Annotated in this window: 51 protein-coding genes, 1 pseudogene and 1 riboswitch (2 of these 53 cut by a window edge); of the genes and pseudogenes, 19 read left to right on the forward strand and 33 right to left on the reverse strand. The window is 63.4% G+C overall.

Translation table 11 applies throughout. The annotated features are described in order from the left end of the window. Both glmS and SRAA_RS00560 read left to right on the forward strand, forming a co-directional pair. On the forward strand, positions 1-1,058 hold the 3' portion of the coding sequence (glmS, locus tag SRAA_RS00555; RefSeq protein ID WP_045530295.1) for a glutamine--fructose-6-phosphate transaminase (isomerizing). It extends 856 nt beyond the left edge of the window; 1,058 of the gene's 1,914 nt are visible here — the last part of the coding sequence; the start codon falls outside the window, past its left edge; its stop codon occupies positions 1,056-1,058. A gap of 249 nt (positions 1,059-1,307) precedes the next feature. After that, a complete protein-coding gene (locus SRAA_RS00560; RefSeq protein WP_045530297.1) occupies positions 1,308-2,882 on the forward strand; it encodes a methyl-accepting chemotaxis protein in 1,575 nt (524 codons plus the stop codon). Between the two features lie 113 nt (positions 2,883-2,995). Here the strand turns inward: SRAA_RS00560 and SRAA_RS00565 are convergent, their stop codons facing one another. Next, complete coding sequence (locus SRAA_RS00565; RefSeq protein ID WP_045530301.1) at positions 2,996-3,223, reverse strand: addiction module protein; 228 nt, start codon at positions 3,221-3,223, stop codon at positions 2,996-2,998. A 312-nt stretch (positions 3,224-3,535) separates the two neighbouring features. On the opposite strand from SRAA_RS00565, the gene SRAA_RS00570 reads away from it, so the two are divergent. From SRAA_RS00570 to SRAA_RS00590, 5 genes are all read left to right on the forward strand, one after another. After that, positions 3,536-5,203, forward strand: a complete 1,668-nt coding sequence (locus SRAA_RS00570) for a methyl-accepting chemotaxis protein (protein WP_082039820.1) — start codon at positions 3,536-3,538, stop codon at positions 5,201-5,203. Between the two features lie 186 nt (positions 5,204-5,389). Beyond that, on the forward strand, positions 5,390-8,152 hold the full coding sequence (gene secA, locus SRAA_RS00575; RefSeq protein WP_045530303.1) for a preprotein translocase subunit SecA: 2,763 nt from the start codon (positions 5,390-5,392) through the stop codon (positions 8,150-8,152). Between the two features lie 21 nt (positions 8,153-8,173). Then, positions 8,174-9,403 (forward strand): bifunctional glutamate N-acetyltransferase/amino-acid acetyltransferase ArgJ, encoded by a 1,230-nt coding sequence (gene argJ / locus SRAA_RS00580; RefSeq protein WP_045530305.1) that lies wholly within the window; start codon positions 8,174-8,176, stop codon positions 9,401-9,403. An 18-nt stretch (positions 9,404-9,421) separates the two neighbouring features. Beyond that, entirely contained in the window at positions 9,422-10,336 is a 915-nt protein-coding gene (locus SRAA_RS00585; RefSeq protein ID WP_045530307.1) for an ATP-binding protein, read from the forward strand. Beyond that, complete coding sequence (locus SRAA_RS00590) at positions 10,333-10,815, forward strand: (deoxy)nucleoside triphosphate pyrophosphohydrolase (protein ID WP_045530308.1); 483 nt, start codon at positions 10,333-10,335, stop codon at positions 10,813-10,815. The genes SRAA_RS00585 and SRAA_RS00590 overlap by 4 nt, the downstream gene beginning before the upstream one ends. Here SRAA_RS00590 and zapD read toward each other — a convergent pair. The 19 genes from zapD to SRAA_RS00670 form a co-directional block, all read right to left on the reverse strand. Next, a complete protein-coding gene (gene zapD / locus SRAA_RS00595) occupies positions 10,780-11,535 on the reverse strand; it encodes a cell division protein ZapD (protein WP_045530310.1) in 756 nt (251 codons plus the stop codon). The two genes, SRAA_RS00590 and zapD, sit on opposite strands and share 36 nt — an antisense overlap. 7 nt (positions 11,536-11,542) lie before the next feature. After that, positions 11,543-12,181, reverse strand: a complete 639-nt coding sequence (coaE, locus tag SRAA_RS00600; protein WP_045530312.1) for a dephospho-CoA kinase — start codon at positions 12,179-12,181, stop codon at positions 11,543-11,545. A 20-nt stretch (positions 12,182-12,201) separates the two neighbouring features. Continuing rightward, positions 12,202-13,080 (reverse strand): prepilin peptidase, encoded by an 879-nt coding sequence (locus SRAA_RS00605; protein ID WP_045530314.1) that lies wholly within the window; start codon positions 13,078-13,080, stop codon positions 12,202-12,204. Positions 13,081-13,306: 226 nt separating this feature from the next. Beyond that, complete coding sequence (locus SRAA_RS00610; protein WP_420834920.1) at positions 13,307-15,262, reverse strand: polysaccharide biosynthesis protein; 1,956 nt, start codon at positions 15,260-15,262, stop codon at positions 13,307-13,309. Beyond that, positions 15,252-16,472, reverse strand: coding sequence for a DegT/DnrJ/EryC1/StrS family aminotransferase (locus tag SRAA_RS00615; RefSeq protein ID WP_045530318.1), 1,221 nt, complete (start codon positions 16,470-16,472; stop codon positions 15,252-15,254). The genes SRAA_RS00610 and SRAA_RS00615 overlap by 11 nt, the downstream gene beginning before the upstream one ends. A 19-nt stretch (positions 16,473-16,491) precedes the next feature. Continuing rightward, on the reverse strand, positions 16,492-17,148 hold the full coding sequence (locus SRAA_RS00620) for an acetyltransferase (protein ID WP_029462911.1): 657 nt from the start codon (positions 17,146-17,148) through the stop codon (positions 16,492-16,494). A gap of 68 nt (positions 17,149-17,216) precedes the next feature. After that, positions 17,217-17,621 carry a type II toxin-antitoxin system VapC family toxin gene (locus tag SRAA_RS00625; RefSeq protein ID WP_029462912.1) on the reverse strand — a complete coding sequence of 135 codons (405 nt, stop codon included), beginning with the start codon at positions 17,619-17,621 and terminating at the stop codon, positions 17,217-17,219. Positions 17,622-17,630: 9 nt separating this feature from the next. Next, the gene (locus SRAA_RS00630; protein WP_029462913.1) at positions 17,631-17,882 is read right to left on the reverse strand and encodes an antitoxin; all 252 of its coding nucleotides are present in this window, start codon (positions 17,880-17,882) and stop codon (positions 17,631-17,633) included. A gap of 44 nt (positions 17,883-17,926) precedes the next feature. Further along, a complete protein-coding gene (locus tag SRAA_RS00635) occupies positions 17,927-18,535 on the reverse strand; it encodes a sugar transferase (RefSeq protein ID WP_029462914.1) in 609 nt (202 codons plus the stop codon). Positions 18,536-18,540: 5 nt separating this feature from the next. Then, on the reverse strand, positions 18,541-19,797 hold the full coding sequence (locus SRAA_RS00640; protein ID WP_231849297.1) for a glycosyltransferase family 4 protein: 1,257 nt from the start codon (positions 19,795-19,797) through the stop codon (positions 18,541-18,543). After that, entirely contained in the window at positions 19,782-20,918 is a 1,137-nt protein-coding gene (gene wecB, locus SRAA_RS00645; protein WP_029462916.1) for a non-hydrolyzing UDP-N-acetylglucosamine 2-epimerase, read from the reverse strand. Before wecB ends, SRAA_RS00640 begins: the two co-directional genes overlap by 16 nt. Positions 20,919-21,183: 265 nt before the next feature. Further along, complete coding sequence (locus tag SRAA_RS00650) at positions 21,184-21,630, reverse strand: type II toxin-antitoxin system VapC family toxin (RefSeq protein ID WP_029462917.1); 447 nt, start codon at positions 21,628-21,630, stop codon at positions 21,184-21,186. After that, the gene (locus SRAA_RS12125) at positions 21,627-21,932 is read right to left on the reverse strand and encodes a FitA-like ribbon-helix-helix domain-containing protein (RefSeq protein ID WP_338056368.1); all 306 of its coding nucleotides are present in this window, start codon (positions 21,930-21,932) and stop codon (positions 21,627-21,629) included. Before SRAA_RS12125 ends, SRAA_RS00650 begins: the two co-directional genes overlap by 4 nt. Positions 21,933-21,956: 24 nt before the next feature. Continuing rightward, entirely contained in the window at positions 21,957-23,090 is a 1,134-nt protein-coding gene (wbjC, locus tag SRAA_RS00655; RefSeq protein ID WP_045530320.1) for a UDP-2-acetamido-2,6-beta-L-arabino-hexul-4-ose reductase, read from the reverse strand. Between the two features lie 4 nt (positions 23,091-23,094). Further along, complete coding sequence (locus SRAA_RS00660) at positions 23,095-24,123, reverse strand: polysaccharide biosynthesis protein (protein ID WP_045530322.1); 1,029 nt, start codon at positions 24,121-24,123, stop codon at positions 23,095-23,097. Positions 24,124-24,164: 41 nt separating this feature from the next. Further along, positions 24,165-25,121, reverse strand: coding sequence for a hypothetical protein (locus tag SRAA_RS12370; RefSeq protein WP_144318670.1), 957 nt, complete (start codon positions 25,119-25,121; stop codon positions 24,165-24,167). 27 nt (positions 25,122-25,148) lie between these two features. Then, positions 25,149-26,480 carry a glycosyltransferase gene (locus SRAA_RS12130; protein ID WP_082039822.1) on the reverse strand — a complete coding sequence of 444 codons (1,332 nt, stop codon included), beginning with the start codon at positions 26,478-26,480 and terminating at the stop codon, positions 25,149-25,151. Further along, complete coding sequence (gene rffA / locus SRAA_RS00665; protein WP_045530324.1) at positions 26,443-27,573, reverse strand: dTDP-4-amino-4,6-dideoxygalactose transaminase; 1,131 nt, start codon at positions 27,571-27,573, stop codon at positions 26,443-26,445. Before rffA ends, SRAA_RS12130 begins: the two co-directional genes overlap by 38 nt. Beyond that, positions 27,570-28,202 (reverse strand): GNAT family N-acetyltransferase, encoded by a 633-nt coding sequence (locus tag SRAA_RS00670; RefSeq protein ID WP_197538511.1) that lies wholly within the window; start codon positions 28,200-28,202, stop codon positions 27,570-27,572. The genes rffA and SRAA_RS00670 overlap by 4 nt, the downstream gene beginning before the upstream one ends. A gap of 146 nt (positions 28,203-28,348) precedes the next feature. Between SRAA_RS00670 and SRAA_RS00675 the strand changes: the two genes are divergently transcribed. Then, positions 28,349-29,320, forward strand: coding sequence for an IS481 family transposase (locus SRAA_RS00675; protein WP_045530331.1), 972 nt, complete (start codon positions 28,349-28,351; stop codon positions 29,318-29,320). Positions 29,321-29,420: 100 nt separating this feature from the next. Here the strand turns inward: SRAA_RS00675 and SRAA_RS00680 are convergent, their stop codons facing one another. The 5 genes and pseudogenes from SRAA_RS00680 to SRAA_RS00695 all read right to left on the reverse strand — a co-directional run. Beyond that, positions 29,421-31,223, reverse strand: a complete 1,803-nt coding sequence (locus tag SRAA_RS00680; RefSeq protein WP_082039823.1) for an ABC transporter ATP-binding protein — start codon at positions 31,221-31,223, stop codon at positions 29,421-29,423. 170 nt (positions 31,224-31,393) lie between these two features. Continuing rightward, positions 31,394-31,585, reverse strand: coding sequence for a hypothetical protein (locus tag SRAA_RS00685; RefSeq protein WP_045530333.1), 192 nt, complete (start codon positions 31,583-31,585; stop codon positions 31,394-31,396). Positions 31,586-31,695: 110 nt separating this feature from the next. Then, on the reverse strand, positions 31,696-31,950 hold the full coding sequence (locus tag SRAA_RS12135; protein WP_476748571.1) for a MerR family DNA-binding protein: 255 nt from the start codon (positions 31,948-31,950) through the stop codon (positions 31,696-31,698). A gap of 241 nt (positions 31,951-32,191) precedes the next feature. Next, positions 32,192-33,559, reverse strand: a complete 1,368-nt coding sequence (locus SRAA_RS00690; protein WP_045530335.1) for an IS1380 family transposase — start codon at positions 33,557-33,559, stop codon at positions 32,192-32,194. A gap of 103 nt (positions 33,560-33,662) precedes the next feature. Further along, positions 33,663-34,229: pseudogene (locus SRAA_RS00695) on the reverse strand (ABC transporter substrate-binding protein); the annotation flags it as partial. A gap of 52 nt (positions 34,230-34,281) precedes the next feature. Next, a riboswitch (guanidine-I (ykkC/yxkD leader) is annotated at positions 34,282-34,382 on the reverse strand. Positions 34,383-34,695: 313 nt separating this feature from the next. Here SRAA_RS00695 and SRAA_RS00700 point away from each other — a divergent pair. From SRAA_RS00700 to SRAA_RS00715, 4 genes are all read left to right on the forward strand, one after another. Continuing rightward, a complete protein-coding gene (locus SRAA_RS00700; protein ID WP_045530337.1) occupies positions 34,696-34,992 on the forward strand; it encodes a DUF1289 domain-containing protein in 297 nt (98 codons plus the stop codon). Positions 34,993-35,150: 158 nt separating this feature from the next. Then, entirely contained in the window at positions 35,151-35,588 is a 438-nt protein-coding gene (locus SRAA_RS00705; RefSeq protein ID WP_029462731.1) for a universal stress protein, read from the forward strand. A gap of 78 nt (positions 35,589-35,666) precedes the next feature. Next, positions 35,667-41,894, forward strand: coding sequence for an excinuclease ABC subunit UvrA (locus tag SRAA_RS00710; RefSeq protein ID WP_045530339.1), 6,228 nt, complete (start codon positions 35,667-35,669; stop codon positions 41,892-41,894). Positions 41,895-41,897: 3 nt separating this feature from the next. Continuing rightward, positions 41,898-42,245, forward strand: a complete 348-nt coding sequence (locus SRAA_RS00715; protein ID WP_045530340.1) for a hypothetical protein — start codon at positions 41,898-41,900, stop codon at positions 42,243-42,245. Between the two features lie 26 nt (positions 42,246-42,271). On the opposite strand, the gene SRAA_RS00720 is transcribed toward SRAA_RS00715, so the two are convergent. After that, on the reverse strand, positions 42,272-42,616 hold the full coding sequence (locus SRAA_RS00720) for a hypothetical protein (RefSeq protein WP_052467421.1): 345 nt from the start codon (positions 42,614-42,616) through the stop codon (positions 42,272-42,274). 51 nt (positions 42,617-42,667) lie between these two features. Further along, positions 42,668-43,903, reverse strand: a complete 1,236-nt coding sequence (locus SRAA_RS00725) for a DesA family fatty acid desaturase (protein ID WP_045530344.1) — start codon at positions 43,901-43,903, stop codon at positions 42,668-42,670. 265 nt (positions 43,904-44,168) lie between these two features. Here SRAA_RS00725 and SRAA_RS00730 point away from each other — a divergent pair, with 265 nt between their 5' ends. Together SRAA_RS00730 and SRAA_RS00735 are read left to right on the forward strand one after the other, a co-directional pair. Next, positions 44,169-44,402 (forward strand): TA system antitoxin ParD family protein, encoded by a 234-nt coding sequence (locus SRAA_RS00730; protein ID WP_045532982.1) that lies wholly within the window; start codon positions 44,169-44,171, stop codon positions 44,400-44,402. Further along, a complete protein-coding gene (locus SRAA_RS00735; protein WP_045530346.1) occupies positions 44,399-44,677 on the forward strand; it encodes a type II toxin-antitoxin system RelE/ParE family toxin in 279 nt (92 codons plus the stop codon). Before SRAA_RS00730 ends, SRAA_RS00735 begins: the two co-directional genes overlap by 4 nt. Before the next feature lie 2 nt (positions 44,678-44,679). On the opposite strand, the gene SRAA_RS00740 is transcribed toward SRAA_RS00735, so the two are convergent. After that, a complete protein-coding gene (locus tag SRAA_RS00740) occupies positions 44,680-46,137 on the reverse strand; it encodes an RsmB/NOP family class I SAM-dependent RNA methyltransferase (protein ID WP_045530348.1) in 1,458 nt (485 codons plus the stop codon). A gap of 54 nt (positions 46,138-46,191) precedes the next feature. Here SRAA_RS00740 and SRAA_RS00745 point away from each other — a divergent pair, with 54 nt between their 5' ends. Further along, positions 46,192-47,106: an MOSC domain-containing protein gene (locus tag SRAA_RS00745; RefSeq protein ID WP_045532984.1), complete on the forward strand. Its 915-nt coding sequence runs from the start codon at positions 46,192-46,194 to the stop codon at positions 47,104-47,106. A 7-nt stretch (positions 47,107-47,113) separates the two neighbouring features. Here the strand turns inward: SRAA_RS00745 and SRAA_RS00750 are convergent, their stop codons facing one another. After that, complete coding sequence (locus SRAA_RS00750) at positions 47,114-48,112, reverse strand: HD-GYP domain-containing protein (RefSeq protein WP_052467422.1); 999 nt, start codon at positions 48,110-48,112, stop codon at positions 47,114-47,116. A 145-nt stretch (positions 48,113-48,257) separates the two neighbouring features. Here SRAA_RS00750 and ychF point away from each other — a divergent pair, with 145 nt between their 5' ends. Both ychF and SRAA_RS00760 read left to right on the forward strand, forming a co-directional pair. Next, a complete protein-coding gene (ychF, locus tag SRAA_RS00755; protein WP_045530350.1) occupies positions 48,258-49,352 on the forward strand; it encodes a redox-regulated ATPase YchF in 1,095 nt (364 codons plus the stop codon). 41 nt (positions 49,353-49,393) lie between these two features. Beyond that, on the forward strand, positions 49,394-50,491 hold the full coding sequence (locus SRAA_RS00760; protein ID WP_045530352.1) for a hypothetical protein: 1,098 nt from the start codon (positions 49,394-49,396) through the stop codon (positions 50,489-50,491). A gap of 21 nt (positions 50,492-50,512) precedes the next feature. Here the strand turns inward: SRAA_RS00760 and asd are convergent, their stop codons facing one another. The 4 genes from asd to SRAA_RS00780 are packed head-to-tail and all read right to left on the reverse strand — an operon-like array spanning position 50,513 to position 55,344. Then, on the reverse strand, positions 50,513-51,418 hold the full coding sequence (gene asd, locus SRAA_RS00765; protein WP_082039825.1) for an archaetidylserine decarboxylase: 906 nt from the start codon (positions 51,416-51,418) through the stop codon (positions 50,513-50,515). Positions 51,419-51,449: 31 nt separating this feature from the next. Next, positions 51,450-53,810, reverse strand: a complete 2,361-nt coding sequence (locus tag SRAA_RS00770) for a putative bifunctional diguanylate cyclase/phosphodiesterase (RefSeq protein ID WP_231849298.1) — start codon at positions 53,808-53,810, stop codon at positions 51,450-51,452. Next, positions 53,807-54,433 (reverse strand): methylamine utilization protein, encoded by a 627-nt coding sequence (locus tag SRAA_RS00775; protein ID WP_144318671.1) that lies wholly within the window; start codon positions 54,431-54,433, stop codon positions 53,807-53,809. The genes SRAA_RS00770 and SRAA_RS00775 overlap by 4 nt, the downstream gene beginning before the upstream one ends. Beyond that, complete coding sequence (locus SRAA_RS00780; RefSeq protein WP_052467424.1) at positions 54,430-55,344, reverse strand: DUF4394 domain-containing protein; 915 nt, start codon at positions 55,342-55,344, stop codon at positions 54,430-54,432. Before SRAA_RS00780 ends, SRAA_RS00775 begins: the two co-directional genes overlap by 4 nt. A 202-nt stretch (positions 55,345-55,546) precedes the next feature. Between SRAA_RS00780 and SRAA_RS00785 the strand changes: the two genes are divergently transcribed. Continuing rightward, a complete protein-coding gene (locus SRAA_RS00785) occupies positions 55,547-56,476 on the forward strand; it encodes an ATP-binding cassette domain-containing protein (protein ID WP_045530354.1) in 930 nt (309 codons plus the stop codon). Next, positions 56,473-56,947, forward strand: the 5' portion of a protein-coding gene (locus SRAA_RS00790) for an ABC transporter permease (RefSeq protein WP_045530356.1). It continues 356 nt past the right edge of the window; the window shows 475 of its 831 coding nt (coding positions 1-475); it begins with the start codon at positions 56,473-56,475; the stop codon falls past the right edge of the window. Before SRAA_RS00785 ends, SRAA_RS00790 begins: the two co-directional genes overlap by 4 nt.

Here is a 56,947-nt window from a genome sequence, read left to right on the forward strand (position 1 = left end):
GCGCGCTCGCCGACACGCTCGAGGGCGTGGAGGCCATAGCCCCCGACTTGTTCGACGGCTTGGGCGAGCAGCCGGCCACTGCGGCGGCGGTTTTTGCGCAGATCGACCGGGTGCTGATCCTAGCCTGCGGCACCAGCTACTACAGCGGCTGCGTGGCCAAATACTGGCTCGAAGAGCTGGCCGGCCTGCCGACGGCGGTCGAGGTGGCGAGCGAATACCGCTACCGCACCAGCGTGCCCGAGCCGCGCACGCTGGTCGTGGCGATCAGCCAGAGCGGCGAGACCGCCGACACCTTGGCCGCGCTGCGCCACGCCCAAAGCCTGGGGATGGGGCATACGCTGGCGCTGTGCAACGTGGCCACCAGCGCCCTGGTGCGCGAGACCGCGCTCACCTACCTGACGCGCGCCGGAGTCGAGATCGGTGTGGCCAGCACCAAGGCCTTTAGCACCCAGTTGGCGGGGCTGTTTTTGCTCACGCTGGCTTTGGCGCAGGCGCGCGGGCGCTTGAATGCGGCGCAGCAAGCGCAACAGCTCAAGGACATGCGGCACCTGCCGCTGGCGCTGCAAGCGGTGCTGGCGCTCGAGCCGCAGCTCATCCAGTGGGCCGAGGCCTTTGCCCAGCACGAGCACGCGCTGTTTTTGGGGCGCGGGCCGCACTACCCGATCGCGCTCGAGGGCGCGCTCAAGCTCAAGGAGATCAGCTACATCCACGCCGAGGCCTACCCGGCCGGCGAGCTCAAGCACGGCCCGCTGGCGCTGGTCACCAGCGCCATGCCGGTGGTGGTGGTGGCCCCCAACGACGCGCTGCTAGAAAAGCTCAAGAGCAATATGCAAGAGGTGCGCGCACGCGGCGGTGTGCTCTACGTGCTGGCCGACGCCGACAGCCACATCCGCAGCGCCGAGGGCCTGCACGTGATCCGCCTGCCCGAGCACTACGGCCACCTGAGTCCGATTCTGCACGTGGTGCCGCTGCAGCTGTTGGCCTACCACTGCGCCCTAGCGCGCGGCACCGACGTGGACAAACCGCGCAACTTGGCCAAGAGCGTGACGGTGGAGTGAGGGGGTGGGGGCGCGCCGCGCTGCTGTTGTGGTTAAACAACAAAAACGCCACCTTGGTGTGGCGGCCGTCTAGACGGCCATATAAATCATTTTATTAAGGCATCTAAATCAGTTTATTTGGTCATTTATATCGGATAAAATGTTGCGTAGTTATTAATATAAGCCTCCAGCGTTCCTTGCAACGGCGGCCGTGTGGACACGGTCACGGGGTGTATCGAATTCGCAACAGTGGAACCACAGAAGCAAACCATGCGCAACAACCAGCCCGTGACCCAGCAGGAATACGACTACCCCGACGACGCTACCCTGATGTCCACCACCGACGTGGACGGCCGCATCACCTACTGCAACGCCGCTTTCATTGAAACCAGTGGCTACAGCCGCGACGAGCTCATGGGCCAGCCGCACAACCTGGTGCGCCACCCCGATATGCCGCCGGCCGCTTTTGCCGACATGTGGGCCACGCTCAAAGCGGGCAAGAGCTGGACCGCGTTGGTAAAAAACCGGCGCAAAAACGGCGACCACTACTGGGTGCGCGCCAACGCCACCCCGATGCTGCGCAACGGCCAGCTCACCGGCTACGTGTCGGTGCGCACCAAGCCGGCGCGTGCCGAAATCGAGCAGGCCGAGGCGCTTTACGCGCAAATGCGCGCGGGCCGTCTGAGCGGGCTCAAGCTGCACCAAGGCTTGCTGCTGCGCACCGGGCTGCTGGCGCCGTGGTCTTTCATCACCCAGACCATGTCCATGGCGTGGCGCATCCGGCTGGGTTTGGCGGGCATGTGGTTGATCTTTATGGCAGCGGTACAGCTGCTATCGCAATGGATGCCGCAGATTTTCAACCCTTCGTGGCAGGTGTTGATCGGGCTTGGGGTGATCAATCTGGTTGTTATGCTGCTGACCAACTGGTCGCTGCAGCAACAGATCGCGTGGCCCTTGCAAAATATGGCGCGGATGGCGCAAGACGTGGCGTCGGGCAACCTGCGCGAAACGCCGGGCCTAGACCGGGTCGATGAAATCGGCATGATCGCGCGCTCGCTCAACCAAGCCGGGCTCAACTTGCGCGCGCTGGTCGATGACGTCGGGGTGCAGGTCGGGGGCCTGAGCTCAACCAGTGAGTACATAGCCAATTCAATTTCGAGCACGGAACAGACCGCCGCCAGCGTAGAGCAAACCGCAGCCTCGATGGAGCAGATTACGGCTACCGTGAAGGAAAACGCGGCCACCGCCACCGAGGCTGCTGCGCTGGCACAAGCCGCCAGTACCTCGGCCACCCACGGCGGCGCGGTGGTGCAGCAGGTCACGCAGACCATGGACGGCATCTCTCAGAGCTCGCGCAAAATCGCCGACATCATCGGCGTCATCGACGGCATTGCCTTTCAGACCAACATCTTGGCGCTCAACGCCGCGGTCGAGGCGGCGCGGGCCGGCGAGGCTGGGCGCGGCTTTGCCGTGGTGGCCTCCGAGGTGCGCAGCCTGGCCGGGCGCAGCGCCGAAGCGGCGCGCGAGATCAAGGGGCTGATCGGCGCCAGCGTCGAGCGCGTGGAATCGGGTGCGCGCCAAGTCGAACAGGCGCGCAAAAGCATCCAAGACATCGTCGATCAGGTGCAACGCGTGTCCGTGCTCATCAACGAGATCAACAACGCCAGCGTCGAGCAAGCCGAAGGGGTGGCGCAGATCGGGCAGGCGTTGGTGCAGTTGGATCAATCGACGCAGCAAAACGCGGCCCGGGCCGAAGAAGGCGCGCATGCGGCCGAAAGTCTGCACCACAAGGCGCTGCGTCTGAGTGAGGCGCTGGCGGTATATCAGCGCAGAACCACGGTGTAACCATCCAAGCTGGTCAGTCGCAATCTGCCCATCTTGTCAGCCGGCTTGCTGGCGTTCGTAAAAGCGCCGTCCAGCGTCCAAGTCATCGAGCGCCAAGGACAGCAGGCGGATGGTCATGCCCGGCTGCGCGCACTCAAGATTTGTTTGGCGGCTTGCCAGTCGATGAACTCGGCTCGGCCCGCGCGCAGCGCAGTTTCAGCCTCCTGCAAGGCCTGCGCATGCCAATCCGGGGCGGCCTCGCTGTCGGGGGCGTCTAGGGTTTGGGACAGCGACTCCCACAGCGCCTCCATCAAACGCAGTTTTTGGGCCACCGGCATGGAGTCGATTTCGATAGCGTTCATGGAAGCAACCTCTGGTGCGGTAGTGTGGTTTGGTGGCGCCATGGTAGCAAAATCCCATGCTGTTTGGGTTTTTGGGTGCGGGCCAAAAGCGTGACGGTGGAGTGAGGCGACTGCGCGCGCGCAGCGCCGCAGTTGCAGGCGCACAACAAAAAAGCCGCCATGTCGCAGCGCACCTATGCGCAGCCGACCATAACGCCATGCTGACGCACATCTATTGCTGTATGCTTTATAGGGTTTCTTGCTACGATGGCTGTGGCGACAGAGCTTTTTGGTGTGAGGGAAATCTGGAACGTTAAACTACAGGACCGAACCATGCGCAACAACCAGCCCGTGACCCAGCAGGAATACGACTACCCAGACGACGCCACCCTGATGTCCACCACCGACGTGGACAGCCGCATCACCTACTGCAACGCCGCCTTCATCGCCACCAGTGGCTACAGCCACGACGAGCTCATGGGCCAGCCGCACAACCTGGTGCGCCACCCCGACATGCCGCCGGCCGCCTTTGCCGATATGTGGGCCACGCTCAAAGCGGGCAAGAGCTGGACCGCGTTGGTAAAAAACCGGCGCAAAAACGGCGACCACTACTGGGTGCGCGCCAACGCCACCCCGATGCTGCGCAACGGCCAGCTCACCGGCTACGTGTCGGTGCGCACCAAGCCGGCGCGTGCCGAAATCGAGCAGGCCGAGGCGCTTTACGCCCAGATGCGCGCGGGCCGACTCAGGGGCAAAACCATCCACCAAGGTTTGCTGGTGCGCACCGGGCTGCTGGCGCCGTGGTCGTACCTGAGGCAAACCCTGTCGGTGGGTGGGCGCGTGTTTTTGGGGCTGGGCCTCATGTGGCTGATCGGCATCTTGGCGCTGCTGGGTGCGGCGTGGCTGGCGCCGGCTGTGTTCGCAAGCCCTTGGCAGGCGGTGGCGCTGTTGGCTGTGTTGCAGACGCTGGCGCTGGGTGCGGGCACGGTGGCTTTGCAGCGCCAGATCGCTGCACCCTTGCGCCAGTTGGCGGCGCAGGCGCAAGACGTGGCCGCCGGCAACCTGCGCGAAACGCCGGGCCTGAACCGGGTCGATGAAATCGGCATGATCGCGCGCTCGCTCAACCAAGCCGGGCTCAACTTGCGCGCGCTGGTCGATGACGTCGGGGTGCAAGTTGGGGGTCTGAGCTCGACCAGCGAGCAGATCGCCCAAGGCAACCACGACCTGTCGGCGCGCACCGAGCAGACGGCGGCCAGCGTCGAAGAAACGGCGGCCTCGATGGAGCAGATCACCGCCACCGTGAAGCAAAACGCCGCCACCGCCACCGAGGCCACCGCGCTGGCGCAAGCCGCCAGCCAATCGGCCACCCGCGGCGGCACGGTGGTGCAGCAGGTCACGCAGACCATGGACGGCATCACCCAGAGCTCACGCAAAATCGCCGACATCATCGGCGTCATCGACGGCATTGCGTTCCAGACCAACATCTTGGCGCTCAACGCGGCGGTCGAGGCGGCGCTGGCCGGTGAGGCCGGGCGCGGCTTTGCGGTGGTGGCCTCCGAGGTGCGCAGCTTGGCCGGGCGCAGCGCCGAAGCGGCGCGCGAGATCAAGGGGCTGATCGGCGCCAGCGTCGAGCGCGTGGAATCGGGTGCGCGCCAAGTCGAACAGGCGCGCCAGAGCATCCAAGACATCGTGGACCAAGTGCAGCGCGTGGCCGTGCTTATCAACGAGATCAACAACGCCAGCGTCGAGCAAGCCGAAGGGGTGGCGCAGATCGGGCAGGCGGTGGCGCAGTTGGACCAATCGACGCAGCAAAACGCGGCCTTGGTCGAAGAAGGCGCCGCCGCTGCTGAGAGCCTGCATGGCCAAGCGCTGCGCCTAGGCGAGGCTTTGGCGGTGTACCGAGCCGATGCAGAGCAGGCCCCAAGCGCACGGGCAGCGCAGCCCCAACGCACCCAGTCCACAGCCAAGGCACCCCTGCGGCTGGCGGCCAAGGCGGCCTGAGCCACGGCACCAGACGCAGTGCGACGCAGCGCGGGCTCTGGGCAGCGCAGGCTTTGGGCGGGCTGGGTGGACGGGGGCTAAAATGCATGTTTGGTGCGCTCGCACGGCGTGCGCGCACCCAGCCCGGCCCGGTCGGCCGCTTTATTGAACCGCTTGCGCCGCCGGACGCGAGACCAGCTTTTTGCCATGCCTCTTCAATTCCTGACCCAGCTCTTTGGCAACCGCAACGAGCGCCTGCTCAAAACCCACCGCAAGACGGTGGCCCGCATCAACGCCCTCGAGACCGAGTTCGAGCGCCTGAGCGATGCCCAAGTGCAAGCCAAGACGGCCGAATTCAAACAGCGGCTGGCGCAGGGCGAGACGCTGGATGCGCTGCTGCCCGAGGCCTTTGCCACCGTGCGCGAGGCCAGCAAGCGCGTGCTCAAAATGCGCCACTTCGACGTGCAGCTGATAGGCGGCATGGCGCTGCACAGCGGAAAGATCGCCGAAATGCGCACCGGTGAGGGTAAAACCCTGACCTCGACGCTGGCGGTCTATCTCAACGCCTTGGCCGGCCAAGGCGTGCACGTGGTCACGGTCAACGACTACCTGGCTGGGCGCGACGCCGAGTGGATGGGCCGCATCTACAACTGGCTTGGGCTCTCGGTCGGGGTCAACCGCTCGCAGACCACGCGCGAGCAAAAGCAGGCCGCCTACGCCGCCGACATCACCTACGGCACCAACAACGAATACGGCTTTGACTACCTGCGCGACAACATGGTCTATGAGGCCCGCGACCGGGTGCAGCGCGGGCTGTATTACGCCATCGTCGATGAGGTCGATTCGATTCTGATCGACGAGGCGCGCACGCCGCTGATCATCAGCGGCCAAGCCGAAGACCACACCGACGAATACATCGCCATCAACAAGCTGGTGCCGCACCTCGAGCGCCAAGAGGGCGAAGAAGACATGCGCACCGGCGAGGGCGTGACCAAGCCGGGCGATTTTTTGGTCGATGAAAAGGCCCAGACCGTCAACCTGACCGAAAGCGGGCACGAAAAAGCCGAAGCGCTGCTGGCCCAAGCCGGCCTGCTGCCCGAGGGCGCTTCGCTCTACGACCCGGCCAACATCGCGCTCATGCACCACCTGGTGACGGCGCTCAAGGCGCAGCACCTGTACCACCGCGACCAGCAGTACGTGGTGCAAAACGGCGAGATCATCATCGTCGATGAATTCACCGGCCGCCTGATGGTCGGGCGGCGCTGGAGCGAGGGCCTGCACCAAGCGGTGGAGGCCAAAGAGGGCGTGCGCATCCAGCCCGAGAACCAGACCCTGGCCTCGATCACCTTTCAAAACTACTTCAGGCTCTACGCCAAGCTCTCGGGCATGACCGGCACCGCCGACACCGAAGCCTTCGAGTTCCAAGAAATCTACGGTCTGGAAACCGTGGTGGTGCCGCCCAACCGGCCCAGCCAGCGCAAAGACGAGCTCGATCGCGTGTACAAAACCACGCCCGAAAAATACGTCGCCGCCATCGCCGACATCCGCGAGTGCCACGAGCGCGGCCAGCCGGTGCTGGTGGGCACCTCGTCGATCGAAAACTCCGAGATCATCGCCGATCTGCTCAAAAAAGCCCAGCTGCCATTTGAGGTGCTCAACGCCAAACAGCACGAGCGCGAGGCCGACATCATCGCCCAAGCCGGCCGGCCCGGGGCCATCACCATCGCCACCAACATGGCCGGGCGCGGCACCGACATCGTGCTCGGCGGCAACCTAGAAAAAATGTGCGCCGCCATCGAGGCCGACCCGGCGCTTGACGAAGCGGCGCGGGCGAGCAAGATCGCCGCCGTGCGCGCCCAGTGGCAGGCCGACCACGAGCGCGTCAAGGCGCTCGGGGGCTTGCGCATCATCGCCACCGAAAGGCACGAGAGCCGGCGCATCGACAACCAGCTGCGCGGCCGCGCCGGGCGCCAGGGCGACCCGGGTTCGAGCCGCTTCTACCTCAGTCTCGACGACTCGCTGATGCGCATCTTTGCCGGCGACAAGGTGCGCGCCATCATGGAGCGCTTCAATATGCCCGAGGGCGAGGCGATCGAGCACCGCATGGTGACGCGCTCGATCGAGAACGCGCAGCGCAAGGTCGAGGCGCGCAACTTTGACATCCGCAAGCAGCTGCTCGAGTACGACGACGTGGCCAACGACCAGCGCCGCGTGGTCTATCAGCAGCGAAACGAGTTCATCGACACGCAAGAGGTGGGGCCACAGATCCGCAACCTGCGTAGCGGCGCGCTCGAGCACGTGGTGCGCCAGTTTGTGCCGGCCCAGAGCGTGGAAGAGCAGTGGGACTTGCCGGGCCTAGAAAAAACCTTGGCCGACGAATGGGGCTTGCACTTGCCGCTGGTGCAAGAGGTGCACGCGGCCAGCGAGATGGACGACGCCGATGTGGTGGAGAAGGTGCTGCAAGCCGCGCACGCCCACTACGAGGCCAAGGTGCAGCTGGCCACCCCGGGCAGTTTTGCCGCCTTCGAGCGCGTGGTGCTGCTGCAAAACCTCGACAGCCACTGGCGCGACCACCTGAGCGCGCTCGACTACCTGCGCAAGGGCATCCACCTGCGCGGCTACGCGCAAAAGCAGCCCAAGCAGGAATACAAGCGCGAGGCGTTCCAGTTGTTCTCGCTGCTGCTGGATCAGGTGCGCGGCGAAGTCACGCGCATTTTGATGAACGTGAAGGTGCAGACGCCGGAGCAGGTGAGTGCGGCCGCGCAGCAGCTCGAAGCCGCCGCCGAGAACTTTAGCAACGTCACCTACACCGCCCCGAACGAAACCGGCGAAGCCGAAACCGTGGCCGACCGCGGCCTGCTGGGTGGCCGCGCCACCCCGGCCGATGCGCTGCCGCGCGTGGGCCGCAACGACCCCTGCCCCTGCGGCAGCGGCAAAAAATACAAGCACTGCCACGGCAAGCTGGCCTGACCGCAACTGAAAGACACCGCCATGCCTGTGAACTGGACCGCCCCTGATGCCGCCAGCCTGCACCCGGTGCCCGGCGTGCGCATCGGCGTGGCCGAAGCCGGGGTGCGCAAGCCCAACCGCAAAGACCTGACCGTGCTACTGCTCGAACCCGGCAGCGCCGTGGCCGGGGTGTTCACGCGCAACCGCTATTGCGCCGCGCCGGTGCAGGTGTGCCGCGAGCACCTAGAGGCGGGGGCTGCCATCCGTGCGCTGCTCATCAACACCGGCTGCGCCAACGCCGGCACCGGTGAGAGCGGCCTGGCGCACGCGCGCCAGACCTGCGCCGCGCTGGCCCAGCGGCTGGGCTTGCAGGCGCAGCAGGTGCTGCCTTTTTCCACCGGCGTGATCATGGAGCCGCTGCCGGTGCAGCGCGTGATCGACGGGCTCGATGCCGCGCTGGCCGACGCCCAGCCCGCGCACTGGCTGCGCGCCGCCGAAGGCATCATGACCACCGACACCGTGGCCAAGGCCGCCAGCCGCCAGTTGCAGATCGGCGGCCAGACCGTGACCCTGTCTGGCATGGCCAAGGGCGCGGGCATGATCCGCCCCAACATGGCGACCATGCTCGGCTTTGTCGCCACCGACGCGCGCATCCAGCCGGCGCTGCTGCCCGAGCTGGCGCTGCGGCTGGCCGAGGTGTCGTTTAACCGCATCACCATCGACGGCGACACCTCCACCAACGACTCCTTCATCCTGATCGCCACCGGGCAGGCAGCACACCCCGAGATCACTGACCTGGCCAGCCCCGACGGCCTGCTGCTGCTGGCGGCCCTGACCGAGCTGGCGCAGACGCTGGCGCACGCCATCGTGCGCGACGGCGAGGGCGCGACCAAGTTCATCACCGTGCGCGTGGAGGGCGGGCGCGATGCCGCCGAATGCCTGCAAGTGGCGTATGCGATTGCGCACTCGCCGCTGGTCAAAACCGCCTTCTACGCCAGCGACCCGAACCTGGGCCGCATTCTGGCGGCAGTGGGCTACGCCGGCATTGCCGACCTGGACCAAAACCAGATCGAGCTGCACCTCGACGACGTGCACGTGGTCACGCAGGGCGGGCGCCACCCCGGCTACACCGAGCAAGCGGGCGCGCGCGTGCTGCGCCAGAGCGAGATCACCATCCGCGTCGGGCTGGGCCGCGGCGCGGCGGCCGAGACGGTCTGGACTTGCGACCTGAGCCACGAGTACGTGAGCATCAACGCCGATTACCGCTCCTAAAACGCGCGCCGCCTCCGCATGAACGAAGCCTTTGAACGCCTGCTGCAGCGCGCCGAAACCCTGCTGGCGCGCATCGAAGCGGTGCTGCCGCAGCCCCTGAGCGCGCCCGATTGGGGCGCGGCGCTGGCTTGGCGCTACCGCAAACGCGGCGGTCACGGGCTGCTGGAGCCGGTGCGCCACATCGGGGCCATGGCGCTGTCCGACTTGCAAGAAATCGAACCACAAAAAGAGCGCCTGGTGCGCAACACGGCGCATTTCGTGCAGGGGCTGCCGGCCAACAACGTGCTGCTCACCGGGGCGCGCGGCACCGGCAAAAGCTCGCTCATCCGCGCCTGCCTGCACGCCTTGGCGCCGCAGGGGCTGCGCCTGATCGAAGTGGACAAGACCGACCTGACCGACTTGCCCGACATCGTGGCGCTGGTGGCCGAGCGCCCCGAGCGCTTCATCGTTTTTTGCGACGACCTCAGCTTCGAAGACGGCGAGCCCGGCTACAAGGCGCTCAAGTCGATGCTGGACGGATCGGTGGCCGCCAGCAGCCCCAATGTGCTGATTTATGCCACCAGCAACCGGCGCCACCTGCTGCCCGAATACCAGCGCGACAACCTCAGCCACCAACGCGACGAAGACGGCGAACTGCACCCCGGCGAAGCGGTGGAAGAAAAAATCTCGCTCTCGGAGCGCTTCGGGCTCTGGATCAGCTTTTACCCCTTCAGCCAGGACGAATACCTGACCGTGGTGCGCCAGTGGCTGGGGCATTTTGGCGTGCCCGAGGCGGCGATCGAGGCCGCGCGCGGGCAGGCGCTGGTGTGGGCGCTCGAGCGCGGTTCGCGCAGCGGCCGGGTGGCGCACCAGTTTGCGCGCGACTACGCCGGCAACCACCCGGCCAGCGCGGTGGCGGAATCTGGCGCAGCCCCACCCTCATTCCATCCATGAGCACGCCCCCGCTGCTGGTGGTGGACGCCACGCAGCCGCGCGCGCCGGGGCACGGCCAGCGCCTGATCGAGGTGGCGGTGGGCGTGGTGTTCGACGCCCAAGGGCGTTTTTTGCTCACCAGCCGCCCGCCGGGCAAGGTCTATGCGGGTTACTGGGAGTTCCCCGGCGGCAAGATCGAGGCGGGTGAGAGCGCCGCGCAGGCGCTGCAGCGCGAGCTGCACGAGGAGCTGGGCTTGCGCATCGGCGGCGTGCAGCCGTGGCGCGAGCTGCGGGTGGACTATCCGCACGGCCTGGTGCGGCTGCAGGTGGGCTTGGTCAGCGACTGGGACGGCCCGCTGCAAATGCGCGAAGGGCAGCAGCACGCCTGGCAGACTTGGCCGGTGCAGGTGGCGCCGTTGTTGCCGGGCTCGGTGCCGCTGTTGCAGTGGTTGCAACCAGCGCCCTCAGGCGCAGAGCGTAAATTCGAGCTCGGTTTCTGACAAGCTGGCCAGTTGCGGCTTGCCGCTGCTGCCAGACTGCAACAGGCGCACCGCAAAAAACATCCGGTTGCCGCTGATCTCGGGCACCAGTTGCAGCGCCGGGTCGATCCACAGCCGCAGCAACTGGTAGGTTTTGCCTTGGGCCAGGTTTTGCTGGAACTGGCCGTCGATGGCCATCACCTTTTGCGGGTGCGCCGTTTCGCGCAGCACGCTCAGCAGCACCTGCACCGGATCGAGCAGCGGTGCCAGCGTCTGCGCCCAGCCTTGCAGTTCCAACTGGCGCTGCTCGGGGCTGCGGTGCTGCCAGTCGTGGTAAGCAGGCAAGTCGAACTCGCAGGTGCCCCCCGGAATGGCAATGCGGCTGCGCAGGGCCGCCAGCCATTCGTTGTCGGCCAGCGACTGGCCGATCTTGCCGCACTCTTGCAAGGCGGCGTACTGGGCCTCGAGCCGGGCGATGAACGCTTCCAGTGCCACCTCGGAGATGGCCGGATTGCCCCGATAGCCGAGGTACTGCTGCTTGAGGCGCTCCAGATCCTTGAGGATTTCGGTTTTCAAGTCGGAGCGCGCGCCGACTTCGAGCAGCTCGAACAGGGTGTGCAGGGCAAAATGATGCGACAGCGCCGAACTCTGTGCGCCGAGCTGGCCCAGCCGGTCGGCCAAACGCTCCAGCCGCAAGTAGGTGCGGATGCGTTCGTTGAACGGGTACTCGTAGAGGATCACGCTTCGATCATAGCCCGAATTGATGCCGTTGCTCGGCGTAAGCGCGCTGCACTTGGGCTTGCAATTGCGCCAGGGTGGTGGGGGCGTCGTTGTCTAGCACCACATCGGCCAGCGCCAGCCGCTCGGCCCGGCTGGCTTGCGCCGCCAGCACCGCCTGCACCTGCGCCAGCGGCCAGCCGTTGCGCTGCAACACGCGCGCGGTTTGGGTTTCGGGCGTGCAATCGACCACCCACACCGCATCCACCTGCTCGCGCCAGTGCGGGGATTCGGCCAGCAAGGGCAGGTCGAGTACCACGCAGTCGCTGCGGCCCTGCTGCCGAATCTGCGCGCAAGCCTGCTCGATGGCGGCGCGCACCAGCGGGTGCACGATGGCTTCCAGCCGCTGGCGCGCCGCCGGCTGGGCAAAGACCAGCGCGCGCATCTGGTCCCGATCCAGCGCCCCATCGGGCCCGATGAAGGCCGGGCCAAAGGTGGCGCGGATGGGCTCGATGGCGGCCCCACCGGGGGCGGTGCAGGCACGCGCCAGCGCGTCGGCGTCGAGCACCGGCGCGCCCAGCGCCTGCAGCATGGCCACCACCGTGCTCTTGCCGCTGCCGATGCCGCCGGTCAGGCCGATGCGCCAGGGAAGCTGAGGGTGGGCGCGCATGGGGCCGGGCGGGACCTTGTTTAGAGCCCGACCCAGCCCAGCAGCGTGGCCGGGCCGAGCACCAGCGCCAGCAGGGCGCCAAACGCCAGAAACGGCCCGAACGGCACGTAGCCGCCCTCGCGCAGGCCGCTGCTGTATTTCATCGCCAGCCCGACCACCGCCCCGAGCACCGAGGCCAGCAGCAGGATCGGGATCAAGGCCTGCCAGCCCAACCAGGCCCCGAGCGCGGCAAAGAGCTTGAAGTCGCCATAGCCCATGCCCTCTTTGCCGGTGAGCAGCTTGAAGGCCCAGTAGATCGACCACAGCGACAAATAGCCCGCCACCGCGCCCCACAGCGCGTCGTCGAGCGCAAGGCCGCTCCAGCCCAGCGCCGCCGCCAGCAGGCCGGCCCACAGCAGCGGCAGCGTGATGTCGTCGGGCAGCAGCGTGGTGTCCCAGTCGATAAAGGCCAACGCCAGCACGGCGGCCACAAAACCCATCCAGGCCAGCGCCGGCCAGCCCGGGCCGTGCAGGTGCATCACCCAGGCAAAGCCCAGGCCGGTGAGCAGCTCCACCAGCGGGTAGCGCAGCCCGATCGGGGCCGCGCAGGCGCTGCAGCGGCCGCGCAGCAAGGCGTAGCTGAGCAGTGGGATGTTGTGGTACCAAGCAATGCCGGCACCGCAGGCCGGGCAGCGCGAGCGCGGCGTGAGCAGGTTGAGCGCCGGGGCTTGGGGGGCTTGGGGGGTCGAAGAAGGGACAGCAGGTGCAGCCGGGTGCAGCTCGGCGCATTCAGCGGCCCAGCGCCGCTCCAGCATGATCGGCAGCCGGTGTATCACCACATTGAGAAAGCTGCCAATCAGCAGGCCCAGTACGGCGGCCAAGCCTATGCCCAGCGGGCCAGTGAGGGTGTCCAGTGGCATGGGGCGACGCAAAGAGTGGAAGTGCTGGAAGTGTAAACGGGGCGGGGGTGTTAACGGGGCGGGAGGTGTCAAGCGGCAGAGGGCCGTCCCCGATTTCCCGCCCTGAGCCTAAGTCCGCCGTTGGCCCTGAGCCTGTCGAAGGGCTTGCCGTGGCTTCGACAGGCTCAGCCCGAACGGGTGGTGTTGATCCCCACAACCGAAAAACCGTGGTCTGCCACAATCCCACTCAACCCGCCTGCTGCTCTAGGTAAACCCAGTCCACAATCGCCTCGTTCGGGGTGTAGCCCGGCACCAGGTGCTGCAGTTGCAGGCGGATGGTGGGCACGTCGTTGTGCTGCATGGCCAAGTCGAGTTCGGCCAGGTGCCCTTCGAGCTGCGCCCAGGGCAAAAAATCGTCCTGCGCTTTGAGGATGCGCGGGTGCAGCGTGGGGCTGGGGTTGTCGCCCAGCAGCAGTTCTTCGTACAGCTTCTCGCCCGGGCGCAGGCCGCTGAGTTCGATGGCGATGTCGCCCGTGGGGTTGGCATCGTCTTGTACGCTCAGGCCCGAGAGCTCGATCATGCGCCGCGCCAGGTCGATGATGCGCACCGGCTGCCCCATGTCCAGCACAAACACCTCGCCGCCCTTGGCCATGGCCCCGGCCTGGATGACGAGCTGCGCTGCCTCGGGGATGCTCATGAAGTAGCGCGTGATGTCGGGGTGCGTGAGCGTGAGCGGGCCGCCGTCGCGGATTTGCTGGCGAAACTTGGGCACCACCGAGCCCGATGAGCCCAGCACGTTGCCAAAGCGCACCATGGCAAAGCGGGTCGTGCCCGCGGTGCCCGCCGCGCCCGCCGATGCCGCCGCCAGCGCCTGCAGCACCATTTCGGCCAGGCGCTTGCTGGCGCCCATGATGTTGGTCGGGCGCACCGCTTTGTCGGTGCTCACCAGCACAAAATCGCTCACCCCCGCCTGCAGCGCCGCCTGCGCCGTGCGCAGCGTGCCCAGCACGTTGTTCTTCACCCCTTCAGCCGGGTTGTGCTCCACCAGCGGCACGTGCTTGTAGGCGGCGGCGTGGTAGACCGTGTGCGGCTGCCAGGTTTGCATGATTTCGTGCAGGCGCGCGGCGTCTTGCACCGAGGCCAGCAGCGGCAGCAGCTCGATCTGCCCCGGGTCGGCCCCGGCAGCGCCCGCTGTGCGCTTGTCTTCGAGCTCGTGGTGAATGGCGTAGAGGGCGAATTCGCTCTGCTCCAGCAGCAGCAGCTTGGCCGGCCGCACGGCCCAGATCTGGCGGCACAGTTCGCTGCCAATGGAGCCACCCGCCCCCGTGACCAACACCACCTTGCCGACGATGTTTTTGGCCAGCAAAATGTGGTTGGGGGCCACCGGCTCGCGCCCGAGCAAGTCGTCGAGGTCGAGCTCGCGCACATCGGCCAGGCTCACCTTGCCCTGCGCCAGGTCGTTCATGCTGGGCAGCGTGCGCACCGCCACGTGCGCGGCACGCATTTGTTCGATCACCTCGTTGCGCCGCTTGCGCCCAATGTTGGGCATGGCCAGCAGCACATCGCGTATGCCTAGGGTGCGCGCCAGCACCGGCAGGTCGGCCGGGTTGTAGATGGGCAGCCCGTTGAGCACGTGGCCGTGCAGGCGCTCGTCGTCGTCGAGCAAACCGGCCACTTGCAGCTCGGGGCTGTGCTGCATGGCGGCGGCCAGTTGGCGCCCGCTTTGCCCGGCACCGTAGATCAGCACCCGGGGCCGCTGGGCGCGGCGCAGCAGGCCCTGGTACTGCTCGCCCAGCCAGTGCCGCGCCAGCGCGCGCGAAGCGCCCACAAACAGCAGCAGCAGCAGCGGCTGGATCAGGCCCACGGTGCGCGGCACGCCCGGCACCCCAATGGCGGTAAAAATCGCCGCATACAGCAGCGCATAGATTGCCACCGCCCGCGCCACCGCCAGCAGCGCTGGCCAGCCGCTGTAGCGGAAAATGGCCCGGTAAAGCCCCGAGACGATAAAGATCGGCAGCGCCAGCGCCACCGCGCCCGCCACCGCCCACCGCGCCGCCCCGCTGAGCGGCACCAGCTCGCCCAGGCGCAAATAAAACGCCAACCAGACCGTGAGCACGCACAGCGCCAAGTCCACCAGCAGCGCCACGGCGCGCTTGGCGGGGCGGGGCAGGGCGAGGATGGGGGAGCTTAGTTTATGGAGCAACAGATTCATCCAATTTCAAACTACCAGAAGCCTCGTGCAGCACACCAGCGGCCACTGTGGCTGCCTGGTTCATCTCGGCCACGGTCAGCGTGGGGTGCACCAAAAACATCAGGCTGGTTGCGCCCATTTGCTTGGCAACAGGCAGCCGCTCGGCCGGCCGCCAGCCGGTGTGGTCAAAGGCTTTTTCCAGGTACACCTCGGAACAACTGCCTTGGTAGCAGGGCACCCCTTGGGCATTGATGGCCTCGATGATGCGCTCGCGGCTCCAGCCGGTGGCCAGATTTTCGGGGCGCACATAGGCGTAAAACTTGTACTGCGCGTGAACCGACTCTGCACCCGCCAGTTCAGGCAAACGCACCGGCCCGCTTGGGCCAGCAAAAGGCTGCAAAGCCCGCCTTAATAGGGCGGCATGGGCGTTGCGCTGCGCAGTCCATTCAGGCATTCGGCGCAATTGAATCCGCCCTATCGCCGCCTGCACCTCCAGCATGCGCCAGTTGGTGCCAAAGCTCTCGTGCAACCAGCGAAAACCGGGCGCGTGCTGGCGCTCGTACACGGCCGCATAGCTTTTGCCGTGGTCTTTGTAGGCCCACATGGCGCGCCACAAGTGTTCATCGTTGAGCGTGACCATGCCGCCTTCGCCGCCGGTCGTCATGATCTTGTCTTGGCAAAAGCTCCAAGCCCCCACGTGGCCGATGCTGCCCACGCTGCGGCCCTTGTAGCGGGCCCCATGGGCTTGGGCGCAGTCTTCAATCACCTTAAGTCCGTGCCGCTCGGCCAAGGCCATGATCGGGTCCATGTCGCAAGGCCAGCCCGCCAAATGCACGCAGACCACCGCCTTGGTGCGCGGCGTCAGCACCGCCTCGATGGTGCGGGCCGATAGGTTGCCACTGTCGGGTTCTACATCGGCAAACACCGGCGTGGCCCCGGCATTCACCACGCACGACACACTGGCAATAAAGGTGCGCGGCGTTACCACCACCTCGTCACCGGGGCCTATCCCCAGCCCCTTCAGGGCCAAGTCAAGCGCCAGCGTGCCGTTGGCCAAGGCGATGGCGTGGCGCGTGCCACACCAAGCGGCAAACTCGCGCTCAAACTCGCGGCATTCGGTGCCAGTCCAGTAGTTCACCTTGTTCGATTGCAGCACCTGCAGCACCGCCTGCACCTCATCGGCGCTGTGGCTGGGCCAGGGGGAAAAGGCGGTGTTTAGCATAAAAATTGCTGTAATTGATTCACGATTTGCGGCTGGCAAAGGGGGCGGCCGGGTTGCCCACCACCGTGGCCCCTGGCGGCACACTTTTGGTCACCACCGCCCCCATGCCCACCACCGCCCCCATACCTATGACCAAGGGCTGCCCGGGCTGGCCCTGTTTGATCACGGCACCGGTGCCAATGTAGGCGTGGTCTTGCACCACCACATTGCCGTTGCACATCACACCGGGGGCAAAGGTCACGTAATCGCCAATCACGCAGTCGTGTTCCACGTAGCTGTACAGGTTGGCATGGAAGTGCTTGCCAATTCGGATGTTGCTGGTGAGGGTGACAAAGGGGCAGAGAATGGCCCCTACACCCAGTTGCACATCGTCTAGCTGCACCACGTTCGCGGCGCGCACCTCGAAGAACTGCACACCATCGGCCATGCAGCGCTCCACCAGCTTCTGGCGCACGCTGCTGTTGGCTATGGCAATGTTGATGTGTCGGCTGGTGGCTGGCAAGGCCAGCCAATCGGCATAGCGCAGCACTTGGTGGCCATTGCACTCGGCTGCGGGGGGGTTGTCGTCCACAAACACCAACTGGTGCGGCTCGCCGCTGGCGGCCCACTGCTGGCGGGCCAGTGGCAGCACAGCACGGCCACAGCCGCTGGCACCAAAAATGGCGATTTGTTTCATGGCGGAAAATTTGCTTTTGTCACACCTGCAGCGTTTTCATGATGGGCATTGCTTGCGCTTCCTGCGTTCTATGCGCCCAGCGCCCATTCCTCTACCGCCAAGCCCGGTACGCGCAAAAACTCTCTGGCGTTGTTGGTGATCAGCACCGAGTCCTCGGCCAAGGCGTGCGCAGCAATCATCAAATCCATGCCACCAATCGGCTGCCCGGTGCGCTCCAGCGTGGCCCGAATGTGGGCGTAATGGTGGGTAGCCTCTAGGGGCCAAGGCCGTACGTCAAAACCCGCCAACCACGCTTCCACCGCTGCCTTGAACTTGGGTGACGCCAACTTGGCTGCCCCAAAGCGCAGCTCGGCCGCCACGATGCCCGACAGCCACACTTGGCTGCGCTCAAGCCCGGCAAAGCGCGCCACCATTTCGGCAGGGTGACGCCGCAGGATGTAGCTGCAAATGTTGGTGTCCAAGGTGCGGCGCATGGCGCTCGCTCAGCCCCAGTTGCGCTCTTGCGGCTGAAGGTCTTGCCTGTCGGCCAAAAAGTTGTCTGGCAGGGGCGCTGCGTTGGCGTAAAACCCCTGCAGCCAAACGCCCATGTCCTGCGTGGTCGGAGTTTGCGGGTGCAACCATAAATCAGCTCCAACCTGCTCGATGCGCACCTCTTTGGCCGTCAGGCGCAAGCGCGCAGGCAAGCGCAACGCTTGGCTGCGACCACTCATGAATACCTTTGCGGTGATGGTCATGGCACCCTCCTTGTCATATGACTCTGACGTATTACAACACAAACTCAGTCGCCATGCACCTTGTTTTGCGTGCCCTTAAACTTGGGCATGGTGGCCTCGCCTTGGGCGCTGATGCCATCGCGAAGCAGCACCTTTTTCACGGTGAGCCAGAGGATCTTGATGTCCAGCCACAGGCTGCGGTGGTCCACGTACCACAGGTCGAGCTTGAACTTGTCTTCCCAGCCAATGGCGTTGCGCCCATTTACTTGCGCCCAGCCCGTGATGCCGGGGCGCACCTCGTGGCGGCGGGCCTGCTCGGGGGTGTAGAGCGGCAGGTATTCCATCAGCAGCGGGCGCGGACCCACTAGGCTCATGTCACCTTTTAGCACATTCCACAGCTCGGGCAGTTCGTCTAGGCTGGTGGCGCGCAGCCAGCGCCCAAAGGGCGTCAGGCGCACGGTGTCGGGCAGCAACTGGCCATCAGGGCCGCGCGCATCCGTCATGGTGCGGAATTTCACCATTTGGAACGGTTGGCCGCGCAGGCCGGGGCGCACCTGGCGGAAAAAAACCGGGCTGCCCAGCTTGCGGCGCACCTGCCAGATCAGCAGCAGCAGGGGCAGTGCCAAGGCCAGCAGGCCTAGGGCTGAAAGTACAAGGTCAAACAGGCGCTTCATGGTGCTCAACGGCTTTGTGCCAACTGCTTGAACAATTCACCAAACCGCTGTACGCCAACTTCCAAACCCAAGTGCTGTTGGTAAAACGCCTTGGCCTGCCGGCCCATCGTTGCCAACTCATCGGGGCTTGCGTTGGCCAACTGCTCTGCGGCTTGGGCCAAGGCTTGCGGGTTTTCTGATTCGGTAACCACACCGCCACCAGACTGTTGGACCATCTCGGCGGCGTCTCCACCCACTGCCATGATTAGCAGTTTACCCGCTGCCATATAGGCTTGGGTTTTTGAGGGAATCGTGATTTCAAATAGCGGGTCTTTGCGCAAATGCACCAGAAGCGCGTCCGCAGCTTGCAAGTAAGCCCCAACCTCGGTCATGGGTACGGCGGGCAAGAAAACCACATTGCTTAGGTGCCGTCGCGCAGCTTCGGATTTTAGACGCTCCAGTTCTACCCCGCCACCCAGCATCACCCAGCAGACCCGGCTGCCTTGCTGCTGCAGCAACTCTGCGGCTTGCAGTACAGTGTCCAACGCCTGAGCCTTGCCCATATTGCCAGCAAACAAAATACGAAATTGGCCCGCACTGGGAAATGTGGCGGCAACCTCTCCTACTGGAGAGGACAGCGACCCTTCGTCGGCCCAGTTGTACACCACGCTCAACTTGGCTTCGGGCACGCCTCGTTGTTGCAACAGGCGCTTAAAGCCTGGTGACAGCACCACGATTCGGTCCACCCGTCGATACACCCAATTGCACACCACATCCACCACCCGCAGAGCACGGGCGTTGTTAAGCATACCCGTTGCCCGCAAGGTATCGGGCCACATGTCTTGAATGTCGTACACCACCGGAATGCGCAGGAAAACACGCATGATGCTCGCCACAACGCCCACCGTCAATGGCGGGTGATAGGCATAGATCACATCGGCCCGCTTGGCCACGAACAGACCATAAAACAGTGCCGAAGCCGCAAAGCTGGAGTAATTCAGCACCCGCTTCAGAGCCGATTGGTCGTGATTGGGATAGAGCGGCACTCTGGTGATGTGGACGCCATCGATGTGCTCGCGTTGCAAGCACTTCAGCTTGTAGCCCGGGTATAGCTTGCCGCCAGGGTAGTTTGGGAAGCCAGTCAGCACCTCCACCTCAAAACCCTGCCTCACCAATTCGCGGGCAAACACCAAGCCCTTGAAGGTGGGTTCAGGGTCAAACCATTGGGTCAGCAGCAGAACGCGAATGGCTTTGCGCACCGGCGGCCTCAGTACTTCTTCCACACCACGCGGTTCACGTAGTCGGTGTAGCTGTGGATAATGCGCAGCACCTTTGCGCTCACATTGGGCATGCTGTAGTCGGCCACCAAGCGCAGCGCGCGCTCGTGGCCACGGGGCTGGGTTTGCAAAATTGCCAAGCCCTGGCGCACGCGCTCTACCTCTAGGCCCACCATCATTACGGCGGCTTCTTCCATGCCCTCGGGGCGTTCGTGCGCCTCGCGCAGGTTCAGGGCCGGAAAGTTGAGGATGGACGACTCCTCGCTGATCGTGCCGCTGTCAGACAGTACGGCACGGGCGTTCATTTGCAAGTTTACGTAGTCGTGAAAGCCCAGTGGTTTCAGCAGGCGCACCAGCGGGTGAAACTTGGCACCTGTCAAGTCCACCCGCTTTTGGGTGCGCGGGTGAGTTGACACCACCACTGGCAAGCCGTGGTCTTGGGCCACGGCGTTCAGCACGGCAACGAGCTTGGTGAAAGACTTATCCGATTCGATGTTCTCTTCGCGGTGCGCGCTCACCACAAAGTACTGCTCGGGCTGCAAACCCAAGCGGCCCAAGGCGTCAGATGCCTTGATCTGCGGCAAGTAGTGGTGCAGCACCTCGTACATCGGGCTGCCGGTTTTAATCACTTGGTCGGGTGGCAAGCCCTCGCGCAACAGGTAGTCGCGGGCAATGGTGCTGTAGGTGAGGTTGATGTCGGCCGTGTGGTCCACGATGCGCCGGTTGGTCTCTTCGGGCACGCGCTGGTCAAAACAGCGGTTGCCGGCTTCCATGTGGAAGATCGGCACCTTGCGCCGCTTGGCCGGAATCACCGACAGGCAGCTATTGGTGTCGCCCAACACCAGCATGGCTTCGGGCTGCTCTTGGGCCAGCACCCCATCCACGGCTGTAATCAGGTTGCCTATGGTGTTGGCGGCGCCCGTGCTGCCTGCGGCACTGTTCAAAAAATAATCAGGTTTGCGCACACTCAGGTCGTCAAAAAACACCTGGTTCAGCTCGTAATCGTAATTCTGCCCGGTGTGCACCAGCACATGGTCGCAATGCGCATCCAACTTAGCCAACACGCGCGACAGTCGAATGATCTCGGGCCGAGTGCCCACGACCGACATGACTTTAAGCTTCTTCATACTTCAAATAAAATATCACCAGGTGCCCGGGAATCACTGCGCTGATTTGGCACTTACACCTTGGGCACCATGTGCTCCAGGTGGCGTTGCTTCATTGGCTGTGAGTGCGCTTGGCTCGATGCCAAAGATTTCGGTAAATTCATTTTCAAACCGCTCCTTTATACACGAGCCCCGGGGCAAAACGATTGCGGTGCTCATGCAGCCCAGCAGGGGCAGTGCCAAGGCCAGCCGGCCTTGGCTGAAAGTACAAGGTCAAACGGGCGCTTCATGGCCCGCTTGGTTTTACATCCCAAGGGTTGATTACCGTCAGATGGTCGATCCCCTCGAAGTCCTTGGTGTTGCGGGTCACCAGTGGCAGCCGATTGGCCAGTGCAATAGCCGCAATTTGTGCGTCTTCTGTGGTGATGGGTCGCCCAGATCGCACTCTTTGTGCTCGAACCATGGCGCAATGTGCTGCCGCAGCGGCGTCAAAAGGCAAGCAGCGCCCCGACCATTCGGACGCAAACATTTCCTCGGCCGCTTGTGCCAAACCATCGCGCCGTTTGCCTGCAGGCAGCAAAGCCACGCCCGTCAAAATCTCGGCTTGTGTAATGGCCGACGTTCTCATGGCCGCCTGCGGTAGTTGCGCAAACCACGCCATCACCTTGCTGGAAGGGTTTTCGCGCATCAATTCCGACAGCACATTGGTATCCAGCAAGTAGGCGGACGTCATGACAAGTTGGGAGCAGGGCGTGGTGCTTGCCTTGGCGGTATGGGCAGGTCGTCGGAACCCAAGCCCCTAAAGCGTTGGTTCACCCGCTCGGCAAAATTCAGCGCCTGGGTACCAGGGGTGTGACCTGACACCGCGTTTTGCAGAATGTGGCGCACCTCCTGCTCCATGGACCAGCCGTGCTGTGCGGCACGCACGCGCAGACCCAGCTTAACGGATTCATCAAGATTGCGGACGGTTAGGGTACTCATCAGGGGCTCCGGTTCTGCCAACAGGTTTTTATTGTAAGCAATGATTGAAGTCAAGTGGCTTGCTACTGCGGATGCCCCCTAAACCTTACTGGCTACGGTATCGGGGCGTTGGCGGTCGAAGTTCTCGTTGGCCCAGAGCATCACCACCATCTCATCGGTGCCCACGTTGGTGATGTCGTGGGCCCAGCCGGGAATGGTGTCCACCACTTGGGGCTTGGCGCCACTGGTGCGCAGCTCGACCAGATCATGGCTTAGCAGGTGCCGGAAGCGGAACAAGGCCTCGCCCTTGATCACAAGAAACTTCTCGGACTTGGTGTGGTGATAGTGCCCGCCGCGAGTTACCCCAGGGTGCGCCGTGAAATAGCTGAACTGGCCGCAATCGGGCGTCTTGAGCATTTCCACAAACACACCGCGAGGGTCAGCGTATTGCGGCACCTCGTAAGCAAAGCGCTCGGTGGGCAAATAGCTCACGTAAGTGGCGTACAGCGCCCGCACCAAACCTGTGCCCACCCGATCGGTTTGCAGTGTGGTGCGGCAGTTGTCAAATGCGCGAATCTGAGCCGCCAACTCGCCCAGCGTCACCGCATACTCTGGTTGCACCACAGCGCGGGATAAACCCTTGGTGGGTGATTCCAGCGCTGCAACTAGGGCCGACACCACATCGTCCACATACACCAGCCGCACGCTGGCAGAAGGGTCGTTAACCTGAATGGGTAGGCCCCGCGCCAAGTTGTGGCAAAAGGTGGCCACCACTGAGTTGTAATTGGGTCTGCACCACTTGCCGAACACCCCGGGCAGGCGAAACACCGTGCACGGGTTGCCTGTGGCATCGGCCAGTGCCGCTACTGCCTGCTCGGCTGCCCGTTTGCTGCGGCCATAGGGGTTGTCGCGCTCTGCCTGAGCGGATGATGCCAGCAGCAAAGGCACGCGCACACCGCTGGTGCGCACCTTGTGGGCAATTGCCTCACACAGCGCAACCGTCAGCCCGGTGTTTACCGCTGCAAAAGCGCCTTCATCCAGTGGGCGGTTCTCACCGGCCAGGTGCACCACCGCATCGGCCTGCGCCACCAAAGCGGGCAAGGCTGCTGGCGAGTCGCCGCGTACAAAGGTGCACGCGGCAACACCGGGCAACTCGCCCAGCCGCACCACGAGGTTTTTGCCTATAAATCCATGTGCGCCGGTGACGAGCACGCGGCGTGTTGTCGTGCTCATGCCATCATTCCTCGGGCTCAACCAGATCACCGCGCACAGCGGCCTGCATAAAACGCAGCTTCATCAAGAGCGCCTGCATACCAGCCACATCCAAGCGCGTGGTGTTGTGCGAGTTGTACTCCACCGCTTCTGATACCTTTACATCGCCCTGCTCTACGTACTTGCCGTAGTTAAGGTCGCGCAGGTCAGGCGGCACCCGAAAGTACCCTCCTAAATCTTCAGCCGATACCATCTCTTCGCGGCTTAGCAGCACCTCGTACAGCTTTTCACCGTGGCGGGTGCCAATCACGTTGATGGGGTGGTTGGGTACGCCCAGCAGACCCGTAAGCGCCTGCGCCAGCACCTCGATGGTGGCTGCTGGTGCCTTTTGCACAAAAATCTCGCCCGGCTGCCCGTGCTCAAATGCAAACAGCACCAAGTCCACCGCGTCGTCCAGCGTCATCATGAAGCGCGTCATGGCCGGATCGGTGAGGGTGAGGGCTTGGCCGGCCCGGATCTGGTGGGTGAACAGCGGAATCACCGAACCGCGCGAGCACATCACGTTGCCGTAGCGGGTGACATTGATCACGGTACCGTTGCTGCTGCGCGACTTGGCCACGGCCACCTTTTCCATCATCGCCTTGCTGATGCCCATGGCGTTGATGGGGTACACCGCTTTGTCGGTGCTCAGCACCACCACGCGCTTGACGCCGCAGTTGATGGCGGCCTCTAGCACATTCTCGGTGCCCAGCACATTGGTCTTGACGGCCTCGAGCGGGTGAAACTCGCAAGATGGAACCTGCTTGAGCGCTGCTGCGTGGTAAATGTAGTCCACCCCACGAACAGCATTTAACACCGACTGATAATCGCGCACATCCCCAATGTAGAACTTAAGCTTGGGGTTGTTGTATTTTTTGCGCAAGTCGTCCTGTTTTTTTTCATCGCGGCTTAAAATGCGGATTTCATGCAAATCCGAATCTATGAAACGGCGGAGGACGGCATTACCGAAGGAGCCGGTACCCCCTGAAATCAAAAGATTTTTATTGTAAAACATAAAAAATTTAAAGGTTGTTTAACTTGAACAGCCAAGAAATACTACTTTAGCTTATAGAACCCATCTCCATATTGAATAATGTTATAAACAAAAAAAATACTTTGCATAGAAAAGTAAAGCAACAAAAGTAATGGCAAAGGCTTACTCAACCTTTGCTCTATCAAAAGAAAATAAATCACTAGTGAAACGGCTATCATGTTAACCCTCTCACCACCTAATAAAAAAACAGCAGGAAAAAGAGGTAAATGGACCAAAACCATTCTCGCTTTATATCTTGTAGCGCTCATTGCAATTAAAAATAAAATTGTTAAATTTGTTAGTTCTATAAAATTTGCGTTTTCTGCAATATAAACTTGAGCCTTGGCAACTATCTCACCAAACTTAAAGAGAGATATTATTACCAATAAAAATATAAACAAAAAAACAATTCTTATCAACTTGACTGTTATAAATAAAGACAACAACCGCCTTAAATCGGCTGATATGTGATGCAAGATTAACGAAGGAAAATATATTAATGCTTGAAAATGCGATAGAGGAGACAAAGCAAGAAAGCTAAACCTATAAAGTTTTGATGTCGAAATTGCAGCCAATATAAAAAAAATATAAGCGAATTTTAATCTTTCAGCCCCCGTCAACAGTACTATTACATAAAAATTGGTAAGCAAAAGAATATATATATAAAAAGGAGCTTTATTTTTTTCGAGTAAAACCACTAAACAGTATATTAAAATTGCGTTAAAAATAGATATGAAAATATTTTTTTCGATTTCTACAGCAGCGCCGACCCAAAGTAAATGCAAAGTAATTGGCTCTGCGCCTGAAACATGCAACAAGCCTAGGCCCATAACCTCGCTTAAATGAGCAGTCTTAAAAGCTTCGTACAATCTCTTATAAAAAATTTGATCTCCATAAGAGTAATACCCAAGCAAGATGTATGAAAACAAAAAAGCAGCTAAAGCTATAACTAATTTTTGTATATTTTTATAGCTTAACATTTTAGAGGAATTCCGCTTAATTAATCATCAAAATGATTGATTTCTCCTTGATGCAAAACTTTTTTCTTTAAAAAATAGATGATTAAAGGCAACAACAATAAATGAGATTAGCATTTTTGTAAGGTCATATCTTGATAGCTTGCTTGCAAGATTTAATTTATTAAGTTGCAAATTTAGCTCATCAAATCCTGCTATAGTTTTGCATATACAAAATTCTTCTGATTTTTTTTTACACCTTGCAGATAGTTCTTCTCTTATTTTTTTATCTCCAAAAAATTTTTCAAACAAAGAAATATACGAAACTTTTTTTAGGTAATCTACATTCTCATTATAAGACAATCCTTCAATATCAGATATAAATCCATAAGTTAATGGCTCATCAATGGACTCAATACCCACTACAGCGGGAATTCCAAACGAAGCAGCCTCAATCAAAGATGTTCCACTTCCTACAAAAAGAGCAGAATTTTTTAAAGTTTCTTGAAATCTTGAATACTCTACAGCTCCGCAAAATTCAACAGAGTTATCTAAGTTAAGCTTCCTTACGAGATTTACTAAATAATGTTTCATTTCACCAGTTCCATAAATTTTATACTTAATTAGCGGGAATTTTTTTAATAAATGTGGTAAAGTTTTTATCGTGTGCTCATTATATGTTTTAAAATTAACAAGATTCCCCAATGATACTATTTCCATAGAGTTTGATTTATAAGGAAATATTTCTGCCGGAACTTGAATTCCGATTGGTAAAATTTTAGATTCAGCATAGTCCCTGGAAAAGTGATGAGCATAATTAATCTTCGTTGCCTCGTTATAGAAAACAATTTGCTTGGGATCTAATTTGGCAAAGCACTCTAAAGCTTTATTGAGGAAAAAATGGTTTGTTTTTTTGAATAAAAACTCATTCTGATGATAAATCCCAACAGAAATTTTTATTTTTTCGTTTTTATTGAGCATTCGGCATGCAAAAATAAGGCCGAACATTCCCATTACATGTAACGAATATCCAAACGGACTAAAGGTTTTAAATAATTTAGCCCAGTGTATTAACCCCCAAATGGTGAGATGCGCACGAAAAAAAACTGCATTCTCAATCAAAAACTCATGAAGAAAATAAACGTTGGCTAATTTTTTTAGTTTTTGCAAAATATCTACATCAAACTTGTTCCTTAGTACAAGCACTGCAACAGGCTTGTTTTGCTTTTTGTATTCTTCGCAAACCCGCAAAAGAAAAGTACTTCCTCCATTCATTTCAAGGACATTTGCTATAAAAATCATATTAGTTTGGTTTTTGTTATTAATTAACCTTGATAATAATTTTTTATTTACTTTCCCATGAAATAACTGCATCAAAAACATTACTAAGATGTTTTTCCAACCCCAACCAGAGTGGCAACCTTACAATTTGATCGGATATATTATTGGTATTTTCCATGCTTCCATAGCATCTACCTACGCCACATCCAAAGAGAGAGGAGTGCAAAGGTACATAATGAAAAACAGTATTGACTTCTCTTGATTTTAAGTGAGCAATGAAATCCGAACGTTTTGACAAACTCGGCAGCCTAACTGCGTACATGTGTGCATTATGCACGCATTCATTAGGCGACATAGGCAAACTAAAAACTGAGTTCTTATTATTCTGAATGAAAAACTCATTATATTTGCTCCATACTTTTAGTCTTCTTGAAGTAATTTCTTCAGCCTCTTCAAATTGAGCGTAGAGAAATGCAGCGGTTATCTCGCCTGGTAAATAACTCGAACCGACGTCGCACCAGGTGTATTTGTCCACTTCGCCCCGAAAAAACTGGCTGCGGTTGGTGCCTTTTTCGCGCAAGATTTCGGCCCGCTCCAGCCAGCGTGGGTCGTTGACCAGCAAGGCGCCGCCTTCGCCCGAGATGATATTCTTGGTTTCGTGAAAGCTCAAGCAGCCCAGGTGCCCGATCGAGCCCAGGGCCCGTCCGCGGTAGCTGGCCATCAGCCCCTGGGCAGCGTCTTCGACCACGAACAAACCGTGGCGCTGGGCGATGGCCATTATGGTGTCCATCTCGCAGCCGACGCCGGCGTAATGCACGACCACAATGGCCCGGGTGCGCGGTGTAATCGCCGCTTCGATCAGCGTCTCGTCGATATTCAGGGTGTCGGGCCGAATGTCAACGAACACCGGCGTGGCACCGCGCAGCACAAAGGCGTTGGCGGTTGAAACAAAGGTGTAGGAGGGCATGATGACTTCATCGCCCGGGGCCAGATCGAGCAGCAGCGCCGCCATCTCCAGCGCCGCCGTGCACGAATGCGTCAGCAGCGCCTTGCGCGTCCCAGTGCGCTGTTCGAGCCATTCATGGCAGCGCCGCGTGAACGGGCCGTCGCCTGCGAGTTTGCCGTTGAAATGGGCCTCGGCGATGTAGAACAGCTCTTTGCCCGTCATGTAGGGTTTGTTGAAGGGGATGTTCATGGGCTCAGGCGGTGGTAGATGTCTTTTGCATGGCGAAACTTGAAGCCGAGCGAGGCGTAGAGATTGAGCACGGCGAGGTTGCTGGCCGAAATCGAGCTGCGCACCTCGGTGTGGCCGCGCTTGAACAGCAAGCGGCACAGGGGTGACCAAAGGTATTTGGCTTTGCCTTGGCCACGCGCATGGCTGGCCGTGGCGTGTAGCACCAATTGATTGCCCTCCACCGCAATGAAGGCCAACAAATCTTGTCGCCAAGTCAGGCCCCAGACTTTGCCGCTGGTGTGCAATTGCTCGAGCCACTGGGCGTAGCGCGCCTCGGCGTGGGCGCGGTTGATGGCGGGGTCGCGGTGAAAGCGGCCATGCACAAAAGCACCGTGGGCGATGGCCAGCAGCTCGCTCAGGGGCGGCTGGGGCAGCAGGCCGACCTCGGGGTGGGGGTGCTCGAGCAACCAGTCTGGCCGGCAGTAGGGCTCGATCAGGGTGTCGCAATAGTAAAAACCGTGGCTGTGCAAGGCCTGCGTGCACGCCAGCGGCTCGACGCGCACCGTGTAGTGGCCCGGCTGCTGGCAGGCACGCTGCAAGGTGGCGGGGTCGGCGTCGCAGAGCTCGAAAGTCGGGCAGCCCAGAATCAAGGCGTCCCAAGGCGTGGGGCGCGCCCAAGAACTAGGTGTCGCATCCCAGATGATCGTATAGACTCAAGGCGCTCACCGTTGTTCATGGCCAGGGCGGTCATGACTGAGCTGATCGAGCAACTCAAGCCATCCAGGAGTCCTGCGACATGAACATTTCGCTGCACAAATGCGCCCGCACCACACCGGCCATCCGGGCCGAAATCGCCGCCAGCAGCGAACCCGCCAGCGTGCTGGCCGAGCGCTACAACTTGAGCCTGTGCACCGTCTACAAGTGGAAGCGGCGCGACGTCTTTACCGACAAATCCCACACCGCGCACCGCTTGCAGACCACTTTGAGCCCGCAGCAAGAGATCATCGCTGTGCAACTGCGCAAAACCCTGTTGCTGCCGCTGGACGACCTTCTCTCGGTGGTGCGCGAGTTCCTCTGCCGCAAGGCCTCGCGCTCCGGGCTGGATCGCTGTCTGCGACGCCATGGCGTGGGCAACCTCAACGCCCTCAAGCCCGCCACGGCCCCAAAGCCCCACAAGGCCTTCAAAGCCTATGAGCCGGGCTACCTGCACATGGACCTCAAGTACCTGCCCCAGATGGCGGATCAGACCCGGCGCAGCTACCTGTTTGTGGCCATTGACCGGGCCACGCGCTGGGTCTTTGTGCAGATCAAAAGCAACAAGAGCGCACGCAGCGCTTCGAGCTTTTTGCGGGCGCTGCACAAGGCGTGCCCGATCAAGATTCAGAAGCTGTTGACCGACAACGGAAAAGAGTTCACCGACCGTCTGTTTGGCGGTGCCCAGCGCCAACCAAGTGGCACGCATGAGTTTGATCAACTGTGTCAAGCCCTGGATATCGAGCACCGCCTGACCAAGCCCAGGACGCCCCAGACCAACGGCATGGTCGAGCGCTTCAATGGGCGCATCGCCGATGTGCTCAAGACCAACCGCTTTCGCAGCGGGGAGGACATGGAGCAGACGCTGCTGCGCTATGTGCGCTTGTATAACCATCAACTACCCCAAGCAGCCCTCAAGAGTAAAACGCCGCTCCAAGCCATGAAAGAATGGTACGCTACACATCCTCATCTCTTTCATCGAGCGCCTTATGATCGTCCGGGATGTGACAACTAGGTTCACTTGAAGCTGATATAGATACCATTAAGTTACTTTTGGTTATTTAATTCAAGTAGTTTATCAAAGTTAAGTCGAAAGCAATTCATTACCAATAATTTTATGCATTCGACATGTCTACCTGAACAATACCACCCTCCACTCGATAAATCGCCTCGCAACTGCGCAGCGTGGAGGTGCGGTGGGCGATCATGATCACGGTGAGGGTGCGGCTTAGGCCTTCGACTGCCTCGAGCACGGCTTCTTCGGTGGCGTTGTCGAGCGCGCTGGTGGCTTCGTCGAACACCAGTACATCCGCCTGTTTGTACAGGGCGCGGGCTATGGCCAAGCGCTGGCGCTGCCCGCCCGATAGGCGCACGCCGCGCTCGCCCACTAGGGTGCTGTAGCCTTGGGGCCAGCCTTCGATGGTTTGCGCAATCTGGGCGCGCTGTGCGGCTAGGCGCACGCGCTCAGGGTCTATTTGTGCTGGGGGCACCCCAAACGCGATGTTGGCGGCTACGCTGGCATCGGCCAAAAACATGGCTTGGGGCACGTGCGCCACCCGGGCTTGCCAAGCGCGGCGGTTGGTTTCGGTGATCGGGCAGCCGTCAACGCACAGTTGCCCTTCGGTGGGGGGCAGCAGGCCCATGAGGATGTCCATGAGCGTACTTTTGCCGCTGCCGGTGGTGCCCACGATGCCGATGCGCGCTCCTTTGGCAATGCCCATGTTTACGCCGCGCAGCACTTGCGGGCCATTGGTGTGGTAGGCAAAGCCGAGGTTTCGCAGCTCGATGGCGTGATCAAACGGCAGTGCGGGCTGTGTGCTGCCCACAGTGGGCTCGGCGGGCATGGGCTGCTCGACTAGGGTGAGCACTTCGTGCAAGTACCCATGGTTGCTGCTTAAGTTGCTCCATGAATAGTAAATGCTTTGTGCCAACGGCAGCATGCGCTGCGCTGCGAGTGCGAGGGCGCCAAGTACTGGCACCACCTGCCCCAAGCCGCCGGGGCCCTGCGCCATGAGCAGGGCCACGCTGGCGATGAGCACCATGCCCAGCGCCTCGACCATGAAGCGTGGCGTGGAGGCATAGACCACGCTGCGCACTTGGGCGCGGCGCATGATGAGGTCGGCTTGCTCGAAGCGGGTGCAAAAGGTGGCATGGGTGCAATCGAGCGTGATGTCGCGGATACCGCCTAAGCCCTCTTGAAGGGCTTGCACACGCAGGGAGGTAGCATCTGCTGCACGCTGACTGTCACGCATAAGGCGCGCTTGGGTAAGGGCATAAATTAAACCGTAAATGCTGCCAAGGCCCAAGATCATGCTGATGGCCACCCAAGGCTGAAAAGCCAGCACAACCAAGCACACCACGAGCACGATGAAGGCCGCTGCAACCCCGTTTGCGGTGGGCAAGAGCACAAAATTGATGACGCGCTCAACCTTGAGCACGATGCCATCGACCACCTCGCTGCTGTTGCGCTGGATGTGTGTGGTGTAGGGCTGGTGCAGGGTGCGGCGAAAGATGCCGGCCACCAAGTCGTGCCCTATAGACAGGGCCAACTTGGTGCTAGCCCACTGCACGCCGATGCGCACTAGGCCAGCCAGCACGGCTGCGCAGCCAAAGAGCACGGTGAGCGGCAGCAGCAGGTCTTGCGGCTGCTGCAAGCCTAGCGCGGCGATGAAGGGCTGCATGAAGGGCAGCACAAACAGGGCTTCGGGGGCAGTGAGCGCGGCCAAAAACGGAATGAGCGCGCCGATGGACACCAGCTCGGCAGCCGATGCCACCACCGTGAGGCCTAGCAGCGCCACGCTCTGCCCCTTGCGCCGCGCCGACATGCTGCGCCACAAGCGGCGCAACTGCGGCAGCGCAGCCAGCAGCCCGGGCTCGGGGGTGGCGCTGGGGGCAGCGCTGGGATTGGCGGGGGGCATTGAGGGGTGGGCCAGAAAAGCGGTTTGGCCACGCTACCGCCGTGCCGTGTCACGATCGGCGGGCGCGTTAAGTGGGTGTATAGAGCCGGCCCCAAGCGGGCTGGCAGGCTGCTGCACGGGGCAACAGCGTTAAGGCTTGATTTTACACACAAGCCATGGAGGGCGAGGGTTTAGTTGTGCTCGTTTTTGCTGAGCTGGGCCGAAAGTTGGTTGGCCTGATGGGCCAAGTCCTCCAGATTCATGGGTGGCAGACCAGTTTGGCGCCACTGTGTGTAGTCGAACTTGTCACGCGAGACGGCAACCAGAAAGCGCTCGGCTTCGACCAAGCCCAGCGCCCCAATGAGGGCCTGCATACCAGTCATGCGAATTTCGGCTTCAGTTTTTCGGGTAAGCGGATTAAATGGTTGATCTTACCTTTGCATGAGAGTGAGACAGACCGGCATCTCATCGGATTATCTGGTTGATGCTTCACCTACTGCTGGTGCATGTTTCCTTCGCTAATTCCAGCAAGAACCCCACACGCCTCAACTTTCCGGTCATCGTTGCAACTCGCTCTCAGTGAAACGAGTTGTTTCTCAAGCGCTTGCAGAGCGGTTATCTGCGACCGCACATGAGAGATGTGATCATCGAGCAAGGCGTTGACGGCGGTACAAGGCTGATGAGGGTCGTCCTGATAGCTCTGTAGTTCGTGAATCTCACCTGAATCCGTGACCCCATTAGCAGCCAAACTCTAACCCAAGCCGAATCAGCATTTGGACATGAATTCCGCTCTGGATTTCTCAAATTTGGCCCAAGCCGAGCGTGTTTGCGCGCCCATGCGCTATCAAAGCATGGGAACGGATGCGTTGAACAAGGCCGTATGGGTGTTTTTGCCTGCAAGCGCGCAGCCCCCATCCTTGGGAGCCTCCCAATTGGCTGATCTTTCTTCGGGTGCTGGTCGGCAGCGGCTGGGGCTTTGCGCTTGGCCGCTACAGCGCGTCAAGCGCGCGCCAGTGGCGCTCAAACACCGCAAAGGCCCTGTCGTTGGCCCCCAAGCCCAACACCCACTGGCGGGCATGGTCCACCATGCGGGCGGCCTTGAACATCAACTCCTGTATCACCGTGCGGATGCGACGGCGCTGCGCGCTGTGGCGCACCGGTGCATCGGGCCCGTGCAGCGTGTGCTGGCCAACCAAGCGCAGCAGGTTCATCGCCACGGCCGCCAGCGCGCACACCACGTAGTTGGTGTCGAACTTGCCCGAGGGCAGCCGGGTCAGATCCATGTCGGTTTTGAACTCCGAGTGAAACTGCTCATGCGTGCCGTGCTCGGCGTACAAGGCAATGACCTGCTCGGGCGTGAACGACTCAGGCAAGGTGGTGCTCCAGCCTTCCAGCACATACTCGGGCAACAGCATCTGCTGGCCCCGTTTGTCAACGGTGCGCTCGGTCAGGCGGTACACGCGGCGTGCTTTGAGGCTCTCGTTACCGTCTCTGATGGCCACGCTTTGCTCCCACAGGCACTGGCGTTTACCGGGGCGCAATACCGTCCAAGCGGTGTTGGCATCGGCTACCCGTGCCTGGGCGATGGTCTCTACCGGCGTGCTGCGCGGGTTCCACTTGATGAGCCACGCGACCTCGCGCTGCAGGGCTTTGGCTTGTCGGGCGATGGCACACATCAGCTTGGCCGAATCAAAGCCCGAGTCGGCCCGCAGCAGCAAGGGCGGCTGGGCCGCTGCCGTGACTTTGGCCGCCAGCGGCAGCAGCCGCTCGATGTTGTATTCGGTCTCGCTGGCCGAGTGCTGGGTGCCCGGGCGCAGGGCAAACTCCAGGCAAAAGCCTTGGGTGCCCAAGTAGGCCACCAGCGGGCAGTAGCCGTCCACTCCCGCATAGGTGCGCCCCACATGCTCCTTGGCCGTGCCGCTTTGGTCCATGGCGAAGGTGTCGATGTCCAGTGGCACATAAGCACAGGGCAGCGCCCCGAAGTCGATGGGCTGGCCCTCGAGCTTGAGGCTCAAAACCGCGGTGTTGATGTCATCGATCAAGTCAAACCAAGCTGGCGCGTGGGTGTCCAAGCGCTGGCGCAGGGTGGGCGACGAGGGCACCGATCGCAAGCCCAAGGCGCGGGTGAAGAAAGTGTCTTGGCGCTGGCCTTCGATGGCATCAAAATCGTTCTTGCCCAGACACAGCAGGCCCAGGTAGCTCTTGAGGATGTCGCTATTGGCGATGCCGCTGCGCACGGGGTAAGCGGGGTCGACCAAGGCGTTGAGATTGATGCGCTTGAGGTACTTGCCAATCAGGGCCAAGCCAGCGTGCTGGCTCAAGTCGTAGGGCAGTTGTTTGATGACAAAATCGGGCATGGGGGCTTCACCTTCAGGGTGAAGCCCACTTGGGGTCTAGAATGTTGATTTCAATAGGGAATCAGCAGTATTTTTGGTGCGGGGTCACGGATTCAGGCACGATATTCACACTTGGGGTCTTGAACGCAGCCACTAGGTCGGCGTCCGAGGTATTGACAAGATTGACGTCCCTCTCCGTGAGATTCACGCTCTCGAGAGCCCTAGCTAGCAGGTAGTGGGAAACTGAAAATTGAACCAAGTTGATCTGCTGGCCCTTGAGGTCGGCAAGCTTCTTGCCTTCGCCCTTCATGACGATGCCATCATTTCCATTGGAAAAGCTACCCACGATCAAGGCGGTCGAGTCCACGCCGCCAGCAGCGGGAATGGTCAGTGCATCCATATTGGTCATGGTGCAGCCGTCGAACGAGCCTGCGGTATACTGGTTTATCGACTCGACGTAGTCGATGAGTTGAACCACATCGACCGTTATGCCGTACTTTTTGGCCCACTTGTCCATGATGCCGCTTGACTTGGCGTAGTACCAAGGCATCCAGCCTGCGTAAATGGTCCAGCAGACCTTAAAATTTTTTTTCTTTTTCGGTGCGTCTAAGAAGGTGGTGGTGCCCAGTACAACTAGGCCGGAAAATACGGTTGCAGCAGCAACCTGCTTGAATCGGCGGCGTGAGATCATGGAAAACACCTTGGAGATGGCACACGGAAACGGCGCACCACAATATGCTTAGATCTCCAGGGCTTTTGTCCCGCCGTGTAACCCCTCAAAGGGGTCGATAGCTCTCGGACCAGACACCCGCTCGCGCAGACCGGAACCCTAGCCGTCTATTGAATTTGTGGCACTTTCAATCCGGCAAATGCCAGACCATTCCCGTCAAGTCTTCTGTAGCAATAGGCGTGCCAGATTTCACCGCCGCTTTGCTGCCCGTCATGCACAGAGTTGGTGCGAATGCGAGCTGCCGCCTCTCTCTGCATGCGATTTCACCCTATTTTCCGCTTCAATACGGTGCGAAATGAGCTGGTGCCTTGGCCCGGGTGGCGCGTGCGCTGCTGGGCAAGAGGGTGCAGGCGGCGCACTGAGGCTCGCTGCGCCGCAATAGGCGCACACACCCCGGGGTTGGCTTGGGTGCCCTACAGTTTGCCCCATGAACGATATGCAGGCCAGCCTGCCCCGCCACCCCAAGCTCAAAGCCGCGCTGCGCCAAGCCCGAAGCGGCGGTGCCGTGCCTTCGCCCTGCGTCGGCATCTGCCGCATGGACGCCCCCAGCGGCTACTGCCTGGGCTGCTGGCGCACGCTGGACGAAATCGCGCACTGGAGCGCAGCCAATGCAGACGAGCAACGGGCTTGCTGGCGGCGCATCGAAGCGCGCATCGAGGGGCGTTTGGATGAGCGCATGGATGCGGGCAGGGTCGGCCAAGCCCAGGCGCACCCCTTGCCATAGGGCCGCATCAGCGCAGCTTGACGCCAGCAACCGCCACCTGAAACCGCCACCAAATGCTGTAGCCAGTTGCTGCCACCCAAACCAGTTGGCCAAATCCGCCCCCAGCTTGGTTAAGATGATGGCCCCGCCGTGCAAACGGCTCAACGCATGGAGTCGCGATGTTCAAAAAAATCCTGGTGCCCTCTGACGGCTCCAAACTGGCGCATGGCGCGGCCGAATTTGCCGCCGACTTGGCCAAGGTGCACGGGGCCAGCGTGGTCGGGCTGTACGTGATCGACCCCTTTCCCTACATCGGCATCGGCGACGCCTCGGCCGCCGGCCTGCAAGCCTATATGGGCGAGGCGCAGGCGGCAGCCGACCGCTCGTTGGGCGACATCCAAGCCTGCTGCGAAGCGCGCGGCGTGGCTTTTGCCGCCGACACGATCGAGCGCAACAGCACCTACGAGGGCATTTTGGAAACGGCGCAGGACGAAGGCTGCGACCTGATCGTGATGGGCTCGCACGGCCGCACCGGCGTAAAGGCCTTGATTCTGGGCAGCGTGGCGCAAAAAGTGCTCACCTACGCCAAGGTGCCGGTGCTGATCGTCAAGCCTTGAGCGGCACCACGGCCTGCGCCAAGCCTTTGCCCCGTGCCGCCCGCCTTGCCTGTGCCGCCCGCGCCCCTTGAGCCTCCTGTGCCCGAAGGGCTGATCCGCATTCGTGGGGCGCGCCAGCACAACCTGAAAAACCTCGATCTCGACCTGCGCACCGGCGAGCTGACGGTGGTCACCGGGCCGAGCGGATCGGGCAAATCCAGCCTGGTGTTCGACACCCTGTATGCCGAGGGGCAGCGGCGCTACGTCGAGACCTTCAGCGCCTACGCACGCCAGTTCCTGGACCGCATGGACCGCCCGGCGGTGGACCGGGTAGAGGGCGTGCCGCCCGCCATCGCCATCGACCAGAGCAACCCGGTGCGCAACTCGCGCTCCACCGTGGGCACGATGAGCGAGCTCAACGACCACCTCAAGCTGCTGTACGCGCGCGCGGCGCAACTGTTTGACCGCCAAACCGCGCTGCCGGTGCGCGCCGACCACGCCGATTCGATCTGCGCCGAGCTGCTGCGCCGCAGCCAGCAGGAACAGGCCCGCAGCGGGCAGGAGCCGCGCCTGCTGCTCACCTTCCCGGTGCAGTTGCCGGCCAGCAGCAGCGCGCTCGAAATCGAGCAATGGCTCAGCGCCAGCGGCTACACCCGGGTGCTGGGGCAGCGCCTGCAGGCCGGCGTTGCGGGCCAGAGCGAACCGGTGCAGGTGCTCGACGTGGTGGCCGATCGGCTGCTGCTCAGCCGCGCCGAACGCGCCCGGGTGCTGGAGGCGATCGAGCGCTGCCTGCAGCACGGCGCCGGGCGGTTGAACGTTTATTTGCAGACCGACCCGGCAGCCGAGCCGCCCGCCGAGGCCAGCGTATGGCGTTTTTCCACCGGCCTGCACTGCCCCGAGAGCGACTTGCGCTACCCCGAGCCGGTGCCGGCGCATTTTTCCTTCAATTCGGCGCTCGGGGCTTGCCCGACCTGCCGCGGCTTTGGCCGGGTCATCGGCATCGATTGGGGCCTAGTGATCCCAGACCCCAAACGCACCCTGCGCGCCGGGGCCATCAAACCGATCCAGACCCCAGCCTACCAAGAGTGCCAAGACGAGCTGCTGCAGCACGCCGAGGCGGCCGGCATCCCGCGCGACACGCCGTGGATGCACCTGAGCGCCGAGCAACGCCACTGGGTGCTCGAAGGCGAGCCCGGCTGGCGCGGCGACTGGAAGCACCAGTGGTACGGCATCCGGCGCTTCTTCGACTACCTGGAGAGCAAGGCCTACAAGATGCACATCCGGGTGCTGCTGTCCAAATACCGCAGCTACACCGAATGCCCAGCCTGCCAGGGTGCGCGCCTGCAGCCCGACAGCCTGCTCTGGCGGCTGGGCTCCAAGGCCGACGCCGACGCGGTGCTGCCGCCCGAGCAGCGCTTTTTGCCGCCCGGCGTGGGCTGGAGCCGGGCGCAACTCGAAGCCCTGCCGGGGCTGTGTCTGCACGACCTGATGCGCCTGCCCTTGCAGCCCTTGCGCGAATTTTTTGCGCGGCTGGCTGGCACGCCGCCGGGAGCAGGATGTGATACTGCCACTGGCGTGGGCGTGGGCGTGGCCGTGGCCGCTGGTGGGAGTGGGCGTAGGCGTACAGAAGCCGAAGCTGGCGCGGCTGGGGTAGGGGTGGGTGAGGAATCGGAGCCTGCGACTGACGAACCCGCCCCTACCCCAGCCGCGCCAGCGCAACCCACCAAGGAACCCGCCGCCAAGGACCCACCCACCGACGAACCCGCGCCAGTCCACCCCCCACCCGAACTAAAGCTGCTGCTAGACGAAATCCAGACCCGCCTGCGCTACCTGTGCGAAGTCGGGCTCGGCTACCTGACACTCGATCGGCAAAGCCGCAGCTTGAGCGGCGGCGAGGTGCAGCGCATCAACCTGACCACGGCGCTGGGCACCTCGCTCGTCAACACCCTGTTCGTGCTCGACGAGCCCAGCATCGGGCTGCACCCGCGCGACATGGGGCGCATCTTGCAGGCCATGCGCAGGCTGCGCGACGCCGGCAACACGCTGGTGGTGGTGGAACACGACCCGGCGCTCATGCTCGCCGCCGACCGCGTCATCGACATGGGCCCCGGCCCCGGCGCGCGCGGCGGCCAGATCGTGTTCGACGGCAGCCCGGAGCAGCTGCGCCACGCCGACACCCTCACCGGCGCCTACTTGGGCGGGCGCAAACAAGTCGGCTTTGGCTTCAAACGCATGGTCACGCCCAGCACACCCCGGCTGCAACTGCGCGGCGTGCGCGCCCACAACCTGCAGGGCATCGACGTCGATTTTCCGCTGCAGCGCCTGGTCTGCGTCACCGGCGTGAGCGGATCGGGCAAATCGACCCTGATTCAAGACGTGCTGGCCCCAGCGCTGCAGCGCCACTTCGGCCACAGCGGCCAAGCCCCGCTGGCGCACGAGGCCCTGCTGGGGGCCGAGCAGTTAAGCGCGGTGGTGTTTATCGACCAGTCCCCGATCGGCAAAACGGCGCGCTCCAACCCGGCCAGCTACATCGGCGCCTGGGATGCGCTGCGCGCCCTGCTGGCGGCACAAGCGCTGGCGCGCCAGCGCGGCTACACCGCCGCCAAGTTCAGCTTCAACGGCGGCGACGGGCGCTGCCCCGGCTGCGGCGGCAGCGGTTTCGAACGCGTCGAGATGCAGTTCTTGAGCGACGTCTATCTGCGCTGCCCCGACTGCCTCGGCCAACGCTACCGGCCCGAGGTGCTGGAGGTGCGCCTGGAGCGCGGCGGGCGCGGCTGGAACGCCGCCGAGCTGCTCGAACTCACAGTGAGCGAGGCGCTGGCGCTGTTTGGCGCGGGCGCAGATGACAGCGCCCCCGACGATCCGGCGCAACGCAAGCTCGAGCGCACGCTCTGCGCCGCCCTGCAGCCCTTGGTGGAGGTGGGGCTGGAATACCTCAAGCTCGGCCAGCCCGTGCCCACGCTCAGCGGCGGCGAAGCGCAGCGCCTCAAGCTGGCGGCGCACCTGGCGCTGGCCGAGCAGAGCCGTGCGGCGAGTGCCCCGCGCCGCACCGCCGCGCCGCCGCTGGGCCAATTGCTGCTGTTCGACGAGCCCACCACCGGGCTGCATTTCGACGACATCGCCAAGCTCATGCGCGCCCTGCGCAAGCTGGTGGAGGCCGGGCATTCGCTGATCGTGATCGAGCACAACCTCGACGTGATCCGCGCCAGCGACTGGCTGATCGACCTCGGCCCCGAAGCCGGTGCCGGCGGCGGGCAGGTGGTGGCCCAAGGCCCGCCCGAGGAAGTGCGCCTGCACCCCAGCAGCCACACCGCAGCCGCGTTGCGCGCCTACGCCGAGGCGGAAGGGGGGCTGCAGGCCAGCGAGCCCGCGCCGCCGTGGCGGCTGGCTCGGGGCAGGCCCAAGGCCGGCATCCCGTCGATCCAGATCGTCAACGCCAAAGAGCACAACCTGAAGAACCTCTCGCTGGCCATTCCGCGCGGGCGCTTCAGCGTCATCACCGGTGTCAGCGGTTCCGGCAAATCGACGCTGGCCTTCGACATTTTGTTCAACGAGGGCCAGCGCCGCTACCTGGAGAGCCTCAACGCCTACGCGCGCAGCATCGTGCAGCCGGCCGGGCGGCCCGACGTCGATGCCGTGCACGGCATTCCGCCCACGGTGGCAATCGAGCAGCGTTTGTCGCGCGGCGGGCGCAAATCGACTGTTGGCACCGTCACCGAAGTTTGGCATTACCTGCGCCTGCTCTACGTCAAACTGGGCACCCAGCACTGCATCCACGACCACAGCCCGGTGCAGCCGCAAAGCCCGGCGGCAATTTTGGGGCAACTGATGAGCCGTTTTCGGGGCCAGCACATCGGTTTGCTGGCGCCGCTGGTGCGCGGCCGCAAGGGCCTCTACACCGAACTGGCCGATTGGGCGCGCCAGCGCGGGCACAGCCATTTGCGTGTCGATGGCGAGTTTGTGCCCACGCTCGGTTTCCCCAAGCTGGAGCGCTTTCGCGAGCACCAGATCGAGCTGCCAGTGGGCAGCCTGGAGCTGCAGCCCGAGCACGAAGCCGAGCTGCGCGAGCTGATCGAGCGCGCGCTCGAACACGGCAAGGGCGTGCTGCAAGTGCTCAGCGGCATCGGCGGCCCCGACGACACCGAGCGCCCCGGCAGCCTGGCCAGCGCGCTGGCGGCCGGAGGCGGCGGCGCCGGCATCGGGCAGCTCGACAGCTACTCGACCCTGCGCGCCTGCCCGCTGTGCAGCACCAGCTACGCCGAGCTGGACCCGCGCCTGTTTTCCTACAACAGCAAGCACGGCTGGTGCCCGGATTGCGTGGGCACCGGGGTGCAACTGAGCCGCCAGCAGCGCCAGGCTTTTGACGACAGCCGACCGCCCGACGACGGCCAGGGCCGCGAGCAGAGCCTGAGCGAGCCCGACTTCGATGACCTGAGCGAGCAGCCCTGCGCCACCTGCGAGGGCAGCCGCCTGAACCCGGTGGCGCGGGCGGTGCAGTTCCAAGGCCACTCGATTGCCGAGCTGGCGCGCTTGAGCGTGCAGGCGCTACAGGCTTGGGTGCAGGCGCTGCCCGAGGGCGGTGCTTTGTCGCCGCGCCAAGCCCAGATTGCACGCGACCTGTTGCCCGAAATCTTGGGCCGGCTGCGGTTTTTGCAGCAAGTCGGGCTGGGCTACCTGACGCTGGAGCGCGGCGCGCCCACGCTCAGTGGTGGCGAGGCGCAGCGCATCCGGCTGGCAGCGCAGCTCGGCTCCAGCCTGCAAGGGGTGTGCTATGTGCTGGATGAGCCGACCATCGGTCTGCATCCGCGCGACAACCGGATTTTGCTGGATGCCTTGCAGCAGCTTGGCCGCCAGGGCAACACGCTGGTGGTGGTGGAGCACGACGAGGACACCATCCGCCGCGCCGAGCACCTGATCGACATCGGCCCCGGAGCCGGGGTGCGCGGTGGCCAGGTGGTGGCCCAAGGCACCTTGGCCGACCTGATGGCCGCCCCCGAGTCGCAGACCGGGCGCTACCTGCTGCACGCCATGCGCCATCCGCTGCAGGCTAGGCGTTGGGTGGCGGATGATTTTGGTGGGATTGTTGGTGGGATTGTTGGTGGGGATGCGCTGAGCGGGCTGGGGGGCGGGGCCGGCGCGTCAGTCACACGTTCCGATTCCTTGCCGACCCCACCCCCCGGCCCGCCCGCCGCAACCGGCAGCGCCATCGCAAGCCCAGGCCCAAGCCCAAGCCCCTCCCCCCCCTGGCTGCTCGTCAAAGGCGCGCAGCGCCACAACCTGCAACAGCTCACGCTGCGCCTGCCGCTGCGGCGCTTGGTGGCGGTCACGGGGGTGAGCGGCTCCGGCAAATCCACGCTGGCGCGTGAGGTGCTGCTGAGCAATGTGGCGGCGGCGGTGCAACTGCGCAGCACCCAAGCCGGGCGGCGCGCCTGGGACGCGGGCGAGCGCCCGGCTTGGCAGGGCTGTCAGGCGCTGATCGGCAGCGAAGGCATCGAGCGCGTGCTGGAAGTGGATCAAACCCCGATCGGCAAAACCCCGCGCTCCTGCCCGGCCACCTACATCGGCTTTTGGGACACGATACGCAAGCTCTACGCCGAAACGCTGGAGGCGCGCGCGCGCGGCTACGGGCCGGGGCGCTTTTCCTTCAACACCGGCGCGGGCCGCTGCCCGCACTGCGAGGGCCAGGGCCTGCGCACCATCGCCATGAGCTTTTTGCCCGACGTGAAGCTGCCGTGCGAGGTCTGTCACGGCGCGCGCTTCAACCCCGAGACGCTGGCGGTGAGCTGGCGCGGCCGCAGCATCGCCGAGGTGCTGCGCATGGAAGTCGATCAGGCGCTGGATTTCTTTGCCTCCATGCCCGCCATCGCGCAGCCGCTGCAACTGCTGCACGATGTGGGCCTGGGCTACCTCACGCTCGGCCAGCCCTCGCCCACGCTCTCGGGCGGCGAGGCGCAGCGCCTCAAGCTCGTGACCGAGCTGGCCAAGGTGCGCCACGACCTGGGGCGGCGCGGCCAAAAAGCGCCGCACACGCTGTATGTGCTGGATGAGCCCACGGTGGGGCTGCACATGGCCGATGTGGAGCGGCTCATCCGCATGTTGCACCGGCTGGTCGATGGCGGCCACAGCGTGCTGGTGATCGAGCACGACCTGGACCTGATCGCCGAGGCCGACTGGGTGCTGGACCTCGGCCCGGAAGGCGGGCAGGAGGGTGGCCGCCTAGTGGCGCAGGGCACGCCGGAGGACCTGGTGCGCCAGGGCAGCCACACCGGCATCGCCTTGGGGCCGGTGCTGGCGCGTGGCGCAGCGCAGCGCCCGCCGGCAGCCTGAGCCATGCCCATCCACCGGCCCGAGGCACCCCCGCGCTGGCAGATTCTGCACGTCGAGCCGCTCGCACCGGCCAAGCCGGCCCTAGGCGAATCTTGCAATGGCTGTGGTTTGTGTTGCCTGGCCGAGCCGTGCCCGCTGGGGATGGTGCTGAGCCTGCGCTGGCGCGGTGCCTGCCGCATGTTGCGCTGGGAGGCGCAGGCGCAGCGCTACCGCTGCGGGGCCATCGTGGCCAGCGCCGAGGGGCACCTGTGGCTGCGGCTCTGGAACCGCTTGGCGCGGCGCTGGATCGCTGCCGGCAGCGGCTGCGATGCCACGCTGCAAGTCCAAAACCCGCACCCGCCCAAACCATAGTGGCCGGGCGCCACGCAAAACACCACTCAGTACACCCGCCAAGCCAGCATCAGCAGCCCCAGCGCCAGCAATGCCGCACCGCCCACCAGCCAGCGGCTGCGCTTGCGCAGGCGTTCCACCTGGTCGATCAGGCGCGCGTTTTGCTCGGCCAGATCGGCGTTGGTCTGCGCCACCTGGGCCAGGTCGGCCTGCATGCGCTGCCAGGCCGCCTCCAGCACCTGCACCCGCTCTTGCGGCGTGCCGTTGCCGGTGGGCACAGGGGCGGCGTCGATGTCCGCGCCGCCGCCGCGTTGTTTGTCCAGAAAACGGCGCGCGCCCGCAATCACCCTCGGTGCGTGCTCGATCACATCGCCCCAAGGAACCAGCTTCAAGGCTATCAGCCACGGAAATCCCATTACAAATCCCTTGAGGATGGGGGCCAATCAGGCCAAGGCCGACGGCAGCGCCGCGACCGGGCGCAGCGCGCGCACGCGCTGCGAAAATTCCTGCAAGGCCGCAATGCCGCTGGCTTCGGCGCGCTGGCACCAGGCGTGCAAATCCTGCGCCAGTTGCTCGCGTGAGCGGGCGCTGTGGCTCCAGAGCTGGCGCAGCTCCTCGCGCATGGCGTGCATCTGCGCCAGCCGCGGGTGCTGCGCGCGCACCTGCTGCACCTGCGCCTGGTGTTGCGGCGGCACCTGCGCGTCGTCGCGGTGCAGCCAGCGCCGCACGGCGCGCAACGCGTCGGCGTCGGCGCAGCCCGCTTGCAAACCGGCCAGTTCCGCCGCCACGGTGGCGCGCATCTGCTGCGCATAAGCGGCCATGACCTCGTAGCGGTGCGCGATCAGGGCCTCGAGCGTGTCCGCGTCGGCCACCGGGCGCACGGCCCCGAACGCCGGTTTGGGCGGGGTCTTGCGCGCCCGCGCCAGCCCGAACACCGACAGGGCGCGGATGTAGGCCCAGCCGATGTCGAACTCGTAGGGCTTGACCGAAAACTTGGCCGAAGTCGGGTAGGTGTGGTGGTTGTTGTGCAGCTCCTCGCCGCCGATCACGATGCCCCAAGGCGAAACGTTGGTGCTGGCGTCGGGTGACTCAAAATTTCGGTAGCCCCAGTAGTGCCCGATGCCGTTGACCACGCCCGCGGCCCAGAACGGAATCCAGACCATCTGCATGGCCCACAGCGCCAGCCCGAGCGCCCCAAACAGCGCCAGGTAAATGAACAACATCAGCACGATGCCCACCTGCGGCCAGCGGCTGTAGAGGCGGCGCTCGATCCAGTCGTCCGGGGTGCCGTGGCCGTAGCGCGCCAGCGTATCGGGGTTTTGCGCCTCGGCGCGGTACAACTCGGCCCCTTGCCAGAACACCTTTTTGATGCCAAACACCACCGGGCTGTGCGGGTCGCCTGCCTGCTCGCATTTGGCGTGGTGCTTGCGGTGGATGGCGGTCCAGTCCTTGGTTTTCATGCCGGTCGTGAGCCAGAGCCAAGCGCGAAAAACGTGCGCCAGCGCCGGGTGCAGATCGAGCGCGCGGTGCGCCGAATGGCGGTGCAGGTACAGCGTCACGCTGACGATGGTCAGGTGCGTAAACACCAAGCCCACCAGCAGCGCCTGCCACCACGTGGCCCCGCTCAGGCCCTGGGCCAAAAAATGCAAAATTGCGCTCCAAAACGATTCGATCGACACCGCAGACCTTTCAAGTCACTGCCACAGAATAACGGGCAACATCCCAGCCACCATGCAGCCTAGATACAGACTGCACCCCACCTGCGCGCGCGGCTGTGCGAGCACGGCAGGTCAGATGGGCTAAACTTCGGATTCTAGAACCCGCGCCCGCGTTCCCGGCGGCAGGGGTGAATTTGTGGCTTGCGCCCGCCTCGGCATTTTGCTTTTGATCCCCCCGCAGAACTCCCGCTACAATTGTAGCTAACGAGATTTCTTGGAGTTGATCATGGCTACCTTGTCTGTGCGATTGGACGAAGAGTTGGTTTGCGCCGCCCGTGCCGCCGCGAAGGCGGAGTTGCGCACCGTGCAGGGCCAAGTGGAATTTTGGGCCAAGGTCGGGCGGGCCGCGCTCGACAACCCCGATTTGCCGGCCTCGTTCATCGCCGAAAGCCTGATGAGCATGGCCGAGCCGCGCGCCGACAGCACCCCTTTCATTGCGCGCTCAGCCGCCGTCGCATGAGCTGGGATGTGCGGCAAACCCGGCGCTTTGGCCGTGCCTACAAGAAGCTGCACGACAACGCAGCGGCTGCTGTCGATGCGGCGGTTGCAGAGGTGGCGCACGACCCCGGCATCGGCGAGCAGAAAAAAGGCGATTTATCCGATCTCTGGGTGCACAAGTTTCGCTGCTTGGGCCAGCTTTATTTGCTCGGCTACACCCGCGACGACGCCGTGCGCCTGGTCTATCTGGAAGCCGTAGGCCCGCACGAAAATTTTTACCGCGAGCTCAAGCGCTAACCTCAACCCCGGCGCTCCCAGACGGCGGCAAAAAAGCCGTCGCAGCCGTGTCGGTGCGGCCACAGGCGCAGATAGGGGCCGTGGCAGAGACCCTCCGCGCCTTCCACCCCGGCGCGCGCCAAAATGGGGGCGGCGGGCAGCAGCTCAAATTCCCGCTCGGCTTGGCTGAAAGCCTCGGCGATGGCTTCGTTTTCGGCGCGCAGCAGGCTGCAGGTGGCATAGACCAGCCGCCCGCCGGGCTTGAGCAGGCGCGCCGCCGCCGCCAAGATGCGCCCTTGCAGCTCGGCTTGCTGCGCCACGTCGGCCGGGCGCTGGCGCCACATCAGGTCGGGCTGGCGGCGCAGCGTGCCCAGGCCGGTACAGGGCGCATCGACCAGCACCCGATCCGCCTTGCCCGCCAGCCGCTGTAGCCGCTCGTCGCGCTCGTGCGCCAGCGCCAGCGTGTGCACTTCGACGATGCCACTGCGCGCCAGCCGTGGTTTCAGGGCTTCGAGCCGGTGCGCCGAGGTGTCGAAGGCGTACAGGCGGCCGGTGTTGCGCAGCAGCGCACCCAGCGCCAGCGTCTTGCCGCCGGCGCCGGCGCAAAAGTCGATCACTGTTTCTTGGCGCTTGGGCTCGCACAGCAGCGCCAGCAGTTGCGCGCCTTCGTCTTGCACCTCGATCAGGCCCTCGCGCCAAGCGGGCAACTGCTGCAGCGCAGGCTTGCCCGCCAACCGGATGCCCCAAGGCGAGTGCGGTGTGGCGGTGGCCGGCAAGCCGGCCTCTTGCAGCAGCGCCAGCACGGCGGGGCGCTTGGTTTTGAGCAGGTTGACGCGCAAATCCAGCGGCGCGGGCTGGCGCAAGGCTTGCGCGGCGGCAACAACTTGCGCCCCCAACTCAGCCTCAGCCTCAGCCTCAGCCTCAGCCTCAGCCTCAGCCTCAGCCACTGTCGCTGTCGCCTGCGCACCCGAATCGGTTGCGCTTTGATCCACCAACCCCACCACCCCAAGCCTCTCCCGCCTCAGCTCGGCCCGCAGCGCCTCGGCCAGCCAATCGGGCAGGCCGTGCTGGCAGGCGGGCGGGGCGGCGGCCAAGGTTTGCGCCAGCGACTGCGTGCGCCAGCTCCATTCCTCGGGCGTGCAGGCGGCTTGCAAGCGCTCGGCCGGGCCGGTCCAGGCCAGCAGCAGCAAGGCGCGCGTGTGCGCCGTACCCTGAGGCTGCGCCGGATGATTGGGGCGCTGCGGGCGCGCGGGGCGCTCCTGCTGCGGCGTGCGGCCCGGATGGCTGGCGGCCAGCCACTGCAAGCGCGGCCGATCGCGCAGCAGCGCATAGACGGCGTCGGCCAGCAGCGCGCGCTCGCGGCTGCCCAGCGCGGGTTGTTGGCGAAAAAACTCGGCCACGGTGGCGTCGGCAGGGTGTTCAAAACGCAGCACGCGGCTTAGCAGCGCGCTGCCCAGTTCTAGCAAAGTGTGGGGGTGCATATTGCCGGGTATTGTCGGCTATTGGACAATCACGCCCAAAAGGATGCCACACCCATGCTACCCGCCCTCCACACCGACGCGCCGCTGCCCTTGTCGATCGAGCAGCTCTGGGTCTATCCGATCAAGTCTTGCGCCGGCGTGCGGCTGGCCAGCGCCGAGCTGCTGCCGACCGGGCTGCAGTGGGACCGCACCTGGATGGTGGTCGATCAGCGCGGTGAATTCGTTTCGCAGCGCGAGTTGCCGCGCATGGCGCTGGTGCGGCCGCGCTTTCGGATGGGGCAACTGGAGCTGCAGGCGCCTGGCATGTTGTCGCTCTATCTGGCCCTGGACGCGGCCGAAGCGCCGTGCAAGGTGCGGGTCTGGGACGACGAGCTCGACGCCTACGACATGGGCGACGTGGCGGCGCAGTGGTTTGACGATTTTTTGCTGGCGGGCCGGCCCGAGCTCGACCTGCGGCTGCGGCTGGTGCGCTTCGACCCGGATTGCGTGCGGCCCTCGGATGTGCACTGGACCGGCGGCATTCAGGCCCCCAACACCTTCAGCGACGGCTATCCGCTGCTGCTGCTGAGCGCGGCGGCGCTCGATGAACTGAATGAACGCCGGCGCCTGCTCGGGCAGGAGGTGCTGGGGGTGGAGCGCTTTCGCCCCAATCTGTTGCTGGGTGGCCTGCAGGCGCACGACGAAGACCGGCTGGACGAACTGCGCTTCCCGATCGCTGCCGGCGCCGGTGCGCCCGCCGAAGTCTGGCTGCAGCCGGTCAAGCCCTGCGCGCGCTGCTCGATCCCGGATGTGGATCCGGCCACCGGCATCGAGCAAGGCGACGCCGTCGCCACCCTGCTGCAAAGCTACCGCCAAGACCGGCGGCTGCTGGGCGCCGTCACTTTTGGCATGAACGCCATCGTGCGCCAAGGGGCGGGTTTGAAGTTGACGCAGGGCCTGCCGGGGTTTGGGCGCTGGGCCGATTGGTGAGCGGCGCTCAGACCCGCTTGAGCAGGCGCGCCAAGTCGAGCCGGATGCGCAGCTCCTCGGGCGCCACCGGGGCCTTGATGGCGTACAAGGGCAACTGGGTGTCGCGCTTGACCGGGATGCTCAGCAGCATGCCGTCGGGCCCGGTGATGGCCAGCGTGAGCGGGGTGTTGACCTTGGCCCCGCGCCGCACCACCAGCGCCGTTTCGCCGGTTTTCAGCCGCACCAGGGTACCGGGTGGGTACATGCCAAACTGCTTCACAAAACACGCGCCCAGTGGGCTGGCACTGGCTTCGGCCTCGAGGTACAGGTTGCCCACCACCACCTGCGGCCACATGCCGCGCCGGGTGCTGCGCGGGCTGATGCGCGCCACGAACAAATCGCTCAGGCGCAGCAACTGCTGCCCCAGATCGAGCTCGGTTTTTTGGCTCGGGTAGCCGCTGCCGTCGGGGGCTTCATGGTGGTCTTGCACCCAACGCAACCAATCGGCGTCGCTCACACCCAAGGCGCGCAGCATGGCGACCGAATCGTTCGGGTGGGCGGTGATTTTTTCGCGCTGGTGCGCCGTGGTCTGCTGCGCCTGGGTGGCCAGCAGGTCTTGCAGCTCGGCCAGCGCAATGTTCATGGTCAGGGCGGCGCGCAGCAGCGCACCGCGCTGGGGCTCTTCGATCGGCAGCAGCGGCGCCACCAGCAAACACGAACTGGCCGCCAGCAGGGCGTGGGTGGCGCAGTAGCCATATTGCCGATCCGACAGCATTTGCACCAGCACCAACACGCTGTCATCGGGCCGGTGGTGCAGCGTCAGGCGCAACCCGGCTTCGATAAAGGCCAAGCGGCGCGCAAAATCATGCGCCTGCGCGCCCTCCAGCAGCAAGGCCGCCAGCCGCCGCCGCAGCGCGGGCATGGCTTCGACCGGGTCCGGGTCGAGCTGCAGGCGCACATCGTGCAACACCGGCTCCAAGGCGGCGGGCAGCTCTTGGGGAGTGGAGTCGTGCGGGTCGAGCGGCATGGCGCAGAGGCAATCAGTTGGGCTTGAGGGCTGGCGTAGAGGCTAGGCTTCGAAGGCGGGGCACACCAGCGCGCCCAGCGTGTCTCCTGAGCAAATGGGGCCGCTAAAATCGGCGACATTCAGAAATTGTCATTTTAGGGCCTATATGAGTCTCAAGTGCGGCATCGTGGGCTTGCCCAATGTGGGCAAATCCACCCTTTTCAACGCCCTCACCCAAGCCGGCATCGCGGCCGAAAATTACCCCTTTTGCACCATCGAGCCCAACGTGGGCGTGGTCGAGGTGCCCGATGCGCGCTTGCAGCAACTGGCGGCGATCGCCAAGCCCGAGCGCGTGGTGCCGGCCATCGTCGAATTTGTTGACATCGCTGGCTTGGTCGCCGGGGCCAGCCAGGGCGAGGGGCTGGGCAACCAGTTTTTGGCCCACATCCGCGAGACCGACGCCCTCGTCAACGTGGTGCGCTGCTTCGAAGACGCCAACGTGATCCACGTGGCGGGCCGGGTCGACCCGGTGTCGGACATCGAGGTCATCCAGACCGAGCTCTGCCTGGCCGACCTGGCCACGGTGGACAAGGCCCTGCAACGCGCCGGCAAAGCCGCCCGCAGCGGCACCGACAAAGACGCCACCCGGCTGCTGCAATTGCTGGGCCCGGTGCAGGCCGCGCTCAACCAGGGCCAGCCGGTGCGCGCGCTGGCGCTGAGCGAAGACGACCGGGCGCTGCTCAAGCCGCTGTGCCTGATCACCGCCAAGCCGGCCATGTTCGTGGGCAATGTGGGCGAAGACGGCTTTGCCGCGAATCCGCTGCTAGACAAGCTGCAAGCCTACGCCGCCACGCAAAACGCGCCGGTGGTGGCGATCTGCGCCAAGATCGAGGCCGAACTGGCCGAAATGGAGCCCGCCGACCGGCTCGTCTTTTTGCAGGAAATGGGGCAGGACGAACCAGGCCTGAACCGGCTCATCCGCGCCGGCTTCAAGCTGCTGGGCCTGCAAACCTACTTCACCGCCGGCCCCAAAGAGGTGCGCGCCTGGACCGTGCGCATCGGCGCCACGGCACCGCAGGCGGCGGGCGTGATCCACGGCGACTTCGAGCGCGGCTTCATCCGCGCCCAGACCATCGCCTTCGACGACTACCTGGCCTGCAAGGGCGAACAAGGCGCCAAAGACGCCGGCAAAATGCGCTCCGAGGGCAAAGACTACGTGGTGCGCGACGGCGACGTGATGAACTTTTTGTTCAACGTCTAAGCGGCTATGCTTGCAGCACCTTGCAACCAAAGGGTGCCGCCATGCAAACGCCTTGGGGAGAACTGGCCGACTTGGATCTGTCCGACCACGAGTTGGCCGGCCGGATTCTGGCGGCGGACAAGCACCAGCTGATCGAAGGGCTGGTGGTTGAATGCCTGTTCGACCAGATCGTGCAGGCCCTGCCCGCTTGCGCGGCCCACCCCTTGGTGCTGCTGGATGTGGAAACGGTGGTGGTTGACAGCGGCCGCAGCGACCTCGGGTGGCTCGGGTTTGTGTGGGCGCGACAGCGCGAACCCGGCCTGGGGCGTTATTTGCAGGCGCTTGGGCGCTGCCTCAGGCCGTGGCTGCTCGACTACGCAGACGGCGAATTCTGGGCCACGCCGGTGCGCGATGGCCAGCGCGCCGGCCCCACGCAGCGGCTGCCTGAGCTGCTGCAAACGCTCAGCAACCGGCCACCCAAGCCGTTTCTGGTGGACGCCTCGGTGCGCAACAGCTTGCGCCAGCGCCAGGCCTTTTGGGGCTTTGTCTCGGGTTACCACCAAGACCGGCTCGCCGAGCGGGTGCTGCTGCCGCGCATCCTGATCAACTGCGCCATCCAGCCGTGGTTTCGCACGGTCTGGAACCTCGACCGCGCCGTGATTTTGGGTGACCGCGTCTGGGTGCTCGAAATCAAGCACAAATTCCCGATCAACCAGCACCCCTTGCACTTTGGCATCAACGCCGGAGAAATCGGCCTGCTCGACCGGCTGAGCCGGGCCGGCATGCGCTGTCTGCACACCATTTTGGTCAAACCGCAGTGGAGCAAAGAGGTCGGTTCGATGTACCTGCTCAACGACTTGCGGCTGCGCACCCAGGCGGCGCTGATCGCCACCGTGCTGGACCCAGAGCGCACGGCGCTGCTGCTGCAACAAACCAGCGCCCACGCTGGCCGCCACACCTCGATCACGGGCAGCGCGCCCTTGGCTTACAAGCGCCTCGCGGCCAGCTCGTTCTCGCGCCTAGGCCTGCTGCCACAGCCACCCGCAGAACTGGCGCAAAACATGGTGGACACCATGCTGGGCAAGGCCACGCAGCCGGTGCAAGACGGGTGGTTGCGTGGCTTGCAGGCCAACTACGCTGCAACCTGCTCGACCCCCTAGCAAAGCCAAGGCAAAAAGGGTTCAGGCAGGCGCCACCCAGTCCGCCATCTGCTGCCCCAAGCGCACCGGCTGCTCCGCCGCCCACTGCGGGTTCAGGCGCAACAAACCGGGCGGAAACAGCAGCACCACGGTGGAGCCGAGCAAAAAGCGGCCCATTTCGGCCCCGCGCTCCAGTTCGATGGCACGCTCTTCGTAGCGCCAGTCTTGCAGTAGGCCCGGGCGCGGTGGGTTGACCACGCCATGCCACGCCGTGGCCATGCTGCCCACGATGGTGGCCCCCACCAGCACCAGCGCAAAGTCGAAGCGCCGCCCGGCGTGCCTGCCCTCGAACACGCAGACCACGCGCTCGTTGCGCGCAAACAGCCCCGGCACCGCCCGCGCCGTGGCCGGGTTGACCGAAAACAGCGCCCCCGGCACGTGGATCATGCGCTTCAAGCGCCCGGCGCAGGGCATGTGGATGCGGTGGTAGTCGCGCGGGCTCAGGTACAGGGTGGCAAAGTCGCCGTGCTCGAAGCTGGCCGCCAACTGCGCGTCTCCGCCCAGCAGCGCGATGCTGCGGTAGTGCTGCCCCTTAGCCTGAAAGATGCGGTCGCCCTCGATGCGGCCCAGTTGGCTCACCGCCCCATCGACCGGGCACAGCAAGCCAGACTCGGCCAGCGGACGCACCCCGGGCTTGAGGGCGCGGGTAAAAAAGTCGTTGAAGGTGGCGTAGGCGGCCAAGTCGGGCTGCAGCGCCTCGCTCATGTCCACGCCATAGCGCGCGGCAAAGCGGCGCATGGCCATCTGCGTCAGCGCGCCCAGCGGACGCCGCGCAAAAGCCCCGGCCAGCTCGGTCAGGGCCTGCTTGGGCAAGGCGTGCTGCAACCAAGCGTGATAAGGGGGCGGTGCCGCCAGCGGGCTGCTGGGTGGGGTAGGAGATGCGGGCATGGGGGCTGGCCAAAAGGGCCAGATTCTAAGCTTAGGCTGCGGGCTTGGCCCACTGCTGCGCCCATTCTGCAAATGCGCTAGCCGGCATGGGGCGGCAGATGTGGTAGCCCTGTGCCTCGTCGCAGCCCATGGCCTGCAAGCGCTGCAAAATGGCTTGCGACTCCACGCCTTCTGCGACCACGGTAAGGCCCAGGTTGTGTGCCAGGTCGATGGTGGAGCGCACAATCTTGGCGTCGCTCTCGTCGTCGCTCATGCCCATGACGAAAGATTTGTCGATTTTTAGCTCTTGAACGGGCAGGCGCTTGAGGTAGGCCAGCGAGGAATAACCGGTGCCAAAATCGTCGATCGACAACTTAAACCCGAGCGCCGCCAGTTGGTTGAGCGTGTGTTCGGCGCGCTGGGGGTCGTCCATGATGGCGCTCTCGGTGATTTCAAGGCAAAAATGGCTTGCCTCCACCCCATGCCTTTGCATCAAATCGGTGAGTCGGGCTGGGAATTGGGGATCCAACAAATCTCGTGTCGACAGGTTGATGGCCGCGCGCAGTGGCGCTTGTGCACTGGCGTGTGCGGCCAGCCAGAGCGCCGCCTGTTCGAACATCCAGAGCGTGAGCTGACGAACAAAACCGGTTTGCTCGGCAAAGGGGATGAACTGCACCGGTGGCACCAGACCGCGCTGCGGATGCTGCCAGCGCACCAGCGCCTCGGCCGCCACAATGGCGCCACTGCGCAAATCGAGCTTGGGTTGCAGGTACAAACGCAATTCGTGGTGCGCCAGTGCGTGGCGCAGGTCGCCCAGCAGCGAGAGCGTCTCGGCACTGGCGCTGTCAAGCCGCGGGGCGTAGACCAGCACTGGTTCGTTGGTGGTTTTGGCCGCGTGCATGGCAATCTCGGCGCGGCCGAGCAGCTCATCGGCTTGGCTGGCGTGGGTGGGCCAGCAGGCTACGCCTAAGCTGGCATCCATATCCACCGACTGCTCACCCAGCGCCAACGGAGCCTCGAAGGCCTGCAAAATCCTTTGCGCCACCTGCACGGCGCCCGCTGGGCCACAGCCGCGCAGCAGCAAAGCAAATTCATCGCCTCCAAGGCGCGCCACCAGCCCATCCGTGGCCTCCATTTGTTGTGTCAGGCGCTGCGCCACGGCCTTGAGCAGTTCATCACCAAATCCGTAGCCAAGCACGTCGTTGACGTGCTTGAAGCGGTTCAGATTGAGCGTGAGCACGGCCAGCTCCCAGCCGGCTGGGGGTGCTTGCCCGATGGCCTCATGCACGCTGCGCCGAAACTGCTCCCGGTTGGGCAGCTCGGTCAGGCGGTCCCAATACGCCAACTGGAGGATGGCCTCGCGTTGCTGCGCAATGCTGGTGCGCATGAGGTCAAAACCCCGCGCCAGCTCTCCCACCTCGTCGTGTCGCTCGGTACCGGGAACCTCGGTCTGGAATTGGCCTTGGCGCAGCTCCCGCGTCACACGGGTCAGGTGCGTCAACGGCCTTGTGATGAAACGCACGCCCCACGCGCTGCTCAATGCAAACAGCAGCAACCCGGCGAGGGCGATCAGACCCAGCAGCCACTGCAGGTTTTTGAAAGGTTGCGCGACCTCGTCGTAGGAGCGCAACAGCGTCACCCTGAGCGCACCGCCGTGGGTGGCAGGCTGCAAGTGGCGCGCCTTCCACATGCCTTCTTGGTAGCGAATTTCGCTGGCTTGGGTGCGGATGCGCGCGTAAATGTCAGAGGAAAACTCGCCCAGCGACGACACGGTGTTGGCTGCCCCTCCCACCGTCTGGTAAACGGTCAGGATGATGTGGGTGCCGGTCAGGCGCTGCATGTCATCGAGCTGCACCTGACCGACCGGAAAGCCCATCAGCACCCAACCCACGGTAAGGGGCGCCCGCACCGGCACCAGCACGAACTGAAACACGTCGCTGCCCGCAATAGCCAGCCTTCCAGCCTGCGGGTCTTGCGCCAATTCGGCGCTCAGACCTGGCACCATGGCCTGCAGCATGGCTGTTTTGCTGGGCTCCTCGAGGGTCGAGGCCACCAAGTTGAGCTGCGGGTCGAGCAAGGCCGCCATCGAGGCCCCAATGCGCTGGCTGTGGTTTTGCAGCGCCGATACCATCGTGTCGGCGTCGCCGGAGGCGACTGCGGCGCGGAAGCCAAAATCAGCAGCCAACACGCCAGAGGCCTCTCGCAGGCGAATGGCGTTTTGTTGCAACAGCTTGTTCCAGACGCGGTCGGCCACGTCGAGGTCATTGCTCAACTGGGTGGCAATTTGCTGCTGCACGGCCACGCGCACCGCCAGAAAACCCGCCGCTTGCACCACCAGCAGCACCAACAAAGCCAGCAACACAATGCGCAGCACCAACGGAGGGTGCGCAAACAGTTTGCCTAGGCGTTTCACGGTGCCGACAAGGTGTTGAGGGTAACGACTTGGGTCGGCGTGCTGGCGAGGACGCGCAGGCTTGGGCGCGGCACCACAACCCCCTCGGGCAAACGACGGTGCCACACCCCAATCTCGTAAACCCCCAAGGGCACGCCGTTTAAGACAATCTGTCCGTCGGGCCCGGTTTGGCCAAAATGGGGCGTGCGCACCACATGCACCCAAGCCAGCATCTCATCGTGGATGTTGCAGCCCAACACCACCACCCCAGGCCGATCAAAGACCACGGGGGTTGCCGGCGTGCCTGTGTAGAGTTGGAGTTCGAAACGCTTGGCAGGCGAGAACGAATACACGTGGTGGCGCACGGTGTCTTGGTTGGGAAAGCTGATCGCCGTACCCACCGTCACCACGCTTTGATCGGGCTCAAAGCGACGCTGGCGCTGCACGATGCGGCGCGGCGAACCCGCCCGGCTGGCGTTTGCAGCGGCAGGGGAATCCAATTGCACCACGGCATGGGCCAGCGGCTGACCGGCGGCGTCACGCACCTGCACCGTGACGCTGACCGTACCCGCCTGAGCCGCCGCAAACCCGCTGCAAGCCAGCAAAAGCACGGCCAGTGCGCCCAAGGTCCAACGCTTGCTCATGGCTCGATCGCCATGCCCACCAGCGGCTGGCCGCCAGCCAAGGGGCCCAGCAAGCGGGCCGCACCAGTGGTCAAATCAATGCGGTACAAGCGCGGCAACACCGAGGTGCTCGTGGTGGCCGCAATCAGCGCCACGTTGCCGATGTCCGAAATATCGAACTGCACCTCGTTCAAGGCCCCCAACCCCAAACTGCCCACGGTGCTAAGCAAGCCGGTGTTGGGGGAAACCGCTGGATGCACGCCTTCGCGCGAGCCTTGCAACACCAGCAGACCCAAACGCCGCTCGATGGCGTAGTTGCTGGTCAGGCGTTCGTTTTGGGTGTTGTAGGTATAACCCGCTGCCACCACATCGGGGGCGTGCCCGGCATGTGGGTCGCTGCTGACAAAGCGCAGCTTGGGGTCGGGCTGGGTGCCTGGGGCCGCTGGCTCGAAGTCCACCACCTCGGCGCTGTCGGGGTGCAGGCGGTGGTTGTGGGCGCTGCTTTGCACCACGCGAATGCGGTCAGCCGCCGGGTTGAAGTCAAAACCGACTGGGCCAGGCTGCAGCGCCAACAAAGTGGCCCCCGGGTTGACCAAGCGCGCTTGGCCAGTTTGCGGCTGCAAAACGTAGAGCCGACCACTGCGCGCTAGGCCATACAAGCGGCCCTGCGCGACCCGGTAGTCGATCCCCACCAACTCGTCGCCAGCCAGCAGACCTCGGATAGGCCGCTGCTGCAACGCAATCCGGGGTTGCGCGGCATTGATTTGGATGAGTTGCTGCGCTTGCGTCAACAGCCACACCGAGGGCGGCAACTCGGGGCGGGGCGGCCGCTGCGGAAGTTGAGCCCACAGCACCGAAGCAAAACCCAGCAGGCACAGACCCGCAGCTATTTTGAGCTGCTGCGTGATGCAGCGATACCTTGATCTCGTCATGCCAGAACCCTGTACGTGAAAAACCACCCTCACCGGCCACAACCGAGCACCAAGTCTTGGGCATCAGAATCGCCTAGACAGGCAATTATTTTGGCACAGCCTTGGGCCATGCAGCGGCCCATGCGCCCGCCAACCCTGCTTTTACACCGACTGGCGCTCGACGCCCCAAAGCGCAGTGTAAAGGCGGCACAATGCATACCCCATGACCACCCTGTTCCACGCCGACCAACTCTGCAAGCGCTACGGCGGCACGACCGTGGTCGATGGGCTCTCGTTTGCGCTCGAACCCGGCGAGTGCCTGGGCCTGATCGGCCCCAACGGCGCCGGCAAGACCACCACCTTGCGCATCTGCCTCGGGCTCACCCACGCCGACAGCGGTCGCGTGCAAGCCTTTGGCCTGCCCATGCCCGAACAAGCGCAAGCCATCAAGGCGCAGATGGGCGTGGTGAGCCAGTTTGACACGCTCGACCCCGACTTCACCTGCGCCGAAAACCTGCGCGTTTTTGGGCGCTACTTCGGCCTAGATGCGGCCACGCTGGCGGCGCGCATACCGGTGCTGCTCGAATTCGCCGCCCTCACGCACAAGGCGCAGGCCAAGCCGGGCGAGCTTTCGGGCGGCATGAAGCGGCGCCTGTCGCTGGCGCGCGCGCTCATCAACGACCCCCGGCTGCTGCTGCTCGACGAGCCCACCACCGGGCTGGATCCGCAGGCGCGGCACCTGATGTGGGAGCGGCTGCAACAGTTGCTCAAGCAGGGCAAGAGCATTTTGCTCACCACCCACTTCATGGACGAGGCCGAGCGCCTGTGCCAGCGCCTGGTGGTGATCGACCAGGGGCGCAAAATCGCCGAAGGCCGCCCGCGCGAGCTGATCGCGCAGCACCTGGAACCCGATGTGGTCGAGGTCTATGCGCAGCAAAACCAAGAGGTGCAGGCGCTGGCGCAGTCGGCGCTGGCAGGGCTGGCGCAGCGGGTCGAAGTGAGCGGTGAAACGGTGTTTTTCTACACGCAGAACGCGCGCCCCTTGCTGGCCGCCCTCAACGACTGGCCGCAGTTGCACACCCTGCACCGGCCGGCCAACCTCGAAGACCTGTTCCTCAAGCTCACCGGACGCCAGATCCGCCAAGAAGGATGAACGCCTTGCCCAGCACCCCACCCCACCACTGGCGCGCGCCGCGGCTGTCGTGGCGCTTTTGGCCGGTGTTCCAGCGCAACCTGCTGGTCTGGCGCAAGCTGGCGCTGCCCAGCCTGGTGGGCAACATCGCCGAACCGCTGATCTGGCTGCTGGCCTTTGGCTACGGCATGGGGATGCTGGTCGGGCAGGTCACGGTGAGCGGCCCCGACGGGGTGGCGCTGGCCGTGCCCTACCTGCTGTTTCTGGCCAGCGGCGCCATTTGCATGAGCGCCATGAACGCCGCCAGCTTCGAGGCCCTGTACTCGGCCTACTCGCGCATGCAGGTGCAAAAAACCTGGGACGGCATCCTCAACGCCCCGGTCACGCTCGACGACATCGTGCTGGCCGAAATGCTCTGGGCCACCTTCAAGGCGCTGTTCACCGTGTGCGCGATTTTGGGCGTGATTTTGGTGCTGGGCATCAGCCAAGCGC

This window comes from Serpentinimonas raichei, from assembly GCF_000828895.1.
In the GTDB taxonomy this organism is placed as follows: Bacteria; Pseudomonadota; Gammaproteobacteria; order Burkholderiales; family Burkholderiaceae_C; genus Serpentinimonas; species Serpentinimonas raichei.

Excerpts from the sequence above, each read along its gene's own strand:
- SRAA_RS00560 (WP_045530297.1), top strand. The coding sequence starts at position 1,308 with ATGCGCAACAACCAGCCCGTGACCCAGCAGGAATACGACTACCCCGAC.
- SRAA_RS00565 (WP_045530301.1), bottom strand. The coding sequence starts at position 3,223 with ATGAACGCTATCGAAATCGACTCCATGCCGGTGGCCCAAAAACTGCGT.
- SRAA_RS00570 (WP_082039820.1), top strand. The coding sequence starts at position 3,536 with ATGCGCAACAACCAGCCCGTGACCCAGCAGGAATACGACTACCCAGAC.
- secA (WP_045530303.1), top strand. The coding sequence starts at position 5,390 with ATGCCTCTTCAATTCCTGACCCAGCTCTTTGGCAACCGCAACGAGCGC.
- argJ (WP_045530305.1), top strand. The coding sequence starts at position 8,174 with ATGCCTGTGAACTGGACCGCCCCTGATGCCGCCAGCCTGCACCCGGTG.
- SRAA_RS00585 (WP_045530307.1), top strand. The coding sequence starts at position 9,422 with ATGAACGAAGCCTTTGAACGCCTGCTGCAGCGCGCCGAAACCCTGCTG.
- SRAA_RS00590 (WP_045530308.1), top strand. The coding sequence starts at position 10,333 with ATGAGCACGCCCCCGCTGCTGGTGGTGGACGCCACGCAGCCGCGCGCG.
- coaE (WP_045530312.1), bottom strand. The coding sequence starts at position 12,181 with ATGCGCGCCCACCCTCAGCTTCCCTGGCGCATCGGCCTGACCGGCGGC.
- SRAA_RS00605 (WP_045530314.1), bottom strand. The coding sequence starts at position 13,080 with ATGCCACTGGACACCCTCACTGGCCCGCTGGGCATAGGCTTGGCCGCC.
- SRAA_RS00615 (WP_045530318.1), bottom strand. The coding sequence starts at position 16,472 with ATGCTAAACACCGCCTTTTCCCCCTGGCCCAGCCACAGCGCCGATGAG.
- SRAA_RS00620 (WP_029462911.1), bottom strand. The coding sequence starts at position 17,148 with ATGAAACAAATCGCCATTTTTGGTGCCAGCGGCTGTGGCCGTGCTGTG.
- SRAA_RS00625 (WP_029462912.1), bottom strand. The coding sequence starts at position 17,621 with ATGCGCCGCACCTTGGACACCAACATTTGCAGCTACATCCTGCGGCGT.
- SRAA_RS00630 (WP_029462913.1), bottom strand. The coding sequence starts at position 17,882 with ATGACCATCACCGCAAAGGTATTCATGAGTGGTCGCAGCCAAGCGTTG.
- SRAA_RS00635 (WP_029462914.1), bottom strand. The coding sequence starts at position 18,535 with ATGAAGCGCCTGTTTGACCTTGTACTTTCAGCCCTAGGCCTGCTGGCC.
- wecB (WP_029462916.1), bottom strand. The coding sequence starts at position 20,918 with ATGAAGAAGCTTAAAGTCATGTCGGTCGTGGGCACTCGGCCCGAGATC.
- SRAA_RS00650 (WP_029462917.1), bottom strand. The coding sequence starts at position 21,630 with ATGACGTCCGCCTACTTGCTGGATACCAATGTGCTGTCGGAATTGATG.
- wbjC (WP_045530320.1), bottom strand. The coding sequence starts at position 23,090 with ATGAGCACGACAACACGCCGCGTGCTCGTCACCGGCGCACATGGATTT.
- SRAA_RS00660 (WP_045530322.1), bottom strand. The coding sequence starts at position 24,123 with ATGTTTTACAATAAAAATCTTTTGATTTCAGGGGGTACCGGCTCCTTC.
- SRAA_RS12370 (WP_144318670.1), bottom strand. The coding sequence starts at position 25,121 with ATGTTAAGCTATAAAAATATACAAAAATTAGTTATAGCTTTAGCTGCT.
- SRAA_RS12130 (WP_082039822.1), bottom strand. The coding sequence starts at position 26,480 with ATGTTTTTGATGCAGTTATTTCATGGGAAAGTAAATAAAAAATTATTA.
- rffA (WP_045530324.1), bottom strand. The coding sequence starts at position 27,573 with ATGAACATCCCCTTCAACAAACCCTACATGACGGGCAAAGAGCTGTTC.
- SRAA_RS00675 (WP_045530331.1), top strand. The coding sequence starts at position 28,349 with ATGAACATTTCGCTGCACAAATGCGCCCGCACCACACCGGCCATCCGG.
- SRAA_RS00680 (WP_082039823.1), bottom strand. The coding sequence starts at position 31,223 with ATGCCCCCCGCCAATCCCAGCGCTGCCCCCAGCGCCACCCCCGAGCCC.
- SRAA_RS00685 (WP_045530333.1), bottom strand. The coding sequence starts at position 31,585 with ATGACTGGTATGCAGGCCCTCATTGGGGCGCTGGGCTTGGTCGAAGCC.
- SRAA_RS00690 (WP_045530335.1), bottom strand. The coding sequence starts at position 33,559 with ATGCCCGATTTTGTCATCAAACAACTGCCCTACGACTTGAGCCAGCAC.
- SRAA_RS00700 (WP_045530337.1), top strand. The coding sequence starts at position 34,696 with ATGAACGATATGCAGGCCAGCCTGCCCCGCCACCCCAAGCTCAAAGCC.
- SRAA_RS00705 (WP_029462731.1), top strand. The coding sequence starts at position 35,151 with ATGTTCAAAAAAATCCTGGTGCCCTCTGACGGCTCCAAACTGGCGCAT.
- SRAA_RS00715 (WP_045530340.1), top strand. The coding sequence starts at position 41,898 with ATGCCCATCCACCGGCCCGAGGCACCCCCGCGCTGGCAGATTCTGCAC.
- SRAA_RS00730 (WP_045532982.1), top strand. The coding sequence starts at position 44,169 with ATGGCTACCTTGTCTGTGCGATTGGACGAAGAGTTGGTTTGCGCCGCC.
- SRAA_RS00735 (WP_045530346.1), top strand. The coding sequence starts at position 44,399 with ATGAGCTGGGATGTGCGGCAAACCCGGCGCTTTGGCCGTGCCTACAAG.
- SRAA_RS00740 (WP_045530348.1), bottom strand. The coding sequence starts at position 46,137 with ATGCACCCCCACACTTTGCTAGAACTGGGCAGCGCGCTGCTAAGCCGC.
- SRAA_RS00745 (WP_045532984.1), top strand. The coding sequence starts at position 46,192 with ATGCTACCCGCCCTCCACACCGACGCGCCGCTGCCCTTGTCGATCGAG.
- SRAA_RS00750 (WP_052467422.1), bottom strand. The coding sequence starts at position 48,112 with ATGCCGCTCGACCCGCACGACTCCACTCCCCAAGAGCTGCCCGCCGCC.
- ychF (WP_045530350.1), top strand. The coding sequence starts at position 48,258 with ATGAGTCTCAAGTGCGGCATCGTGGGCTTGCCCAATGTGGGCAAATCC.
- SRAA_RS00760 (WP_045530352.1), top strand. The coding sequence starts at position 49,394 with ATGCAAACGCCTTGGGGAGAACTGGCCGACTTGGATCTGTCCGACCAC.
- asd (WP_082039825.1), bottom strand. The coding sequence starts at position 51,418 with ATGCCCGCATCTCCTACCCCACCCAGCAGCCCGCTGGCGGCACCGCCC.
- SRAA_RS00775 (WP_144318671.1), bottom strand. The coding sequence starts at position 54,433 with ATGAGCAAGCGTTGGACCTTGGGCGCACTGGCCGTGCTTTTGCTGGCT.
- SRAA_RS00780 (WP_052467424.1), bottom strand. The coding sequence starts at position 55,344 with ATGACGAGATCAAGGTATCGCTGCATCACGCAGCAGCTCAAAATAGCT.
- SRAA_RS00785 (WP_045530354.1), top strand. The coding sequence starts at position 55,547 with ATGACCACCCTGTTCCACGCCGACCAACTCTGCAAGCGCTACGGCGGC.